Origin of the sequence: Bradyrhizobium sp. BRP23, from assembly GCF_020194135.1 — a bacterium.
GTDB lineage: Bacteria > Pseudomonadota > Alphaproteobacteria > Rhizobiales > Xanthobacteraceae > Bradyrhizobium > Bradyrhizobium yuanmingense.
In genome coordinates this window covers 1-56,489 of record NZ_JADYVW010000023.1, presented here as the reverse complement: position 1 = coordinate 56,489, position 56,489 = coordinate 1, and the positions used below count along the sequence as shown (strand labels likewise).

Genomic DNA, 56,489 nt, shown 5'->3' with positions numbered 1-56,489 from the left:
AAACCACGCGACAGCAATGAGCACAGGCTACAGCTTCAGGCCCGCCGGCTGGACGCGTTCATGACGCTGACCATGGCGCAGCTGGATCGCATCAGGGTGCGATACCGCCCCACCGGCTTCTTCTGCCATGTTCCGCTCGCGCGCGATGCCATCGGCTATTTCAGCAACCAGTGCCTGCCGAACCAGCCGGTCACGAGCGAGCGCAGCTGAGCCGTACCGCGGAGACACCTTCCGGCACCGGTAGCCGGCGTGATCGGCCTGTCATGACGGCCTGTTAGCGTCGGCCGTGTCGATCAACCGAAAGGACAATCCATGGATCTGAAGGCCGGCGATGTCGTGATGCTGAAATCCGGCGGTCAGCCGCTGACCGTCGCGGAGGTGAAGGAGAACGAGGCGCTGTGCCTGTGGATGGGCATGGAAGGCGACCTGTTCCGCGAGACGCTGCCGCTCGCCGTGCTCGTGCAGGTGGAAGAAGACGACGAGGACGACGAAGACGAAGATGATGACGAGGAGTAGGCACTTCTCGGACTGCATTCTCGTGCGAGCCGAGCGCTTCCCTTGATGACGGGCGCGGGGTTGATCAGACGAGGATACGAGGCGCCGCCGTGGCCTTGTCTCCGGAATTCGGCGTCCCCGTCGGTTCGATCAAGAGGATGTGCACTTCCCCACGCGCCACCGGCCGGTGTTCGACGCCCTTCGGCACGACAAAAACCTCGCCGGGGTTGAGGGTGACCGTGCGGTCCCGCAGCTCGATGTCCAGCGTCCCGCTGAGCACGAGAAAGAAGTCGTCCGTGTCCTCGTGCTTGTGCCAATGAAATGGCCCCTCGAGCTTGGCCACCATGATGTCGTTGTCGTTATAGGTCGCCACCGTGCGCGGGGAGAAGCGATCGGTGAACGTTGCGAGCTTCTCGGCGAGATTTGCGGGGGGCTTTCATCGCGTTTCCTCAGGTGAAGACTTCCAGCTCATATGGTGACGGGTTACGCTCCTGGAAGGGATAGCACGACGTGCTTTGGTAGCTTCATATGACGCCTTCAAGGAGCACCATGGATGAGGATCGCAATTGTCGGAAATGGCGGTGGTCCGCTCAAAATGAAGCTTGGACCATTGATTGACAGGTGCGATCGAGTCGTTCGCATCAACGAGTTCCGGACCAACGGTTATGAGGAATCCATCGGTTCGCGCCTCGATATCCACATGGTCAATAGTTGGACCAGGATCGCCGGCCGGGACGACCAATGGCGAACCGGCCAGTGTCTGTGGTTCGCCTTTCCAGATCCCGTGTCATGGACGAGGATGGCCACGGAGTACGAGGGCTTCGAGCTGGAATACCTGACGAGGTGGCATCTCGATCTTCTTCCGGAGGAGGCGTCTTCTGAAATCCACGCTCGTGCACTGGAAGCGGTCGTTTCAGGTCCCGTGCGGTATTTCAGCCAGTCATTGATGATTGATCTGGTGCGCGCAATGGATTTTGAACGCGCGGGGATCATGATCGGCAAAGACGGCAAAGTTGTACAGCCAACTACAGGTCTGAAAGCACTGTCGCTCGCGCGCCATCTTTACCCAGATGCGGAGCTGCTTGCTTTGGGCTTTGATGGCTTCCAGTCAAGTACCTACTACTGGGATCCGCAGCAAGCCGACCAGTATGACAATCACGCGTACGCTCGGGAAGTCGATTATTTCAGTCAGCTTGTGCAGCGGGGGGCGATAACGAGACTTGATGTTCGCGCGCCCTGACGGGCTGCTGCATAGCGCTGTCAATGGCAATGAGGGCTTGCGATGACGGCATTGCCTGAGAGCTGGCCGGATTGTCGGCTGACGATGCTGCTCACCGCACCGGCGGTGAGCAAATGACGACATGGATCGAGGCGAGGGTTTCGCAACGGCGAAACCCTCCTACGAGCTGATGCCGATCGGATCAGAACCGATAGTTGATACCGCCCTTGGCCGTATGAAGCTGAACCTCGGTGTCCGTGAACGACGCGCCGGGGAATGCAAGAGCATTGCCGTTCGACTTTCCGAGATTGATGTAGATGTACTCGGCCTTGAACGTCCAGCGCGGGTCGAAAGCCCATTCAAGGCCGCCACCCGCGGAGAAGCCGACCTGGACGTCGGACGATGACGCGCTTCGCGTCAGGGCCGGGAAGAAGCCGTTGAAATTGGCAATGTTCGGCGTGGCGAGATCGGAGGTGAAGATGCTGTTCTTGACGTGGCCCCAGGCGAAGCCACCGGTACCGTAGATCAAGAAATTGTTCGCCGCGTATCCGAGACGTCCGCGGATCGTGCCGAAGACATCGATTTCCTGCTTGAGATTGAACACGCCGGTGAAGGCGCCATTGTCGCCGCCGATCGTTCCGGTGACGCTGAAGGGGCGGCTCGCCGTTTCCCTGATGGCAGCGCCGCTGACATCCGCTTCCAGACCATACACGAACGTGCCGGACTGCCAGTTATAGCCGATTTGGCCGCCGCCGAATCCGCCCTTGGGGCTCACATCCAGGGTGAACGGCCCAGTGCCACCCGTGACGACATAGCCGGGCACCGTCCCGGTTGCGAGCGCGCCGGGATCGAAGGTCGCCGTCGGATCGCTCCAGCCATAACCGCCATGCACGCCGGCGTAAAAACCGGTCCAGCTGAATGCGACCGGCGCGGGCGGCGCCTTGGTGTAGGCCCTGGCAAGATCGGCCGCGGAGGCGGCGTGGGAGAGACACACAGCCGAGGCCAGAAGGGCAGCAGAGACGATGGATTTGGAGACAATGGATTTCATGACTTCCCTCGAACGCTGTGCGCGTGACAAGGCGGCACCGCTTGAGCGAAGGTATAGAGGTGGTCTCGCAATATTGCTGTAGCGTCGGCGACACAGCGTGGAACTGCGGAACACGGTTTGTGCGCGCGAAGTTCGCCTGACACGACGCCGCCAGATTTTCGCGACATCAGATGCTCCTCAGACGCCAAGAACGCCATTTCAGCCGGCGTCGTTAGACCACGAGCTGCCTCGCCGCTGCCGAGATCATCACCAGCCCGCCGGTGATCACGGCGGCATCGAGGATCGCGGTGCGGATGTGCACCGGCATCGACGAAGGCCTTGGCGAAGAACGCCGGGCACGGCCATACCGAAGCAGAAGCTGCAGAAGCGAGATATCGGCGAAGCCCGAGACGATGGTCAATCTTTCTGGTCGCCTCTGATGCGGGCCACGGCTTGATCGGCGAGCGCGGCGAGCGCGGCTTCTTCCAGCGGGAAATCCGCCGCGAGCCAGGCGTCTTCGGCGAGCGCCAACACATGGCCGAGCGCAGGTCCTTCGGCAAGACCGCGGGCGATGAAGTCGGCGGCCTTCAGCGGAAATTTCGGCGCGGTCCAGCGCTGCGGCAGCTCGGCAAGCGCGCGCCAGCGTATCGAGGTGACGTCGCCGCCGTTGCGTGCCCAGCCAAGCAATACGCGATCGTGATAGCTCTCGGGCCCGAGCCGGTACAGCAAGCGCCGTGCATTGGCTTCGTCCTTGGTGGCGAGGCGCCACCAGCGGTGCCCCATCGAATCCAGCGCCTTGGCCTCGGCATTGGAGAGCCGCAGGCGCACGGCGAGGCGCTTGGCGTCTTCGGTGACGGCGACCGAGAGCGCGGCCAGGCGCCGCGTGCTGCTGGGGCTGAGGCCGAGCTCGCGCTCGATCGCGATCATCGTGTCCAGGGGACCCGTATAGACGACGCCGCCAGTCAACGCCTGCAGCAATCCGCCCTCGGCCATGGCTCGCACGGCCGCAGCCGCACCACCGGCGACCAGCAGCTTGAGCATCTCCATGCGCACCCGCTCGGCCGACAGGCTGGCCAGGCCCGCGCGTCGGCGGATGCAGGCGAGATAGCCGTCCGGGTCGGGATCGCCGGCGCCGAAGGCGGCATGGATGCGGAAGAAGCGCAGGATGCGTAAGTAATCCTCGGCGATGCGCTGGTCGGGATCGCCGATGAAGCGCACGCGCCGCGCCTTGGCGTCGTTGATGCCGCCGACATAATCGTAAACCACACCGCGTGCATCGACCGACAGGCCGTTCATGGTGAAGTCGCGCCGCTCGGCATCCTTCACCCAGTCGCGGCCGAACGCGACCTTGGCCTTGCGGCCGAAGGTCTCGGTGTCCTCGCGCAGCGTCGTGACTTCATAGGGGTGGGCATCGATCACCAGCGTGACCGTGCCGTGGTCGATGCCGGTCGGCACGCTCTTGATGCCGGCAGCCTTGGCCCGCCGTATCACCTCGTCGGGCAGCGCCGTGGTCGCGATGTCGATGTCACCCGGCGCAAGGCCGAGCAGCGCGTTGCGCACGGCGCCGCCGACCACCCGCGCCTCCTCGCCATGGGTGCCGAGCAGCGCCAGGACGCGCGCGGTGCCGCCTGCGGTCAGCCAGGGCGCATCGGCGAGTAAAGGCTCCGCGCTCATGGACCCGCCCCTACTTTTCCGTGCCCGGCACGAGCTTGCCGTCCTCGATATGGGCGGGGACGTAGGTCGAATCCGGCGGCGCGCCGGAGAACTCCGCCAAGCCGATGAGGCCGGCGATGACCAGCACGATCGCCACCAGCGCAAGACGCGCGACGATCGCGACCGGCCATGAGGAGCGTGCGAACACACCGGACCGCGTCGCCGCCAGGAACAGCGCATAGACGGCAAAGGGGATGAGGAAGATTCCGATCTCGGTCAGAACCGTCCGGATCATGACGAATAGATCCGCTCATACAGCACACGCAGCATGCCCGCCGTCGCCCCCCAGATGTAGCGTTCCGCGAACGGCATCGCGTAGTAGGACCGCGGCGTGCCGCGGAATTCCTTGCTGTGCACCTGGTGGTTCACCGGATTCATCAGGAAGGATAGCGGCACCTCGAAGGCATCATCAACCTCGGAATGGTTGATGCTGAGCGAAAAGCCCGGCCTGACCCTGGCAACCGTCGGCAGGATGCGGAAGCCGAAAGCGGTGCCGTAGAGATCGAGATAGCCGAGCGGCTCGACGAAGTCGCGTGCCAGCCCGACCTCCTCCTCGGCCTCGCGCAGCGCCGCATCGAGCGGCGAGGCATCGATCGCGTCGATCTTGCCGCCGGGAAAGGCGATCTGGCCGGCATGGTCGTTGAGATGCGCCGAGCGCTGCGTCAGCAGGATGGTGGGCTCGGGATGGTCGACCACCGCGATCAGGACCGCTGCGGGACGCACCGGCTGCTCGCGCGCGATGATCTCGAGCATCTTGTCGGTGCCGGGATCGCCCGAGGCGGGGATGATGTTGGGATCATAGAGGCCGGGCGGCACGTCGAAGCCGAGCCTCGCCTTGGAGCGGGCGAAGAAATCCGCAGCGCCAAGCGCGACCGGCTCGTTCGTCAGGATAGGGTTGTTCAAATTCAAAGCGCCGCCCTCACCTGCTCCGCATCGGCCATGGCGAAGAACTCGCCGGCCGACTCGACACCGAACATCGGCTGGCCATCGACCATCCGCTCCTCGCCCATGTCAACCAGATCGTAATAGAGCGCGCGCGTCACCTTGGCCCAGAGGTCCGCGCGGACGTGCAGATAGGGCGTCAGCCCGCCATCCCTAGCCTGCTCGAAGCGCAGCCGGTGCGCCGCGTCGCAGGTGACCCAGTCGTCGACATTGGTGCGGAAGTGCAGCACGCGATGGCTGCCCTCGCCGTCCTTCTGCATCTCGACCGCCATGAACGGCGCATCGTCGACGCGGATACCGACCTTCTCCACCGGCGTGACCAAGAAATGCTTGTCGCCCTCGCGCTTGAGAATGGTCGAAAACAGCCGCACCAGGGCGGGACGCCCGATTGGCGTCCCCATGTAGAACCAAGTACCATCGGAGGCGATTCGGATGTCGAGATCGCCGCAAAACGGCGGATTCCACAGATGCACCGGAGGCAGGCCCTTCTTGGCGCCTTCGGCATTGGCAGCGCTTTTGGCGGCGGCAGTCAGTCCCTCGAGACCCCGATCGGCGCTCTGCCCTTGGTTCGCCATGGTTTGCCCTGACTTTGTGATTGGCACGATTGGTGCAGGTCTACGTTGTACTTAGGTGCGCGGTTCCATCCGGAATAGCCCGGTGTGGAGGTCGCCACTTCGTGATGCCGTACATACCCCGAAGCCGATAAGGTGGGGATAGGTTAATTCAACGAATACATGGCCTTCCTGCAAGTCTAGCATGGGGCCCATGATCTGGCGTGATGACCTGACGTGACAGGCTGACGATGCAAGCAAGCCGCGTTGCACAGGCTGAAGGAGCAAGCGAATGGCGGAGAGTGTCGAGAAACTCGAGGACGGGATCGTCCGTTCGGCCGAGCAGGTGTCGAGCCAGGTTCGCGCGGCCAAGGACGCGATCGCCTCGGTCATCTTCGGCCAGGATCGCGTGATCGAGAACACGCTGGTCACCATTCTCTCCGGCGGCCATGCGCTCCTGATCGGCGTGCCGGGCCTTGCCAAGACCAAGCTGGTGGAGACGCTCGGCGTCACGCTCGGTCTCGACGCCAAGCGCATCCAGTTCACGCCCGATTTGATGCCCTCGGACATCCTCGGCGCCGAAGTGCTGGACGAGAGCACCGCGGGAAAGCGTGCCTTCCGCTTCATTGCCGGTCCCGTGTTCGCGCAGCTCCTGATGGCCGACGAGATCAACCGCGCCTCACCGCGCACGCAATCGGCGTTGCTGCAGGCGATGCAGGAGCAGCACATCACCGTCGCCGGCGCGCGTCATGATCTGCCGAAACCCTTCCACGTGCTCGCGACGCAGAACCCGCTGGAGCAGGAAGGCACCTATCCGCTGCCCGAAGCCCAGCTCGACCGCTTCCTGATGGAGATCGACGTCGACTATCCCGACCGCGATGCCGAGCGCCGCATCCTGTTCGAGACCACGGGCGCGGAGGAGACGCTGGCCAAGGGCGCGATGACGCCCGATGCGCTGATCACCGCGCAGCGCCTGATCCGGCGCCTGCCGGTCGGCGATTCCGTGGTGGAAGCAATTCTCTCGCTGGTGCGCTCGGCCCGCCCGGGTCCGGACGCCGGCGAAGCCGGCAAGTTCATTGCCTGGGGCCCCGGCCCGCGCGCCAGCCAATCCCTGATGCTGGCGGTGCGCGCGCGTGCGCTGATCGACGGCCGCCTGGCGCCCTCGATCGACGACGTGCTCGACCTTGCCGAGCCCGTGCTGAAGCACCGCATGGCGTTGACGTTCCAGGCGCGCGCCGAAGGCCGCACGATTCCGGACGTGATCCGGCAATTGAAGACACGGATCGGTTGATGGCAGCGGAGAACGGGCGGGCAGCGAAGGAGATATTGGCGATCCGACGTGCAGATGGCGAAAGCCGCACGCTCGCCGCTTCGTTGCCGCGCTTGGTGCTCGAGGCCCGCCGCATCGCCGCCAACGTCATCCACGGCCTGCATGGACGGCGCCGCGCCGGCTCGGGCGAAAACTTCTGGCAGTACCGCCGCTTCGTCTCGGGCGAACCGTCGCAGAACGTCGACTGGCGCCGCTCGGCGCGCGACGACCATCTCTACGTGCGCGAGCTGGAATGGGAAGCCTCGCACACGGTCTGGATCTGGCCGGACCGCTCGCCCTCGATGGCGTTCGCCTCGAAGACCGCGCGCGAGTCCAAGCTCGAGCGGACGCTGATCGTCGCCTTCGCACTGGCCGAGCTGCTCGTCGCCGGCGGCGAGCGCGTCGGCATTCCCGGGCTGATGGCGCCGACCGCAAGCCGCAGCGTCATCGACAGGATGGCGCAGGCGATGCTGCATGACGATGCAGACCGACTGAGCCTGCCGCCATCCTTCGTTCCGGCCGCGCTGGCCGAGATCATCGTGCTGTCGGATTTCTGGTCGCCGATCGCCGAGATCAGGACGACGCTCGCCGGGCTCTCCAGCTCCGGCGCGCATGGCACGATGGTGCAGGTGGTCGATCCTGCCGAGGAATCGTTCCCCTATTCCGGCCGCGTCGAGTTCGTCGAGCCTGAAGGCTTCGGCGTGATCACCGCCGGCCGCGCCGAGAGCTGGGCGCAGGACTACACCGCGCGCCTCGCGCTGCACCGCGACCAGATCCGTGCCGAGACCAACAAGCTCGACTGGCTGTTCACGACGCACGCGACCGACCGCTCCGCCGCCGAGCTCTTGCTGTTCCTGCATGCGGGCATGCAGGTGAGCAAGTCCGGCGCACGCACCACGACGATCAAGGCGGGGCCGGCCGCATGATGGGATTGCCGCTCGCCTTCACGCAACCGCTGCTCCTGATCGGCCTCCTCAGCCTGCCCGTGCTGTGGTGGCTCCTGCGCGTGATGCCGCCGCGGCCGCGCCGCATCGAGTTTCCGCCGACGCGGCTGTTGTTCGACATCACGCCGCGCGAAGAGACGCCCTCGCGGACGCCATGGTGGCTGACCGCGCTTCGCCTGCTCGCCGCCGCGCTGGTGATCTTCGCCGCCGCCGGCCCGATCTGGAATCCGCAAACGGGCGTCGCCGGGAGCAAGGCGCCGCTGATGATCATGTTCGACGACGGCTGGAGCGCCGCATCGCACTGGGACGTCAGGATCAGGACCGCGGACGAGCTGATCGCCAATGCCGACAATGACGGCCGCGGCATCGCGCTGGTGCCGCTGTCCGAGCCGAACCGCGACATCACCCTGATGCCGGCGGGTGCGGCGCGCGTCGCGCTGCGGCAGCTGGCGCCAAAGCCCTATTCGATCGACCGCGTCGAGACGCTGGCGGCGGTCGACCGTTTCCTCAAGGTGACCGGCGACTGCGAGATCGCCTGGCTCTCGGACGGCGTCGACACCGGCCGCGGCGAGGACTTCGTGGCCGGCCTCGGCAAGACCATCGGCGATCGCAGCCTGACCGTGTTCCAAGGCGGCACCTCCTCGCCGTTGGCCCTGGTCGCCGCCGAGAATGCCGCAGCGAAGATGACGGTGAAGGTGCTGCGCACCGACGGCGGGATTGCGGTCGGCACGGTACGCGCGCTGGACCAGAAGGCGTCGCCGATCGGCGAAGCGCGCTATTCGTTCGGCCCGCAGGACAAGGAAACCGAGGCGGCGTTCGACCTGCCGGTCGAGCTGCGCAACGACATCACGCGGCTCGAAATCTCCGGCGAGCGCTCGGCCGGCGCGGTGCAGCTGCTCGACAAGCGCTGGCGCCGCCGCGCCATCGGCATCATCTCGGGCGCGACCAGCGAGACCGCGCAGCCACTGCTGGCGCCGACCTTCTATCTCACCCGCGCGCTGGCGCCGTTCGCCGACGTCCGGCTCGCCGACAAGGGCTCGCCGCAGCAGGGCATCACGCAGTTTCTCGACCAGAAGCTGCCGATGATCATCCTCGCCGATGTCGGCACCATCGCCCCCGAGCTGCGCGAACGCCTCAATGCCTGGGTCGACCAGGGCGGCGTGCTGGTGCGGTTCGCTGGGCCCCGGCTGGCACAGGCGGAGGACGACCTTGTGCCGGTCAAGCTGCGCAAGGGCGGCCGCACGCTCGGCGGCAGCCTGACCTGGGAGAAGCCGCAGCATCTCGCCTCCTTCGCCGTCGACGGCCCGTTCGCCGGCGTCGCGGTGCCCAAGGACGTCACCGTGAGCCGGCAGGTGCTGGCCGAGCCCGACGCCGTGCTCGCCACCAAGAGCTGGGCCTCGCTGGAAGACGGCACGCCACTCGTCACCGGCGAACATCGCGGCAAGGGCCTCGTCAGCCTGTTCCACGTCAGCGCCGACATGCGCTGGTCTGACTTACCGATGTCGGGCACGTTCGTCGAAATGTTGCGGCGGGTGGTCGACATGTCCGGCTACACCGCAAAGCCCGGCGCTGGCGTTGCCGGCGAAGCAACCACTGAGACCGTGGCGCCGCTGCACATCCTCGACGGATTTGGCGCGTTCGGTCCGCCGCCCGCGACGGCCAAGCCGCTTCCTGCCGATTATCGCGACCGCGCCACATCAGATCATCCGCCCGGCTTCTACGGTCCGGCAGAAGGACCGCTCGCCGTGAACACGCTTGCCAGCGCCGACCGCATCGCCGCCCTGAACACCGCGAGCCTGCGTGCCCGGCACGCCACCTACACCAATGCCGAGCCGCGCGATTTGCGCGGCTGGCTGCTGTCGACGGCGCTCGCGCTGTTCCTGATCGACGCCATCATCATCGCGGTGCTCGGCGGCGGCATTGCCGCGCTGCTGCGCCGCCGCGCCGCGCCCGCGATGATCGTGCTGGTCCTGCTCGCGGGATTTGCGGCGCTCTCGCCGGCGCCGTCGCGCGCCGACGGCGTCACGGACGAGTTCGCGATGAAGTCGGTGTCGCAGACCCGCCTCGCCTATGTCGTCACGGGCAATGCGGACGTCGATTCCATCGTCAAGGCGGGAATGAACGGGCTGACGCTGTTCCTGGCCCAGCGCACGGCGCTCGAGGCCGGTGATCCCGTCGGCGTCGATCCCGCGCGCGACGAGCTCGCCTTCTTCCCGCTGATCTACTGGCCGATCGTGCCGGGCGCGCCGAAGCCGCCGCAGGACGCCATCAACAAGATCGACGCCTACATGAAGCAGGGCGGCACCGTGCTGTTCGACACCCGCGACGCGATCGAGGCGCCGCCCGGCGCCAACGGCGCGGCGCAGACGCCGGCGATGCAGACGCTGCGCGAGATCCTGTCCTCGCTCGACGTGCCCGAGCTCGAGCCCGTGCCGCGCGAGCACGTGCTGACCAAGACCTTCTACCTGCTGCGCGACTTCCCCGGCCGCTTCACCGCCGGCCAGACCTGGGTCGAGACCTTGCCGCGCGAAGACGACGATGAGAGCGCGCAGCGGCCGGCGCGCGGCGGCGACGGCGTCTCGCCGATCATCATCACCTCGAACGACCTGGCCGGCGCCTGGGCGGTGCGGCCCGACGGACAGGCCATGCTGCCGGTGACCGGCGGCGACCCCCGCCAGCGCGAATTCGCCTACCGCGCCGGCGCCAACATCGTGATGTACACGCTGACCGGCAACTACAAGGCCGACCAGGTCCACGCTCCGGCGCTGATCGAACGGCTGGGGCAATGATGCGGGTGATGAAATTGAACATCCCCCAATGGAAGCCGTCATGCCCGGCCTTGTGCCGGGCATCCACGTTCTTCGTGCCGCACGGCTATTCGTGGATGGCCGGGACAAGCCCGGCCATGACGATGCCCAGAGAGTGACGCCATGAACTACGGTATCGCATTCACGCCGCTTGTTCCTACCATCGTGCTGTGGCTCGCGCTCGCCGCGATCGTCATTGTCGCGCTCGTGCTGCTGCTGGCGCGCGCGCGCGGCGCCGCGGTGCGCGTGGCCGCGCTGGCGCTGTTCCTGCTGGCGCTTTCCAATCCCTCCTTCACCCGCGAGGACCGCGATCCCCTCACCTCGGTCGCCGCTGTTGTCATCGACAAGAGCCCGAGCCAGAACTTCGGCAACCGCAATCGCGAAGCTGCGCAAGCGCAGGAGGCGCTGGTCGACAGCCTGAAGAAGATCAAGGGCCTCGAGGTCCGTGTCGTCGAAGCCGGACAGGCCGACGGCGAGACCGACGGCACCAAGCTGTTCGGCGCGCTGGCCTCGGCCTTGGCGGACGTCCCGGTCGACCGCGTCGCCGGCGCGTTCCTGATCACCGACGGCCGCGTCCACGACATTCCCGCGAACGCCGCCGCGCTCGGCTTCCAGGCGCCGGTGCACGCGCTGGTCACGGGCCAGAAGGACGAGCGCGACCGCCGCATCGCGATCACCGCCGCGCCGCGCTTCGGTATCGTCGGGCAGAGCCAGACCATCTCCTACCGCCTCGACGACCAGGGTGTCACCGGCGAGCGCGCCAGGGTCACGGTCCGCCGCGACGGCGAGGTCATCAACGAGCGCACGCTCTCCAGTGGCCAGGCCGCGAGCGTCGACGTCGACATCAAGCATGCCGGGCCGAACATCGTCGAGATCGAGGCCTCGCCGCTGGAGCGCGAATTGACGCCGGTGAACAATCGGGCCGTCGTCGCCATCGACGGCGTGCGCGACAAGCTGCGCGTGCTGCTGGTCTCGGGCGAGCCGCATTCGGGCGAGCGCACCTGGCGCAACCTGCTCAAGTCCGACGCCAGCGTCGACCTCGTGCATTTCACCATTCTGCGCCCGCCGGAGAAGCAGGACGGCACGCCGATCAACGAATTGTCGCTGATCGCGTTTCCGACCCGCGAGCTGTTCCAGCAGAAGATCAACGAATTCCAGCTGATCATCTTCGACCGCTATGCCCGCCAGGGCGTGCTGCCGATCCCCTATTTCGAGAACATGGCGCGTTACGTGCGCGCAGGCGGCGCCGTGCTGGTCTCGGCCGGCCCCGACTATGCCTCGAACAGCAGCATCTGGCGCACGCCGCTCGATTCGGTGCTGCCGGCCGAACCGGTCGGCGTCACCGAGAAGCCGTTCTATGCGCATCTGTCCGACCTCGGCAAACGCCATCCCGTCACGCGCGGGCTGGAAGGCTCCGCCAGCGAGCCGCCGCGCTGGAGCCGCTTCTTCCGCACCGTCGATACCCGCAATGCGGTCAACCCGCCCGTCATGACCGGCGTCGACGGCAAGCCGCTGCTGTTCCTGTCGCGCTTCGGCGAGGGCCGCGTCGCGCTCCTGCTGTCCGACCACATCTGGCTGTGGGCGCGCGGCTATGAGGGCGGCGGTCCGCATCTCGACCTGCTGCGGCGGATGTCGCACTGGCTGATGAAGCAGCCTGATCTCGACGAGGAGGCGTTGCGCCTCCAGGTGCAGGGCAAGGACCTCGTCGTGGTGCGTCAGACCATGGCGGACAGCGTCCAGCCCGTCAGCGTGACATCGCCGTCGGGCGTGTCGCAGGATCTGACGCTGAGCGCCGGCGATCCCGGCGAGTGGCGCGCCAGCCTGCCGGCGAGCGAGCTCGGCCTGTGGCAGGCGACCGACGGCACGCTGAAAGCGCTGATCAATGTCGGCCCGACCAATCCGAAGGAATTTTCGGAAGTCACCTCCACGGTCGATACGTTGAAGCCGCTGACACAGGCGACAGGCGGCGATGCCGTGCGCGTGGCCTCTGGCTCGAGCGTCGAGCTGCCGCGCATCCTGCCGGTGCGCTCGGTCGGCATGTTCCACGGCGACGGGTGGATGGGTGTGCGGATGCGCGATGCCAGCGTGGTCAAGGGCGTCGGCGTGCTGCCGATCTTCGCCGGCGTGATCGGCCTGCTGCTGCTGCTCGGCGCGTTTGCCGCGACCTGGGTGCGCGAGGGGCGGTAGTTGCCTGAACGACACATCGGCTGGGCGGCGAGTGCGCGCCCAACCGGCCTGCCGTTGACATCGGTGAACTGATCAGGCGATGTTATACTATAACATCGCGGCGTCCTGGGATTGACGCCCCGGTGTGGGGGTGGCGTTTTCCAGATGAAGTGGTTCCGGTCGAATAGCAGGCACGGCGCCCGGCTCGCGTTGTTCGCGATGCTGGTACAGCTCGCGCTGACGTTCGGCCACAGCCATTGGTTCGCGCAGGCCGCGCCCCTTGCTCAATCATCGGTCCAGCACATCGAAGGCGGCGCCAAGGACGTTGCAGCGACCGACGGCGCCGCCGTCGAGAAGCAATCGCCCTCAAGTCCCGACCGCGAGCATTCGCGCGACGAGAGTTGCGCCATCTGCGCCATCATTGCGATGGCGGGTGCGATCGTGTCGGCGACGCCGCCCGTGCTGCTGCTACCGCAGGCGATCGAGCTGCTCAGGCGCAGCCTCGACGCCGAGTTCGCTCATCTGACATCGGCCGGCACGGCGTTCCAGCCGCGCGCCCCTCCTGCGTCCTGACTCCAACGCTTGATCACACCCAGCCTCGCCGCACACCGGCAAGTGCCTGGGAGAAGTTGAAGTCGAATTCCGTCGCGTCGCGACGGCAGGCCGCCTCCGATCAGCAGAGCATCATCCGGACGGCGCCTTAAGTGGAATCAGGACCATGTCATTTCAATTGCGACGCGCGCAGCGCCTTGGCGGAGCAAGCCTGCTCCTGCTCGGCGCCGCCGCTACATCCGCGTTCGCCCAGGACTCGGCACAACGACCGGCACAACAGCCGGCACAAGACAAATCGTCGACCGAGCTCCCCGCCATCACCGTAACGACGCCGAGCCCGATCGTACGCAGAGCAGTGGTGCCGACCCGCAACGCAGGCCGCGGCACGCGGACCGCGCGGGTGCGCAGCCGCGAGCAGGCAGCTGAAGCGGCACCGGCAGCTCCCGTGCCCGCCGCGCCCCAGCAAGGCGTGCTGCCTGTTGTGACCGATCAGTTCGCGACCGTCACCGTGGTGCCGAACGAGGAGATTCGGCGCAACGGCGGCGGCACGCTCGGCGATCTCCTGTTCTCGAAGCCCGGCATCACCGGCTCTGAATACGCACCCGGCGCATCCAGCCGCCCGATCATTCGCGGGCTCGACACCAACCGGGTCGGCATTATCGAGAACGGAACGGGCAGCAACGGCGCGTCCGATCTCGGCGAGGATCACTTCGTGCCGATTGATCCGCTGGCAGCCACCCAGGTCGAGGTCATCCGCGGACCGGCGACGCTGCGCTACGGCTCCACCGCGATCGGTGGCGTGGTCAGCGCAACCAACAATCGAATTCCGGATGCCTTGCCGTCCTGCACGGCGCCCTTTCCGACTTACGGACTCCCGACCAAGGCGCCGCTGGCAAACGTGGGATCGCCGGGCTGCATCACCGCGGAAACGCGGACGGCCGTAACTTCGGTCGATCGCGGGACCGAAGGTGCCGTGCTGCTCGATGCCGGCGGCGGCAACTTTGCCTTCCACGTCGATGCCTTTGGCCGCAAGGCCGGCGACTACAACATCCCGAGCTACCCGTTCTTGACGGACCCGACGCTGCCGTTCAACGGACGCCAGCCGAATTCGGCATCGCAGGCCTACGGCGGATCTGTCGGCGGCTCCTACATCTTCGACGGCGGCTACGTGGGCGCGGCGATCACGCAGCACAACGCGCTCTATCACATTCCCGGTATCGAGGGCAGCGAGTTCCTGACGCGGATCGACGGACGACAAACAAAGTTCACGACAAAAGGCGAGTATCGGCCGGATGCGGCGGCGATCGATGCGATCCGGTTCTGGGCCAGCGCCACCGACTATAAGCACGATGAGGTCGGGCTCGCCGACTCTGCCGACCTCGGCTCCCTCGGCGTGAGACAAACCTTCACCAACAAGGAACAGGAAGGCCGCGTCGAGGTGCAGCTTGCGCCGTTCGACGTCCGCTTTGCTGCGCTGACCACCGCTGTGGGCGTTCAGGCGTCGCATCAGAAGCTGACCGCGCCGAGTCCGGACGATCCAGGCAGCCCGATCAACGGACTGTTCGATCCGAACAAGAACACAAAGGTCGCCGGGTACATCTTCAATGAGTTCAAGTTCAGCGAAGCCACCAAGGCTCAGATCGCCGGACGCGTCGAGAGCGCAAGGTTGAGCGGCACGGCGCCGGCCTTCGTCCCCGATGTGTTCGACCTCGCCGTCGATCCGGCCGCGATCGGCCCCGCAACAGCGGTCAACCGCAACTTCACGCCGCTGAGCGGGAGCATCGGCCTGATCCACAGCCTTCCTTGGGATCTGGTCGCCAGCATCACCGGCCAATATGTCGAACGCGCGCCGAAACCGGCGGAATTGTTTTCGCGCGGCGGCCACGATGCCACCACCACTTTCGACATAGGCAATCCCAATCTCGGCATCGAGACCGCCAAGTCGGTCGAGGCGGGACTGCGACGTGCGGTAGGACCGCTTCGCTTCGAAATCACCGGCTACTACACCAAGTTCAACGGTTTCATCTACCGGCGCCTGACCGGCAACACGTGTGAGGACGGCGTTTGCCAGCTTGGCGCTGGCCTCGAACTGAATCAGGCGGTCTATTCGCAGCGCGACGCGACATTCCGGGGCGGCGAATTCCAGTTCCAGTACGACGTGATGCCGGTCTGGAACGGGATCTGGGGCATCGAGGGTCAATACGACATCGTGCGCGCGACCTTCGACGACGGCACTAACGTGCCACGCATTCCGCCCCAGCGGCTGGGCGGTGGTGTGTACTATCGCGACGCCGAATGGTTTGCCCGGATCAACCTGCTGCACGCGTTCGCGCAAAACGACATCGCACCGATCGCGGAGACGCCGACGCCCGGCTACAACCTGCTAAGGGCCGAGGTCAGCTACAAAACGCAGCTCGATCAACGTTGGTTCGGCGCGCGCGAGATGCATGTCGGGCTCGTCGGCAACAACCTGTTGAACGAGAATATCCGCAATGCCGTCTCCTTCAATAAGGACCAGGTTCTGTTGCCCGGCATCGGCGTCAGGGCGTTCGCGAACTTCAAGTTCTAGGTAACGACACGCGCCGTCATTGCGAGGAGCCCTTGCGACGAAGCAATCCAGACCGCCTCCGCGGAAAGACTCAGGATTGCTTCGCTGCGCTCGCAATGACGGAGTATGACGCGCGCAGCCGCGCGTCTTCTCGACGGTCTCTTAGCCGGATGAGATACGAGCAGTGTCGTAGCCCGGATGGAGCGTAGCGTAATCCGGGGTTCTCTCGTTGCGGAAGACCTTCCCGGATTGCGCTGCGCTCCATCCGGGCTACGGCGTTTCCAACGACGCGCGCCGCTCCTATGTCCGCGCTTTGCTCCAGTCCGGGCCGACCGCGCCCGACACGCCCTCGAAGGCGCCGTCGACGAGCTCGAACACCAGGATGCGCGCGGCATCGACCGGGCCGGGCATGGTGACGCGGCCCTTGGCGACCTGCTTGAAGCCGACGCGGCCGTAATAGGGCTCGTCGCCGACCAGCAGCACGAGGCGGTGGCCTTTTTCCCTGGCGTCCTTCAGCGCGCGCTCCATCAACTGACGGCCGATGCCGCGATCGCGGAACGGCGGCTCGACGGTAAGCGGCCCGAGCAGCAGCGCCGGCGTTTGGCCGATCAGAATCGGCAATTGCCTGACGGAGCCGACCAGGAGCGTGCCGATACGGGCCGTGAAGGACAATTCGAGCAGATGGTCGACGTGCTCGCGGATCCGGTAGGCGCTCAGCACGAAGCGGCCGGGGCCGAAGGTGCGTTCGTGCAGCCGCTCGATCGCCTGAGCGTCGCCGGCGGCTTCGGGAAGAATGGTCAGTGAGAGATCGTTCATGTCAATTCGCGGAGTAGCACTTGCGCCTGCGAAGGTCCATGGGCGGCGGCGGTGCCCCGTTCACCTCCCGGCGGGCGAAACTGCAGGCCTGGCTCAACCTGCGTCCCGTTTCGACGCCGGCTGGGATAGATAGGCCAGCATCTTCATCTCCCGCCGTCCTCGCGTCACCGTATCGAGCACGAGCCCTGACGACACCGACAGCAAGGCCATGATCATCAGGCCCATCGACAGCACGGCAGTGGGCAGGCGCGGCACGAGGCCGGTTTCGATGAAGGTGATCACGATCGGAATCGCGAAGATGATCGACGCCAGCGCCAGCAGGATTCCGATCACCGTGAAGAAGCGCAACGGCCGCTCGCTGCGATAGAGCTTCAGCATGGTGCCGAGGATGCGAAAGCCGTCGCGCCAGGTGTTGAGCTTGGAGAACGAGCCTTCGGGGCGCGCATAATAGGGCGTCTCGACCTCGGCAACCGGCAGCGACAATTCCAGCGCATAGACCGCAAGCTCGGTCTCGATCTCGAAGCCGTCGGAGAGGACGGGAAAGGATTTGACGAAGCGGCGCGAGAACACCCGGTAGCCGGACAGGAGGTCCTTGAAAGCGTGGCCGAAGGTGTCGGACAGGAAGCCGGTCAGCATGCGGTTGCCGGTGCGGTGGCCGAGCCGGTAGGCAGCCTGGACCTGATCGACGCGAAGCCCGACCACCATGTCGAGATGCTCGTCGAGCAGCTTGTCGATCATGATGGGTGCGCTCGGCGCATCGTAGGTGGCATCGCCATCGACCAGCACATAGACGTCGGCCTCGACGTCCGCGAACATGCGGCGCACGACGTGGCCCTTGCCCTGTCGGCGCTCGCTGCGCACGATCGCACCGGCTTCGCGCGCGACCGCGGCGGTCCGGTCGCGCGAATTGTTGTCGTAGACGTAGATCTCCGCCGCGGGCAGCGCCTTGCGGAAATCGGCAACGACGGTCGCGACCGCGGCCTCCTCGTTGTAGCAGGGCACCAGCACCGCGATACGAAGTTGCGTTGTGGTCATCAGGGCAGCACTCCGAGGCTTGTCGGCTCGCGCCCGAGCGGCGTGGCCTGCCGTGCGCGTCGAGCGGGTTACTAGCACAAGCCGCCCTCAGCGCCACGTCGCAATCACGGGCCTGCCATCGAGCACTTCGGCGATCCGCAGCCGCGTGCCGGGCGTGGTGCCCTCGGGCAATGCGGCATTGTCGAAGAACCCGCATTCGACGATCTCGCGGTTGGGCTCAGGGACGCGGTCCTGCCTGAACTGCCTGACCACGTAGACCGCGACGTGGTCGCGGCGGGAGACGTGGCTATTGAGGAAGACGCCGTGCAGGATCGCCTCGCCGGTCAGATCGATGTCACCCTCCTCCTTGAGCTCGCGCCGCAACGCCTCTTCCATGGTCTCGCCGAAATCGACGCCGCCGCCAGGCAAATACCAGCCGCTTACGTAGCTATGCCTGACCAGGAAGACACGATTGTCGGCATCCAGCACCACGGCACGGACGCCGAGCGTCATGCCGCGGACGAGCAGGAAATAGCCGTGCAAGAACCGCCGCAGCAGCGGCTCGGCTTTCCGTCGGGCTCGGTTCAGACGTTCTCCCATCAGGCTCCTTGACGCCCCCTGTTTCAGGCCCTGCTTGCGCGGGGCGCGCGACCTTGCCATTACAGCGGAGCAATAGCGAGGCATTCGCGCGCCATGACTCCCTTCACGCTGGCTCCCTTCACGCTCGCCCACCTGTCCGATCCGCATCTGGCGCCTTTGCCGAAGCCGCGGCTGATCGAGCTCGCGGGCAAGCGCGCGTTCGGCTATGTCAACTGGACGCGCAACCGCCACAAGTACCAGCGCCGCGAGGTTCTCGACGCGCTCGTCGCCGACATGAAGGCGCAGGCGCCCGACCACATCGCAGTGACAGGCGATCTCGTCAACCTGGCGCTTGAGGCGGAGTTCGCACCGGCGCTGGCCTGGCTCGAAAGCGTCGGCCCGCCCGACCGCGTGACCGCGATCCCCGGCAATCACGACGCCTATGTCAGCGCGACGCGTCATCGCTTCGGCGAGACGTTCCTGCACTACATCGCCGCGGACACACCCGGCGGCGCAGCCTTCCCAGCGGTGCGCCGGCGCGGGCCGCTTGCCCTGATCAGCCTGTCCACGGCGGTGCCGACCCTGCCGCTGATGGCGACCGGCACGCTGGGGCGCGATCAGCTCGCCGCGCTTGCGGAGGTGCTCGAGCGGCTCGCCGCGGAAGACGTCTTCCGCGTGCTGCTGGTGCATCATCCGCTGAAGTCCAGCGCGCGGGCGAAGCGGATGACGGACGCGCCGGAATTGTTGGGACTGTTGAAGCGCCACGGCGTCGAGCTGGTCCTGCACGGGCACGACCACATTCATTCGACGATGTGGTTCGAGGGTCCGAACGGCAACATTCCCGCGCTCGGCGTGCCGTCGGCCTCCGCGCTGGCGCACGGACGTTATCCGGCGGCGGCGTATAATCTGTTCACCATCGAGAAGGACAATGCCGGCTGGCGCTGCGAGCAGACGGTGCGAAGCCTCGGGGCGGGGTTTCAGGTCGGGCAGATCAAGCATGTGCGGTTGATCTAGACCCCGGTCGTCATTGCGAGCGCAGCGAAGCAATCCAGGAATCTCTCCGCGGAGGCAATCTGGATTGCTTCGTCGCAAGGGCTCCTCGCAATGACGAAGGAGAGAGCCTCACCAGCTCCGCAAGACCGCAAGCACTGCCACCCCGAACAACGCGGCGGCGCCGAGCACGAAGCCGAACACGAACGGCCACAGGCGCGAGCGGCGCGGCGGCGCGGCGGCCGGGGCCTGCGGTTCGGGCGCGACCACCATCGCCCGCTCGCGCTCTACCATGCGGCGCGCGACATAGTCGGTGACGGCCTCGACGATCACGGCGGTGTCGTGCGATTCGGCGAGCACGATGCGGCCGAAGCGGGTGTCCTGGACGAAGCGGTACATCCGCTTGTCGCGGCCCATCACGATATGGGCGACGACGTCGATCCACAGCCGCGGCGTATCGCCCTGGCTGATGCCGCGGTCGAACAGGTCGATCTGATCAGGCACCTGCGCGAACAGGGGATCGAGCGCGTCGTTGAGGATCTCGAGCCGTGCCACCTCGGCGTCGCGCAAATCGACGACGACGCCGGTGCGGTCGGCCGCCTCGATCCGCGCGCGCAGCAGCGCATCGCGCAGCCGCACCGGGCCCGGCTGGCCGGGATGGGTCCCGCTGGTCTCGGGCTCTGACATTGTCGGCCTCGTCCTCGACTTATCCCCATTAACCTATCAGCAACCAAACCCTCCGCAAAGACCTACAATTCCAGAGACTTACGGCGCCCACAGCCGTTTCACCTGTGCCAAAAACAGACGATCCCACCCAGGCAGGGCCTGGATGGGACCATCCGTCCTTGGACGTCTTCTTAAGTCGGGGCGATCAGGCCGAGACCCGCGAGGGCTCTTCCACGATCGAGAAGCGGACGCCGGCCTTGTGACGGCTTTCTTCCGAGACTTCCTTCCAGCACTCTTCGGCTTCCTTGCGGGTCTTGAACGGACCTTTGACCTGGGCCGAGCCTTCCACGAGCTTGTGGAAGTTCATCGAACCGAACTCGCCGCCGATCACCCAGAAATTGCTGCCTTTGGTCATTGTCAGTCTCCTGTTGAGGTGCGTGACCGGCCTGGACTCCAACCTGGCTTCCAGACCGGTCCGATCCGCCGTTAGCCGAACTGGTTCATCGTGTTGTGGACGCCGCCCGCCTTCAGCGCAGCTTCGCCCGCGAAGTACTCCTTGTGGTCGTCGCCGATGTCGGAGCCGGCCATGTTCTGGTGCTTCACGCAGGCGATGCCCTGACGGATCTCGGCGCGCTGGACGTTCTTGACGTAGCCCAGCATGCCCTGCTCGCCGAAATACTCGCGGGCGAGATTGTCGGTCGAGAGCGCGGCCGTGTGATAGGTCGGCAGCGTGATCAGGTGGTGGAAGATGCCGGCGCGCTTGGCCGAATCCGCCTGGAAGGTACGGATGCGCTCGTCGGCTTCCTTCGCCAGCGGCGTGTCGTCGTACTCCGCCTTCATCAGCTCGGCACGGTTGTACTTGCTGACGTCCTGGCCCGCTTCCTTCATCGCGTCGTAGACCTGCCAACGGAAGTTGAGGGTCCAGTTGAACGACGGCGAGTTGTTGTAGGCGAGCTTGGCGTTCGGCACCACCTTGCGGATGCGGTCGACCATGCTGGCGATCTGCTCGATATGCGGCTTCTCGGTCTCGATCCAGAGCAGGTCGGCGCCGTTCTGCAGCGAGGTGATGCAATCGAGCACGCAGCGGTCTGCACCGGTGCCGGGGCGGAACTGGTAGAGGTTGGAGGGCAGCCGCTTCGGACGCATCAGCTTGCCGTTGCGGTTGATGATGACGTCGCCGTTCTTGGCGTTCTCCGCGGTGATTTCCTCGCAATCGAGGAAGCTGTTGTACTGGTCGCCGATGTCGCCGGGCTTGTGGCTGACGGCGATCTGCTGCGTCAGGCCGGCGCCGAGCGAGTCGGTGCGGGTCACGACGATGCCGTCTTCGACGCCGAGCTCGAGGAAGGCGTGGCGGCAGGCGCGGATCTTCGCCAGGAAGACGTCATGCGGCACCGTGACCTTGCCGTCCTGGTGGCCGCACTGCTTCTCGTCGGAGACCTGATTCTCGATCTGCAGCGCGCAGGCGCCCGCCTCGATCATCTTCTTGGCGAGCAGATAGGTCGCCTCCGCGTTGCCGAAGCCGGCATCGATGTCGGCGATGACGGGGACGACATGGGTCTGGAAGTTGTCGATCTTCTCGATCAGCTCCTTCTCGCGAGTCTTGTCGCCTTCCTTGCGCGCCTTGTCGAGCAGACGGAAGATGTCGTTGAGCTCGCGCGAATCGGCCTGACGCAGGAAGGTGTAGAGCTCCTCGATCAGCGCCGGCACCGCGGTCTTCTCGTGCATGGACTGGTCGGGCAGCGGACCGAATTCGGAGCGCAGCGCCGCGATCATCCAGCCGGAGAGATAGAGGTAGGTGCGGTCGGTCTTGCCGCCGAAATGCTTCTTGACCGAGATCAGCTTCTGCTGGGCGATGAAGCCGTGCCAGCAGCCCAGCGACTGGGTGTACTTGGTGGGATCCTTGTCATAGGCGGCCATGTCGGCGCGCATCACGGCCGCGGTGTAGCGGGCGATGTCGAGGCCGGTCTTGAAACGGTTCTGCAGGCGCATGCGCGCGACGGCCTCGGCCGAAACGCCGTTCCAGGTCGGCTGGGTCTCGAGGAGCGCCTGAGCCGCCTTGACCTCGTCCTGATACGAGGACGGACCCTGGAGGGTGCTGATACCGCGGGGCTGGTAGTTCATGTGCCTGATCCTTTCGCTGACGATGGCGACGCAGCCATCGACATTCTTGACAATGCATTGCGAGATGCGTGTCAGAAGCTAAACGCGAAAAGGAAAAGTTCGTACAGATGGCTTGTTTTTTATTGGTGATGTCATGTAACATCTGAACGTGTACTACATGTCACTTTGTAAAATTTGTAAATAATAGGTCAACTACTCTGACCTTGATTGAGTCTGGAGATCTGAGACATGCCCGCCAATTCCGGCAAGAAACTCTTCGTCGGCCCGCGCTTCCGGCGAATCCGGCAGCAATTGGGGCTGTCGCAGACCCAGATCGCCGAGGGGCTCGGGATCTCGCCCAGCTATGTCAACCTGATCGAGCGCAACCAGCGCCCGGTCACGGCGCAGATCCTGCTGCGGCTGGCCGAGACCTATGACCTTGACCTGCGCGATCTCGCCACCGCGGACGAGGACCGCTTCTTCGCCGAGCTGAACGAGATCTTCTCCGATCCCCTGTTCCGGCAGATCGACGTGCCCAAGCAGGAGCTGCGCGACCTCGCCGAGCTCTGCCCCGGCGTCACCCATGCGCTGCAGCGGCTCTACGCGGCCTATACCGAGGCGCGTCAGGGCGAGACGCTGGCCGCGGCGCAGATGGCCGACCGCGACGTCGGCACGCGCTTTGAAGCCAATCCGGTCGAGCGCGTGCGCGAGCTGATCGAGGCCAACCGCAACTATTTTCCGGAGCTGGAGCAGGCGGCGGAAAATCTGCGCGACGAGTTGAACGAGCCCGCCGAAGGGCTGTATGCCGCGCTGATAACGCGCTTGCGCGAGAAGCACTCGATCCAGACCCGCATCATGCCGGTCGACGTGATGCGCGAGACGCTCCGCCGATTCGACCGCCACCGCCGGCAGCTGCTGATCTCGGAGCTGGTCGATCCGCCCGGCCGCGCATTCCAGCTCGCCTTCCAGCTGGGCTTAGCGGAATGCGCGCAGGCGCTGGAGACCATCATCGGCCGGGCCGGCCCGCTGGACGATGCGCCGCGGCGGCTGTTCCGGATCACGCTCGGCAATTACTTCGCGGCCGCCGTGATGATGCCCTACCCGGCGTTCCTCGCGGCCGCCGAAGCGCTGAACTACGACATCCACGTGCTGGCACAGCGCTTCAATTCCGGCTTCGAGCAGGTCTGCCACCGCCTCACCACGCTGCAGCGACCGAATGCGCGCGGCATTCCGTTCTTCCTCTTGCGCGTCGACAATGCCGGCAACGTCTCCAAGCGTTTCTCCTCCGGCACCTTCCCGTTCTCGAAATTCGGCGGCACGTGTCCGCTCTGGAATGTGCATTCGACCTTCGACACGCCGGATCGCCTGCTCAAGCAGGTGATCGAGCTGCCCGACGGCACGCGCTATTTCTCGATCGCGCAGATGGTGCGCCGCCCCGTGGCGCCGCATCCGCTGCCGCAGCCGCGCTTTGCCATCGGCCTCGGCTGCGAGATCCGCCACGCCGCCCGCCTGACCTACGCCACCGGCATGGACCTGGAGAAGGCCGAGGGCACCCCGATCGGCGTCAACTGTCGCCTCTGCGAGCGCGAGAACTGCGCCCAGCGCGCCGAGCCACCGATCACACGCACGTTGATCCTGGACGAGACGACGCGGCGGGTGTCGAGCTTTGCGTTCTCGAATGCAAGGGAGTTGTGAGGCACACACTCTCTCTTCCGTCATGGCCGGGCTTGACCCGGCCATCCACGCGCTTCCGCGTACGCAGAAAGACGTGGATGCCAGGGTCAAGCCCGGGCATGCCGACCAAGTGTGTGGTCGCCGCTCCGGTCATCAATAGCGCGCGCCCTCACGCCAGCGTATGCACGATCACCGGTCCCGCCATGGCGCGGGCGTCGCCGGCGAGCAGCGGGCCGAGATCCTTCTCGATCCAGGCGATGGCGCGCTTGTTCGCTTCCTCGGCCTGCTCGAACTTGTCGAAGATCGAGATCGCGGTGACCGTGTCGTCGCCGCCATAGACGACGTAATAGGCGCGGAAACCGTCGACGTCGCTGATGATGGGAACGGCGCCGTCCTTGATGCGGCGCGTCAGCTCTTCCGCGCTCCCGCTTTTCGCCTTGGCCTGACGGATGGCGGCATACATGGCATCCTCCCCTTCCGGCTATGATGTGAGGGCCTCGAGCCCGGGCGGATGTTACGCCGAAGCGCGCAGCCGATCCACGCTTGGTTAACCCGACCCTAATCCGCCCGCGCGATCTGCAACCAACGGTTAAGCACGCCTCAACATCGGTGCCTTAGTCTCGCCGCACTCACTTTTCGCAAACAAGGGCGGCTTAATCTGCCGGGCGAAGTGACATCAGGGGGTTCACCATGCGCATTGCGTTGCTGCTGACCGCGACCATTGTCGGCGCGCTATTCGCCAGTCCAACCATCGCCGGGTCGCTCGATGCCGGCGCGGCGCAGCCGCTGCCGCCGGGCTTCCAGAGCTACCGCGGCTACATGTTCGACATCTCCGAGAACCGCGACCGCAAGGATGTCGACAAGCTCACCGAGAACCTGAAGAGCCAGATCGACGTCGTCGAAGGCGTCGGCCTCTCCCCGCGCGTGCTGCGCTTCTTCCACACCGTTCCGATCGTCGCGAGCGAACTCGCCTGCCTCGACGAAGGCGCCGCCACCGCCTGCTACGGCCGGGTCACGCCGGACATGCAGCGCACCGCGCCCCGGACCCTGACGGTCTGGGACCCCGCCAAGCAGCGCTGGACCAATCCTAATGCCGTCGACCTCGCGGTCGATTCGGGCCTCGGCGTGATCATGCTGCGGCCGGACATGATGCGCTACGAGAAGGAGGCCGTGCTGCTGCACGAGATGCTGCACGCCTTCCACGCGCGGCTGCTGCCGGACGGCTACGCCAACAAGGGCGTGATCACCTACTACGCCCTCGCCAAGTCCAAGGACCTCTTGCCCAAGGAATCCTATGCGATGAAGAATCCCATGGAATTCTTTGCGGTGACCGCCAGCATCTTCCTGGCCGGCAAGAGCGAATTCCACGATCCGAAGTCGCGCGAGGCGCTCAAGGAGAAGATGCCGGACTATTACAAATATCTCGTCGGCGTGTTCGGCTTCGACCCCGAGCCGGCGGCCTCGAACGGCCCGGTCGCCTCGCTGAAATGAACGGACGGCGCCAAGCCAAGCCAAAGAGCCGCGCGAACAGCGCGGCTTTTTTGTTTCGCAGACCGGAAGCTGCGGATGACGCACAGCCGGGAATTGCCAAGCCGGGGTCCGATCTGCATAGTCCCGCCCGCATCGATACCGTTTTTCGAAGGGGATGAGAGACCATGGCGGAAGCCGACCTGGATGTCGTGATCCGGCAACTGGCCAGACAGCTGCATACGGGCCTGATGACCCGTGCCAAGGAGCGGCGGGATCGCTTCAACAGCCTTGCGGCCAAGGCCAAGGGCAAGGAGACCGGCGAGCGCTTCAAGATGATGGCCAAGGCCACCATGGAGCAGGCGACCGCGGCCGCCAAGCGCCTGCAGATGTCCGCCGATAACGTCGCCGACAGCTACGCGCGGTCGATGCGCCTCGCCGCCAGCACGCCTGTTACGGTGAAAGCGGAGAAGAAGGCAAAGGACGAGAAGCCGGCGAAGAAGGCCGCAAAGAAAGCCAAAGCGAAAAAGAAGACGTAGTCGTTGCACCCAGGGCTATCGCATATGACTTGCGGCGGCGGCCTGCGCACGCGCCTCGTCCTTCGAGACGGCGCTGACGCGCCTCCTCAGGATGAGGCTAATCAGCATCGGTGCTCGTTGAAACTGCTGCCGCGCATTCCGCCCTCATCCTGAGGAGCCCGCCAAAGCGGGCGTCTCGAAGGATGGCCGCAAGGAAAAACTCCCAAATGCGATAGCCCTGCCGTTGAACCGATCGCCGCTACGGGATTGGCGATCTGGAGGCTCGCCGGCCTGTCTCCCAATTATCTCCGGCTTGATCGGATCGCCGCGTTGCGCGTTTGCGACGCGCTCCCTCGCGGCCGCCGCAATCGGGCCGGCCGCGACCTCAACGATTCCTCCGCCCCAGGCATGGGCTGGTCGAACAGTCGAGCGACATCCCTCACATGTATTGCCTCACACTTTGGAGAAAGCGCTCTTTCTCGCCAGGCGCGTAACCTTGGGATGCCCCATAATAGGGTTCATTGAAGTGATTATAGGGTACCGCCCGGTACTGGACCGGCGGCCTCGGTGGCGCGTAGGTCTGGCGATGATGCCGCCGAGCGTTTCCTCTCGCTGGAGGACCGGCGTAGTAGGGATTGAGGACGCACATCTGGCCGTTTGCCGACGCCCTGCATTGGTCCATCGTCGTGAAGCTGCACCGGTAGTATGGCGTCATTCCGCGAGAAATGACGTTCAAGCAAACGGGATAAGCGGGGTCATATCTTTGGGCCCGGGCATCTCCCGCTGTCAGGGCGATACTCACGGTCAGAATCGTCAAAGCCCATTTGTACATTGGAAGCTCCTCCAGGGGCGCACGACATGGATGCACTCTGGACCCTGCCAGTATTGATCCAACTCAATACTTGTTGAACTGGTTTATACGCGCAGCAGGCAGCCGCGACAGTCTCGCTTTCCGCATCTCTCACCGATCTCGCCGCTATGCGGCAAGCGACCTGTCCTACAGAAGCATCGTAGGGTGGGCAAAGCGAAGCGTGCCCACGCGTCTGTTGTCGTATTGAGAAGATCGTGGGCACGGCGCGAAGTGCGCCTTTGCCCACCCTACGCTTTCCGGGCTTCGCGGAGAGACTTCCCTCATCTTCGCGGCGCGGCCACCAGTGTCGGCTCGGCGCTGGCGAGTTCCGCGAGCTTGGCGCGCGCGGCCTCTCGCGCGCGACCGTCCTTGCCGGCGGGCAGCGCCAGCGCGGCCTCGAAATCGGCGCGGGCGTCGTCCGTTTGGCCGCGGGCGAGGAACGCAAGGCCGCGGTCGAGACGGGCCTGCGCATCGGTGGGGTCGAGGCGGACCGCCGTGCTGTAGCTCAGGATGGCGCGGTCGAGATCGCCCATTGCGGCGAGCGCGAGACCGCGCTGGTGATAAGGTGCCGCGCGCTTGGGATCGTGCGCGATCGCCTCGTCGTAATCCGCAATGGCAAGCTCGAAGTCGCCGTTCTGCCGGCGCGCCAGCGCCCGGTCGCGATAGAGCGAAGCGCGGTTGGGATTGAGGTGGATGGCCTCGTCGAAATCGGCGATCGCCCGCTTGAAGTCGCCGTGACGCAGCGCGATCCGTCCACGTCCCGCATAGGCGAAGGCGATCAGCGAGCCGCGCAGCGGCGAGAAGCCGATCACGGCCGAGCAGATGTCGGGATCATCCTCGTCGCCGCAATTGACGACCATGTGCGTGGACAAGCCGACGAGCACGCAAAGGACGATCAGCAATGGTACGGCAATTCTGGTCATCTTCGACGGTGGCCGGCAGCGCGCCAGCCACCCATCCCCTTTCGAAGGAATGGTCACGCCGAGGAGTTAACACTGGTTGGGGACCCCCCTGTGTGCGCCAGATCACAAAGCCAGACGCAATCCTTGCCGGCTCCGTCAGCCCCAGGGACTACGACGTGAGGAGGAGCGGCCCCACGGCCCGCGCGGTGGATAGTTCTCGTTGGCGCCGACCGACGGCGCCGCGCGCGCGCCGAGCTCGGCCGCCAGTTGCTGGAGCGCGGCGACGCGGTTCTGCGTCGAGGGGTGGGTGGCGAACAGGTTGTCCACCCCGTGGCCCGACAGCGGATTGATGATGAACATGTGCGCGGTCGCTGGGTTTCGCTCGGCCTCGTAGTTCGGGACCTGGTGCGCAGCGCCCTCGATCTTCACCAGCGCAGAGGCCAGCCACATAGGTTGCCCCACGATGCGCGCACCGAGATTGTCGGCGGCATATTCGCGGGTCCGGCTGATCGCCATCTGCACCAGCATGGCACCGAGCGGAGCGAGGATCATCAAGAGGATCGAGCCGACGATGCCCGGACCGCTGTTGTTGTCGCGATTGCCACCGAAGAACATGCCGAACTGCGCCAGCATCGAGATCGCACCGGCGATGGTCGCGGTGATCGTCATCAGCAGCGTGTCGTGATGCTTGATATGCGCGAGCTCGTGCGCAATCACGCCGGCGAGCTCCTCGCGGCTGAGCTGGTTCATCAGACCGGTGGTGACGGCGACCGCGGCGTTTTCCGGATTGCGGCCGGTGGCGAACGCGTTGGGCTGGATCTCATCCATCACGAACACGCGCGGCATCGGCAGGCCGGCACGGCCCGCAAGCTCGGCGACGAGGCCGACCAGCTCCGGCGCGGTCGAACGATCGACCTCATGGGCGCCGTACATCGACAGCACCATGCGGTCGGAGTTCCAGTAGGTGAAGAGGTTGGTTGCGGCGGCAATGACGAGCGCGATCATGGCGCCCGAGGCGCCTCCGATCAGATAGCCGACGCCCATGAACAGGGCGGTCAGGCCAGCGAGCAGCATTGCGGTACGAAAATAGTTCATGGCCGTCTCCTAGGGCGGCCGCGGGCGAACCTCTGGCCGGCACCTTCGAAGTATGAATGCGGCCGCCGGCTGCAAGGTTCGTGCGTCGTGGAGCCGCAGACGCCAGCGGCACCAGCCAGCCTTTCCGCCGCCACTAAAGCTTGACCGGGATTTGCGCAAAAACACACGCGGAGGCTTAGCAACCTGGAAAGCGCAATTTCCGCATAACTCGCGGTAACCGGGCACGCGGCATTGGCCTTGTGCATTGACCGGGTTCCCGTTGGCCTCCCGTCAGCAAGGTGACCGCCATGGTAGACCGCTCGAGCGCCGCCTCCGTCGCCCCCTCATCCGCCCCCCCTCCTCACGACGCCAGAACTGATGCGAAGGGTTTGCAAGACTCCCTGCACGAGCACCTCTTCACCAATGACGAGTCCGACCATGCTTCCACGACGCAGAGCGGGCAAGAATCGGGGCGCCGCTGGCCGTATCTGCGGCGCGGCGCCAAGGTCGCGATCGGGCTCGCCATCGTCGCCGTGTTCGGCTGGCTGCCGCTGCGGGCGATCTGGGAAAATTCGAGCGTCGAAGCCGTGCTGAATTCCCGCCTCGTCACCTTGCGGACTCCGATCGGTGGCCGCGTCGCAGCCGCCCAGCGCGTCACTGACCAGGCCAAGCTCGAAGCCGGGACCGTCGTCCTGCGCGTCTTCAACTCGCGCGGCGATCGCACCCGGCTCGACGATCTCCGGCGGCAGAAATCGCGCCTGGAGAATGAACGGCCGAGCCTTGCGGCGAAGCTCGCTTCGGCGCAGGCGGCACAAAAGGATCTGGCGCGGCAGGCCGCGCTATTTCGCGACGGACGCGTGCTCCAGCTCGAGGCCCGCATCGCGGAGATCCAGACCTCGATCGAGGCTGCGGCGGCGCGGCGGGACGAGGCCAGTGCCGCCGTCGAGCGCGCCTCCTCGCTGGCAAAATCGGGCAATGTCTCGACCGTCGAACTGGCACGTCTGACGCGCGAGCTCTCGGTGTCGCAACAGACCGAGCTCGGTGCGCGCAAGCGGCTGGACGCGGCCAAGGTCGAGCTCGCCGCGGCACGGAACGGATCCTTCCTCGGCGACAGCTACAACGACCGGCCAAGCTCGGTTCAGCGCGAGGAAGAGATGCGCCAGCGTGCCGGCGACCTCGAGGCCGATCTCGCGCGCACCGACACGGAGATCGCCTGGCTCGCCAACGAGATCATCGTCGAGGAGGTCCGGTTCGCGGATCTCACCGAAGCCAACATTACGACACCCGTCGCAGGCCGCGTCTGGGAAATGATGACATCGCCGGGCGAGGACGTGCAGGCAGGCCAGCCGTTGCTCAAAGTGCTCGATTGCAGCGGCGCCGTGATCACCGCCAATGTCACCGAGAACGTCTACAACCGCCTGCAGCTCGGCGACCACGCGACGTTCGAGCCCAATGACGGCGGCGAGCCGATCTCCGGCACCGTGGTCAACCTGACCGGCGCTGCCGGCGCGCCGGCCAATCTCGCCATCAATCCGGATGCGCTGAGCAAGGAGCCCTATCGTGTGACCGTGGCCTCGCGCGATGCCGCAGCTCGCGCCTGCACGGTCGGCCGCACCGGCCGCGTGGTGTTTGCACGGCACGAGACCGCACCGTGACGGCGGCGCTGACGCCCGGCCTGATCGCGCTCGGCGCCTTCATGGCTATCGTACCGCTGCTGAGGCGCGACAGCACGATGGCACGCTCGTTCCTGGCCATTGTCTCGGTGACCTTGCTGCTGCGCTATCTCTATTGGCGGATCATGTCGACGCTTCCGCCGCCGCGCCTGACCGTCGATGCCGTGATCGGCTACCCCTTCATGCTGCTGGAGGCGGCCTCGCTCGTCGCGGTCGCGTTGTCGCTGCTGTTCCTGAGCCGGACGCGCGACCGCACCGGCGCAGCGAAGGTCGACGGCCGCACCACCGATCCGGGCGCACCGCTGATCGACGTCTTCATCTGCACCTACAACGAGGAACGAGGGATCCTCGAGCGTACGATCATCGGCGCGACGGGCATGGACTACGGCAATTACCGCGTCTGGGTGCTCGACGACGGAAGACGGCCCTGGCTGCGGCGGCTGTCCGGCGAGCTCGGCTGCCACTATCTGACGCGGCCCGACAACCAGCACGCCAAAGCAGGCAACATCAATCACGCACTGAGGCATGTCGGGGCGCTGCCGGAGCGGCCGCAGTTCGTCGCCATTCTCGATGCGGACTTCGTGCCGCGGCCCGATTTCCTTGCGCGCACCGTCTCGCTCATGGACGATGCGTCGGTCGGCGTGGTCCAGACCCCGCAGCACTTCATCAATCCCGACCCGATCCAGACCAACCTCGCCGCGACCGACGTCTGGCCCGACGAGCAGCGCTTCTTCTTCGACATCCTGCTGCCGGCCAAGGACGCCTGGGGCGTCGCGTTCTGCTGCGGCACCTCCTCCCTCATCCGCTATTCCGGACTGATGCGGATCGGCGGCTTTCCGACCGATTCGGTGACGGAAGACTATCTCGTCACGCTGCGCCTCAAGGAACGCGGACTCAATACGATCTATCTCAACGAGCGCCTGACGATCGGGCTCGCGCCGGAAGGGCTGAAGGAATACATCACCCAACGCGCCCGCTGGTGCCTCGGCTTGATGCAGATCGTGCGCGGCCGCAGCGGACCGCTCTCGCGGGACTCGAAGCTGCCCTTCATCGACCGCCTCTCGCTGGCCGACGCCTTCATGAGCTGGTCCGCGGTCTACACCTCGAAAGTGGCGGGCCTTGTGGTGCCCTGGCTGTTCCTGCTGTTAGGCATCCAGGCGGTGCGGGCCGATCTGAGCGAGCTGTTGCGGGTCTTTCTGCCCTTCTATGTCTGGAACGGCCTCAGCATGGCCTGGCTTTCGCGTGGCCGCTCGCTCGCAATGATGACGGATGTCTCCCAACTGATTGCCGCGCCTGCCGTGCTCAAGGCGGTGGCGACCGGCCTGCTGAAGCCGAAGGGACACAAGTTCAAGGTCACCGCGAAAGGCGGCGACCGCGACCGACGCTTCGTCGAATGGCCGCTGCTGCGCATCTACGGCTGTGCACTTTTCATCACGCTCGCATCCATCGCTTATGCCTTCATCCTGCAGCAGCGCGGCGAGAACATCGCCTATGGCGGACTGGCGCTGGCCTGGAGCTTCTACAACGCGTTCATCCTCACCGTGGTCTGCTTCGTCTGCATCGAGCAGCCGCGCAAGCGCAAGGCGGAGCGCTTCAATCGCAACGAGCCGGTGCTGCTGCGCCAGGACGGCAGGTCGCATCTGGCGCGGCTCGCCGATATCTCCATCACCGGTGCGCGGCTAATCGATCCCGATCCGCCGGCGCCTGGGAGCACGATCGAGTGCCAGATCTACGGCCGCTCGATTGCGGCCATCGTGGTGCGGCGGACCATTGATGGATTTGCCGTGCGGTTCGCGGAAGGCATGGACACGCGCGTGCATGCAATCAGGGCGTTCTATGCCGGCGAATATGTTCGGGCCTATCGGGGCGTCAGGGCGCTCCCGGTCGGTAAGGCGCTGCTGATGCGGCTGTTCGGCTAGCGCCACGCACTGTTAGCGGCAAGGTCGGCTTCCTCGCCGCTAGGGGGCGGGATGCACCTCTCTCGAGCTATCCGACTCGACGCCTGTGGCCACTCGAGCGCTCTGGATATCGATCATCAATTGCTTCGCCATCTCCTGCAGGCGGTCACGATCCCGGTCGGTGAACTCACGCGGCTGAGTATCGATGACACAAAGGCAGCCTACAACATGACCGGATGAAGTCCGGAGCGGGACCCCCGCGTAGAAGCGAATGCCTCGCTCCAGCACATGCGGATCGTCGGCGAAGCGCGGGTCTTCGGTCACATCCTCCGAAACCAGCATATCGCCTGCAGCGATCACATGCGCGTCGAGGGAGCCCTCGTGATTGCTCGGCAGACCTGCTTGAACTTCTTGGGCGCGGGCTTCAGCGGCGGTTAGCTGAATATGATCGACCAATGTCACCAGCGCGATCGGAACGTTGAACGCTTGCGCGACCTTTCTGGACGCCTCATCCAGGTCCTGGCGTTTCGAGGCGTCCAAGCCAAGTCCGCGCAGCGCGGCGAGCTGCGCACGTTCGGCGTCGGCCGTGAGCTGGGGCGTATCGCCGAGAGCTGCCGCGCGACCGACCCATGCTTCAACCTGCTCGACGCATGCTTGGAGAGAGGCGAATGCCGCGTCGGCCGCCATCTGGGTCTTGAGCTCTCCCGTCTGTTCCGTTCCGGCGATCAAATTCCAGCAGCAGGCGGCAAGCTTCACCTGTGGAGCCCGACGGCGCAGGCGACGAAAGACATAGCGGGCGTAGACCTGCGGCTGCGGGTGAAAGTAGGACAGACACACCACGTCGACCCCCTGGAGATCGAGTTGCTCCAATGCTCCCCGACTGACCGCGATCGGCGGCAAGACCTTGGCGCCGATGGTGCGCTCCTCGAGCACCTGCGCGAGCATCTCCGCCGCTGCATGATCGAGCTCCGTGCGTCCAGCGAGACAGAGGACGCATGGTCGCTGCGCGGTGTGATTTCCCTCGTCCACTGCATTCGCCTTTTCGCGGATGTGGTCATCAACCTCCCGGACAACCGAGATAGCCGTATCCGCAACGAGACGCCGGTAATTGGTGTCGATGCTGCTGCGCTGACGATCATTCTCCGCCAGGCGCAGCGCCGGAATTCCGACGTTGTCGTACAGCTCGCGCGAGGAACACTCGTCGACATAGTTCTCGGCGAACTCAACCGCCTCCTCCAGATTGCCGGCCAATAGGCGCTGGTAGAGTTGCTCCTCCGGCGCGAGCACAGGGTCGCTGCCGAGCAGAACGCCCAAGAACTCCAACTGCGGGACGTAGCGCCCCATGACGACAAGGCAGACGGTCAAAGGTGTCGCCAGAAACAGCCCGACGGGTCCCCACAGCATCGTCCAGAAGATCGCGGCGATGATAATTGCGAGGGACGACAGCCCGGTGCTGGATCCGTAAAGCCAAGGCTCGACAACATTGTTGCTGACGAGTTCAGCCGTAACGAACAAACCGACGACCCAGAACAGCATCGTCCAGCCGGGATCGACGGCGATGGCCAGGGCAACGGGAAATATAGCAGCCAGGAAAGGACCGAGGTAGGGAATGAATCGAAGTACCGCTGCGAGCAAGCCCCAAAGAATCGCGTTCGGCACGCCAACAAAGTAGAGTGCAACACCGATCGGCACGCCGTAAGTCAGATTGACAACAAGCTGCATCAGCAGATAGCGGCTGACCCGCGAGGCAGCATCGTTGATGGCCTGAGTACTCTTCTGAAGGTCACCGGCTCCGGCTAACTTGATGAATCGGTCGCGCAGGTCTTCGCGCTCGAGCAGCACGAAGATCACGAAAATGACGACCAGCCCGGAAGTCGCAAGCGGCGCCAGCAATGGACCTATGACCGATCGAATGAGCTCCAGCGGTCTCGGCTGTGGCGGCTCCACCCGCACGGTGACAGGCTCCCGACTCTCACTGCCGGTGCCAAGCCGGGAGGATGCAGCCGCCGACTTTTTCTCATCTCCCGAGATCTCTCTGCCGAGATCCTGCATCGTCGTGGTAACGGCGTCGACGACCCCGCCGCCCGGCGCAGAGCTTTGCAACGAGCGGATCTTCTCGGTGATGGTGGTCTGATAATTGGGAAGGTTGCTGGCGAGTTGGACCAGTTGGCGCCCAACGACCAAGGCGACCCCTGCGACGACGATGAAGGCAATGGAAACGGCAATTAGCACCGCTGCAATGCGGGGCACTTTCCAACGTCTCAGCCAATTGACCAAGGGCGTGAGAACGAAGCTCAGCAGGATGGCAAGGGCAAAGGGAACGAAGATTTCCCGGCCGAGATACAGGGCTCCGATGGCTAGGACGATGCCGCCGGCCGTGAGCATGGGCGAGGTTGCGGCTCGCACGGCCGGTGTTCGTTGCGTCGACGCCGGAGGCAACTCGGCCACAGATCGAGCCTTTCCGTAACGGTTTCGACAGGTCAACCCCGATTCGGCGGGATTGATCCAACCGAGCCGATGGCTTGATTTCTGAATACATGCCCCTGCGCACCAAGGCGGGCGACCTATCGTCCTCCAGATCAGGTGCAGGGTGGGGATGGCCTGGGGCGGCCGCTTCCCCTAAACTTCGGCCGAATCCACGCCTGCCCTTCCCCGCCGGAACCCCCATGGTCCAGACCCGATTTCCGATCGCGGCCCTCGCGCTTATCGCATGCACGGCCACGGCATCCGCCCAAATGCTTCCGCCTCCTGCCAAGCCCGCAGTGCCGAAGGCCGCCTCGCCGCGCGCCGCCTCGTGCCACAATGGCGCGAGCTTCGATCGCTTCCTGACCGAGGTGAAGCAACAGGCGGTGGCCGCCGGCGTGTCGCAGCGCACGATCGCGGAGGCATCGCCCTATCTCGTCTACGACCAGGGCATCGTCAACCGCGACCGCGGCCAGCGCGTGTTCGGACAGCTCTTCACCGAATTCGCCGGCCGCATGGCCGCGGCCTATCGCATGCAGAACGGGCAGCAGCACATCAAGCAATACGCCGCGGCGTTTGCGCGCGCGGAAAAGGAATACGGCGTGCCGCCCGCGGTGATCGCCGCGTTCTGGGGCCTTGAGAGCGATTTCGGCGCCAACATGGGCAATTTGCCGACGCTGAAATCGCTGGTGTCGCTCGCCTATGATTGCCGCCGTTCGGAGATGTTCGTGAACGAGACCATCGCGGCGCTGAAGATCATCGACCGCGGCGATCTGCATCCCGACGAGATGATCGGCTCCTGGGCCGGCGAGCTCGGCCAGACCCAATTCCTGCCCGTGCACTACGTCAACTACGCGGTCGACTTTGACGGCGACGGACGGCGCGATCTGTTGCGCTCGCCGGCCGACGTGATCGGCTCGACCGCGAACTACATCGCAAACGGATTGAAGTGGCGGCGCGGCGAGCCGTGGCTGGAGGAGATCAAGGTGCCGCCGAACCTGCCGTGGGAAAAGACCGATCTCACGATACGCGAGCCGCGCTCGACATGGGCGCAACTCGGCGTCACCTATCCCGACGGCCGGCCCTTGCCGAACGACAATCTCGCAGCCTCCGTGCTGCTGCCGATGGGACGCTTCGGGCCGGCCTTCATGGCCTATCCGAATTTCGCGGCTTACACCGAGTGGAACAACTCGCTGATCTACGCGACCACCGCGGGCTATCTCGCCTCGCGCATCGCCGGGGCCGCGCCGATGCGCAAGCCGGCTGCGCCGGTCGCGCAGCTGCCGTTCAACGAGCTCAAGGAATTGCAGCAGCTGCTGGTGCGCGCCGGCTTCAACGTCGGCAAGGTCGACGGTGTGCTGGGGCAGCAGAGCCGCGCCGCGGTGAAGGCGACGCAGATCAAGTACGGCCTGCCGGCGGATTCCTGGCCGACCGCCGAGCTGCTTGCGCGCATGCGCGGCGGCACGGCGCAGGCGCCGCCACAGACGACGGTGCGCTGAATAACTATCCGTGGTCATTCCCCGCGAAGGCGGGGAATCCAGTACGCCGCGGCCTGACGGTTCAATCACAACTGCCTCGGAGTACTGGATCGCCCGGTCAAGCCGGGCGATGACAGCGAGGGTGTGGCGGCGATGACGGCGAAGACGGTGGCGCGATGGAATTTTCGCATCGCACAAGTGGCTTTCCGCGATTGCAATTTTCCATGAGGCTCCCATGTGAGTGGCTCAGGTTTTCTCCTGAGATTTCCCACCCTTTGAAGCGAGCATCACATGTCCTTCTACGACGCCGTCGTCCCCGCTTATTTGCAGATGCTGAACAGCGTGACCGGGCTGCTCACCAAAGCTGAGGCGCATTGCGCGGCCAGGAAGATCGATCCCAGCGTCCTGCTCGGCTCGCGCCTCTTCCCGGACATGCTGCCGCTGTCGCGGCAGATACAGCTGGTCAGCGACTATCCGACCAGAGGCTGTGCGCGGCTGACGCATAGCGAGGTCCCCTCGACGCCCGACACCGAAACGAGCTTTGCGGAGTTGAAGCAGCGGCTGGCGAAAACGATCGACTATGTCAAATCCTTCAAGCCCGAGCAGTTTGAGGGCGCCGACGCCAAGGACGTCACCTTTCCGATCGGCCCCGGCAAGACCATCACCATGACGGGACAGCAATTCCTGAGCTCGTTCTCGCTGCCGAACCTCTATTTCCACGCCGCGATCGCCCACGGCATCTTGCGTCACAACGGCGTTGAGATCGGCAAGCGCGATTTCCTCGGCGCGAACTGATTTCTGAAATCGCACGGCCGCGACAGTGGGATTTCACTGTCGCAGCCGACATTGCACACGAATTATGCTACGCGCGCCCTGCCGCGCAGCTCGTCTGCACTTTGCGTATGGCTCATCCCTTGCGCCCGATGCCGCGATGCACAATTGTTCGAGACCTCTCATCGCCTGGAAGCATTCCCATGAGCCGTTCGACCAAATTGTTTGAGACCTACAAGCTCGGTCCCATCACGCTGGCCAACCGTCTGGTCATGGCGCCGCTGACGCGCAACCGCGCCGTACCCGGCACCTTCGTGCCCGGTCCGCTCGCCGCCGATTATTACGCCCAGCGTGCATCCGCGGGCCTGCTGATCACCGAGGCGAGCCAGGTCTCGCAACAAGGTCAGGGCTACCAGGACACGCCCGGCATCTATAGCAAGGAGCAGGTCGCCGGCTGGCGCAAGGTCACCGACAAGGTGCATGAACGCGGCGGCAAGATCTTCATCCAGCTCTGGCATGTCGGCCGCATCTCGCATGTCGATCTGCAGGCGAATGGCGCAGCCCCGGTGGCACCGAGCGCGATCCGAGCCAAGGGCAAGACCTTCGTCAACGGCGGCTTCGCCGACGTCTCCGAGCCGCGCGCGCTCGAGCTCTCCGAGATTCCCGGGATCATCGACGACTTCAAGCGCGCCACGAAGAACGCGCTGGAATCCGGCTTCGACGGCGTCGAAATCCACGGCGCCAACGGCTATCTGCTCGAGCAGTTCGCCAAGGACGGCGCCAACAAGCGCACTGATGCCTATGGCGGCTCGATCGAGAACCGCGCGAAGCTGATGCTGGAGGTCTCCAAGGCCGTCGTCGCCGAGGCCGGCGCCGGGCGCACCGGCATCCGCATCTCGCCGGTGACGCCGGCCAACGACATCTCGGATTCCAACCCGCAGGCCCTGTACGATCACATCGTCGACGGCCTCAGCGCGTTGAAGCTGGTCTATCTCCACGTGGTCGAGGGCGCCACCGGCGGGCCGCGCGACATCGCGCCGTTCGACTATGCATCGTTGCGCAACCGCTTCTCGGGCGCCTACGTCGCCAACAATGGCTACGATTTCGACCTCGCCAGCAAAGTGCTGGAGGCGAACGCCGCCGACCTCATCGCCTTCGGCAAGCCGTTCATCTCCAACCCCGACCTGGTCGAACGCTTGAAGGCGGGTGCGGCGCTGAACGACTGGGACAAGAACACCTTCTACGGCGGTGGTGCGAAGGGCTACACGGATTACCCGACGCTGGCGGCCGAGCCGGCGGAGTAGGTTCTTCTCCACACATGACGCTGGTCATGCCCCGCGAAGGCGGGGCATCCAGTACGCCGCGGCTTCTCGGTTCAACCACGACCGTCTCTGGAATAATGGATTGCCCGCCTTCGTGGGCAATGACACCGAGGGTGTGAAAAACCCTCGCACCACAACGACAAAAGAAAAAGGCCGGGATCGCTCCCGGCCTTTCGTGTTTGATATCGCTCTAAGCGCCGCTTACTTCACTTCCGCGCGCTTGGGCGGAGTGGCGGGCCACGACTTGATCAGGGTGTCGTAGTCCACCGTCTCGCCCTTCGGCTTCTCGTTGGCGAGCTTGCGCTGTGGCGCGATGGTGCCGTCCTTCTGGGCCTTGGCGAACCAGTACTCGGCCGACTCCTTCTTGTGCAGCTTCGGACCGCAGGCGCCCTGCACGCCGGACTTCTCCAGACGCTCCAGCACGGAGTCCTGGGCCGCCGCGAGAGCATCCATCGCCTGCTGCGGCGTCTTCGCACCGGACGACGCATCGCCGATGTTCTGCCACCACAGCTGCGCGAGCTTCGGATAGTCGGGCACGTTGTTGCCGGTCGGGGTCCACTGCACGCGCGCGGGCGAGCGGTAGAACTCGATCAGGCCGCCGAGCTTCGGCGCACGCTCGGTGAACGACTTGTCCCAGATGTCGGATTCACGGATGAAGGTGAGACCGACATGGCTCTTCTTCAAGCTCACCGACTTGGAGACGATGAACTGGAGATAGAGCCAGGCTGCCTTGCGGCGATCCGGCGGAGTCGACTTCAGCAGCGTGGCGGAGCCAGCGTCCTGGTAGCCGAGCTTCATGCCTTCCTTCCAGTAGGAGCCGTGCGGCGACGGAGCCATACGCCACTTCGGCGTACCGTCCGCATTCACCACCGGCAGACCCGGCTTCACCATGTCGGCAGTGAAGGCGGTGTACCAGAACATCTGCTGGGCGATGTTGCCCTGCGACGGCACGGGGCCGGACTCGGAGAAGGTCATGCCCTGCGCCTGCGGCGGGGCGTACTTCTTCATCCAGTCGAGATACTTCGTGATCGAGTAGACTGCGGCCGGACCATTGGTGTCGCCGCCACGCTCCACCGAAGAGCCGACCGGGCGGCAGCCCTCCATCCGGATGCCCCATTCGTCGACCGGCAGACCGTTCGGAATGCCCTTGTCACCGTTGCCGGCCATCGACAGCCAGGCGTCGGTGAAGCGCCATCCGAGCGAGGGGTCCTTCTTGCCATAGTCCATATGGCCGTAGACCTTGACGCCGTTGATCTCCTTGATGTCGTTGGTGAAGAACTCGGCGATGTCTTCATAAGCCGACCAGTTCACGGGCACGCCGAGCTCGTAGCCATACTTGGCCTTGAACTTGGCCTTGTAGTCGGCATTGGTGAACCAGTCGTAGCGGAACCAGTAGAGGTTCGCGAACTGCTGGTCGGGCAGCTGGTAGAGCTTGCCGTCCGGCCCGGTGCCGAACGACTTGCCGATGAAGTCGTTGACGTCGAGCATGGGGTTGGTGACGTCCTTGCCCTCGCCGGTCATGTAGTCGGAGAGCGCAATGGTCTGGCCGTAGCGGAAATGCGTGCCGATCAGGTCGGAGTCGTTGATCCAGCCGTCATAGACGTTCTTGCCCGACTGCATCTGGGTCTGCAGCTTCTCGACGACGTCACCTTCCTGGATGAGATCGTGCTTGAGCTTGATGCCGGTCAGCTCGGAGAATGCCTTGGCGAGCGTCTGCGCCTCGTATTCATGAGTCGTGATCGTCTCGGAGACGACGTTGATCTCCATGCCCTTGAAGGGCTCGGCGGCCTTGGCGAACCACTCCAGCTCCTTCTTCTGGTCTTCCTTCGACAGCGTCGAAGGCGTGAATTCCGCGATCCACTTCTGGATCACGGCCTCGTCGGCGGCGCGAACCGGCGCCGAGACGGCGAACGACACCGCGATGATCGCAGCGGCGCTGGACATGGTCAGAAAACTATTCTTGGTCAATGGACCTTTCCTTCTCCTAAACTGTCGCATGTTGTTCCTCCGTTGCAGCGACAAACTTTTATACAGGCCCGGGTTGGTCCCGGATCTGGCCGTCCCTTCGCAAGCTTCAGACCGTGCGGAAAATGAGCGCGGCCGTGACCAGCGAAATTCCTGATGCGAGCCACAGGCTCGAGATTTCAAACCCCTCCTCGCCGATAGGCAGCGTAGCGATCGCGTCGGTGCCGACGAGGCCGATCCACGCGAGGTGGATGACGGCGGCCGCAATCAGCGAGATGAACAGGCGGTCGCCGCGCGTGGTCGGGATGCGCAGCACGCCGACACGCTCGGCCTCGGGATAGACCGCGGCGAGCCAGGTCATCACGAGAAGCGTGCAGGCGAGCGCGGCGAAGAAGATCGCGGTCGGCAGCGTCCAGGCCATCCATGCGATGGATTCCATTGATGCCTCCTCAGACGCGGCCGAGCGCGAAACCGCGCGCGATGTAGTTGCGGACGAACCAGATCACCAGCGCGCCCGGAATAATGGTGAGCACCCCGGCGGCGGCGAGCAGGCCCCAATCCATGCCGGCCGCCGACACCGTACGCGTCATGATCGCTGCGATCGGCTTGGCATGCACCGACGTCAGCGTGCGCGCGAGCAAGAGCTCGACCCAGGAGAACATGAAGCAGAAGAAGGCGGCGACGCCGATGCCGCTCGCGATCAGCGGCACCAGGATCTTGATGAAGAAGCGCGGGAAGGAATAGCCGTCGAGGAACGCGGTCTCGTCGATCTCGCGCGGCACGCCGGAGACGAAGCCTTCGAGGATCCACACCGCGAGCGGCACGTTGAAGATGCAGTGCGCGAGCGCGACGGCCCAGGGGGTGTCGAACAGGCCGATCGCCGAATAGAGATTGAAGAACGGCAGCGCATAGACCGCCGCCGGCGCCATGCGGTTCGACAACAGCCAGAAGAATAAATGCTTGTCACCGAGGAAACGGTAGCGCGAGAAGGCGTAAGCCGCCGGCAGCGCCACGGCGATCGAGATGATGGTGTTGAGGACGACGTATTCGAGCGAATTGATGTAGCCCGAATACCAGCTCTCGTCGGTGAAGATGCGCTTGTAGTGCTGCAGCGTCGGAGTGTGCGGCCACAGCGTCATCGTCGAGACGATCTCGCTGTTGGTCTTGAAGCTCATGTTGACGAGCCAGTAGATCGGCAGCAGCAGGAAGATCAGGAACAGCCCCATGATGAGGCGACGGCCGGGGATCGAATGCATCAGGCCACTCCTTCCCTTGGCTCGAGTGCGGGCACGGGCTTGAGCGCGGCCGCGGGCTTGGGCTCCGCCGCCGGCTCGCTCGAAGCCTGGACTTTGCGTTCGACACCGGCATTGGTCATGACGGTGTAGAAGATCCAGCAGACGATCAGGATGATGAGGTTGTAGACCAGCGACAGCGCCGCGGCCTTGCCGAGGTCGAACTGGCCGAGCGCAATCTTGACCAGCTCGATCGACACGAAGGTGGTGGAATTGCCGGGCCCGCCACCGGTGACGACGAACGGCTCGGTGTAGATCATGAAGCTGTCCATGAAGCGCAGCAGCACCGCGATCAAGAGCACGCGGTTCATCTTCGGCAGCTGGATCGCCTTGAACACGGCCCAGCGCGAGGCGCCGTCGATCTGCGCGGCCTGGTAATAGGCTTCGGGAATCGACTTCAGGCCGGCATAGCACAGCAGCGCGACGAGGCTGGTCCAGTGCCAGACGTCCATCACGATGACCGTGAACCAGGCATCGACGTCGTTGGAGACGTAATTGTAATCGAAGCCCATGGCATTGAGGACGTAGCCGAGCAGGCCGATGTCGGGACGCCCGAAGATCTGCCAGATGGTGCCGACCACGTTCCAGGGGATCAGCAGCGGCAGCGCGAGAATGACGAGGCAGGCTGCGACGGTCCAGCCCTCGCGCGGCATCGACAACGCGACGACGATGCCGAGCGGCACCTCGATGGCCAGGATGACGAGCGAGAAGAACAGGTTGCGGCCGAGCGAGGCGAGGAAGCGGCCGCCGAGGTCGGTGGAGGGATCGAGCAGCTCCTTGAACCAGCCCACGCCGTTCCAGAAGAACTGGTTGTTGCCGAAGGTGTCCTGCATCGAATAGTTCACCACCGTCATCAGCGGCAGCACCGCCGAGAAGGCGACGACCAGGAACACCGGCAGCACCAGGAACCAGGCTTTTTGGTTGACGGTCTTGTCCATCAGGCGGCTCCCTCCACCAGAAGGCTGTCGGCATAGACGTGGACGTGCGACGGATCGAATTTCAGCCCGGCGGTACCGTCCGCGCTGGTGAAGCCGCCAGGAGCGCGCGCCGCGAGCTTGGCGTCGACGACGCGCACGCGCGCGAAGCGGATGCGGCCGAGATCGTCGATGCGCTCGATCCTGGCGGTGAGCAGGCCAGGTGCGGGCGCGACCACCTCGACGAATTCGGGACGGACGCCGATCTCGATCTTCGCCCCTGCAGGCAGGTTGTCGTAGCTGCGGTTCAGCGCGATGACGTGGCCGTCGATCCTGGCCTCGCGCCCCCTCACCTCGGCCGGCAGGATGTTCATGCCGGGCGAACCGATGAAATAGCCGACGAACGTATGCGCCGGCCTGTCGAACAGCTCGGCCGGCGTGCCGCTCTGCACGACGCGGCCGTCATGCATGACGACCACGGTGTCGGCGAAGGTCAGCGCCTCGGTCTGGTCATGGGTGACATAGATCATCGTGAGGTCGAGCTCGCGATGCAGCGCCTTCAGCTTGGAGCGGAGCTGCCATTTCAGCTCGGGATCGATCACCGTCAGCGGCTCGTCGAACAGCACGGCGGCAACGTCGTTGCGCACGAGACCGCGGCCGAGCGAGATCTTCTGCTTGGCGTCGGCGGTCAGGCGCGTGGCCTTGCGGTTCAGATAGGGCTCGAGATCGAGCAGGCGACCGATCTCGGCGACGCGCCTGTCAATGTCGGCCTTCGGCACGCCGCGATTCTTCAGCGGAAACGCCAGATTCTCCCCCACCGTCATGGTGTCGTAGATCACCGGAAACTGGAACACCTGCGCGATGTTGCGCTTCTGGGTTGACAGCGGTGTGATGTCCTTGCCGTCGAACAGGATCTTCCCCCGCGACGGCGTGATGATGCCGGAGATGACGTTCAGAAGCGTGGTCTTGCCGCAGCCGGAGGGGCCGAGCAGCGCATAGGCGCCGCCCTGCCGCCAGGTCATGGTGACAGGCTTGAGCGCAAAGCTCTCCTGCGGCGCATCGTTGCCGCCGTAGGAATGGGCGAGATCGACGAGGTCAATGCGGGCCATGGCGCATCTCCCTCCTAAGAGCCCGGTGCCGCGACCAGACGGTCGGCAGCATCGAAGACGAAGACATCATTGGGATCGAGCACGGCATCGAGCATCTGGCCCGGCTCGAACTCGTGCACGCCGTGCAGCACCGCCACCCAATTCGATCCGTCGCGGGTCAGATGCACGAAGCTCTCCGAACCCGTGATCTCGGTCACCGTGACAGTGGCGTGGAAGGCGTGACGGTCGGCCTCGCCATTGGCAAGCCCGAGCTGATGGGCACGAAAGCCGACGCGATAGAAGCCGTCGGGCAGACCGGCATAAAGCCCGGACGCGGGCGCTGCACTCCCGCCCGCATATTGGACCATGCCGTTCCCCTTCTCGAGGCCCACGAGATTCAGCGGCGGATCCGAAAACACCTGCGCAACGCGTAAGGTCTGCGGCCGGCGATAGACATTGGTGGTCTCACCCATCTGCAGCGCCTGGCCCTCCCACATGCACACCGTGTTGCCGCCGAGCAGCAGCGCCTCGGTCGGCTCGGTTGTGGCATAGACGAAGATCGCGCCGGAGGCCTCGAAGATGCGCGGCAGCTCCGCCCGCAGCTCCTCGCGCAGCTTGTAGTCGAGATTGGCGAGCGGCTCGTCGAGCAGCACGAGGTCGGCACCCTTGACCAGCGCGCGTGCGATCGCGGTGCGCTGCTGCTGGCCGCCGGAGAGCTGGAGCGGCGTGCGCTTCAGGAACGGCTCGAGCCGCAGCAGCTTTGCGGCCTCGGCGACGCGCGCCTCGATCTCGTCGCGCGGCTTGCCCTGCACGCGCAGGGGCGAGGCGATGTTCTCGTAGACCGTGAGCGAGGGGTAGTTGATGAACTGCTGGTACACCATCGCGACCGAGCGCTGGCGCACGTCGGCGCCGGTGACGTCCTTGCCGTTGACGAACACCTTGCCCGTGGTCGGCTTGTCGAGGCCGGCGAGCAACCGCATGATCGAGGTCTTGCCTGACAGCGTCGGCCCGAGCAGCACGTTGAGCGTACCGCTCTCGAGCCTCAGCGAGACGTCACGGATGTGCGGCACGCCTTCCACGGTCCGGGTCACGTGATCGAGTGTCACGGTCATGAGCGTCCTCCCGTTTCCAGCAGGGGACTTTGCGCCACGGCATGGCTCCTGATCCAGTCGTCGAGGGTCGCGATCTCGTCGGCAGATAGTCGCAGGCCGAGCTTGGAACGGCGCCAGACCACGTCGTCGGCGGTGACGGCCCATTCATTGGCCATGAGATAGCGGACCTCGCGCTCGGTTAGCGTGGCGCCAAAGGCCTGGCCGAGATCCGCAGCCGATTTTGCATCGCCGAGCAGCTTGATGGCACGGGTGCCATAGGCGCGCGCCAGGCGCCGCGCATGCTCATGGCTGAGGAAGGGATAGCCGCGCTGCAGCTCGGCGATCAGGCCGTCGATGTCGGATACGTTCATGTCACCGCCCGGCAGCGGCCATTTGCCGGTCCAGCCCTCGCGCGCTTTCGCACTGCGCAAGTAAGGCGCAAGGCGCTCCAGGGCCTCTTCGGCGAGCCTGCGATAGGTCGTGATCTTGCCGCCATAGATCGACAGCAGCGGCACGCCGCCGGGCGTGTCGAGCTCGAACACGTAGTCGCGCGTCGCGGCCTTGGCCTCGCTGGCGCCATCGTCATAGAGCGGACGCACGCCGGAATAGGTCCAGACCACGTCGGCGGGCGCGACGGGCTTGGCCAGATATTCGCTGGCCGCCTTGCAAAGATACTCGATCTCTTCAGTCGTCGCCTTCACCTTGGCAGGATCGCCGTCATAGTCGCGGTCGGTGGTGCCGATCAGCGTGAAGTCGTCCTGGTACGGGATCACGAAGATGATGCGGCCATCGGCATTCTGGAACATGTAGGCGCGGTCGTGGTCGTAGAGCTTCTTCACGACGATGTGCGAGCCCTGCACCAGGCGCACCTTGGCTTTCGCATTCACGCCGGCGCCGCGGCCGAGCACGTCCTCGACCCAGGGTCCGCCAGCATTGATCAGCGCCTTGGCCTGGATCTGCGAGCGCGCGCCGGTCAGCGTATCGACCATGCTGACGGTCCAGACGCCGTCCGACTGGCGAATCTCGGTGGCGCGGGTTCGGGTGCGGATCTCGGCGCCCTTGTCGGCGGCATCGCGCGCATTGAGCACGACGAGGCGGGCGTCGTCGACGAAGCAGTCCGAATATTCGAAGGCGCGGCTGTAGCGGTTCGGGATCAGCGGCTTGCCGACCTCATCGCGCTTGAGATCGACCGAGCGGGTCGCCGGCAACAGGTGACGGCCGCCGATGTGATCATAGAGGAAGAGGCCGAGGCGCAGCAGCCAGGCCGGGCGCAGGCCGGCGTGATGCGGCAGAACGAATCGCAGGGGCCGGATGATGTGGGGCGCGATGCCCCAGAGGATCTCGCGCTCGATCAGGGCCTCGCGGACCAGCCGAAACTCGTAATATTCGAGATAGCGCAGGCCGCCATGCACGAGCTTGGTCGACCACGACGATGTCCCGCTCGCCAGATCGTTCATTTCGCACAGGAAAACGGTATTGCCGCGGCCGACCGCGTCACGCGCAATGCCGCAGCCGTTAACACCGCCTCCGATGATGGCGAGATCGAAAATACGCTCCAACAGACGCATCCCCCGGCGACCGCCCGTTCCATCAAGCGGCTACTTTCGCTTTTGATTAGATCACACCGAAAAACGAAAGCAAGATGAAAGAGAGGCGAAAGGAAGCGAAAGCGGAAGTTTCTTGGTGAGCAAGAGGAGTTCATGTTGGGCAGCGCCACGGCGATTTGGGAGGCACCAGCACCTTGATTGGTCAGCGTCGAGCGATTATAGTCATACTAGTCAAAATGGTTAATCCCTATGGTCAATCGTAACGTTGAACCCGACGCGCTTCCAACGAATGACAGCTGGACGTTGGCCAATGCCAAGGCGCGACTGTCCGAGGTGCTCGACCGCGCTCAGACCGGCCCGCAGGTCATCACCCGTCACGGCAAGCCGAATGCCGTCATCGTTTCCGTCGAGGAATGGGCGCGCAAGACAGCGCGCAAGGGCACCCTGGCCGAATTCCTGCTGGCCTCGCCATTACGCGGCGTTGACCTTGAACTCGACCGGCTGCACGACACGCCACGCGACGAAGTGCCATGAACCTTTTGCTGGACACCAACGTGCTTTCGGAAGTTCAGCGGCCCGCGCCTTCGCCAAAAGTTGTGGCATGGCTGGATAGGATCGATGAGGACCGTGCGTTCATCAGCGTCGCCTCGATCGCCGAGCTTCGCCGTGGCATCGCATTGCTTGAGGATGGTCGCCGACGCACCGCGCTGGCCGTCTGGCTTGCCCACGATTTGCCTGCGCGGTTTGCCGAGCGCGTCCTGCCGATCGACCAAACAGTGGCCGAGCGTTGGGGTGACCTCATGGCGCAGAGCCGCAAGAGCGGCGTCGCATTGTCCGTCATGGACGGCTTCTTTGCGGCGACTGCGCTGGTCAACGATCTCACACTCGTCACACGCAACGTGAAGGATTTTGCGGCCTTCGGCGTTCCGCTGCTCAACCCCTGGGACGACGCTTAGCCTCTATCTCAGCCGCACCACTGGTGCGGCTTCCGGTGCGGCATCCTGCACCTCGGCCGACGCATCGTCGACCTCCGCGCCCTTCGGCATCGCCTCGACCACCTCGATGCCCTTGCTGTGGCAGATGGTGGCGAGGCGCTCGGGCAGCTCCTGGTCAGTGACGAAGGTCTGGATCTGGGTGATGTGGGCGATGCGCACCGGCGCGCTGCGGCGAAGTTTTGTGGAATCGGCGACCAGCATGACGCTGCGGGCATTGGCGATGATGGCCTGCGCCACCTGCACCTCGCGGTAGTCGAAGTCGAGCAGCGCGCCCTCCTCGTCGATCGCCGAGGCGCCGATGATGGCATAGTCGACCTTGAACTGTCCGATCAGCTGCGTCGCGGTCGAGCCGACCACGGCGCCATCGGCGCGCCGCACCGTGCCGCCGGCGACCACCACCTCGATGCGCGGATGGCGGTAGAGCAGCATGGCGACATTGAGGTTGTTGGTGATGACGAGCAGATCCTCATGCGAGGTCAGCGCGCTCGCCACCTCCTCCGTCGTGGTGCCGATGTTGATGAAGAGCGAGCAGCCGTTCGGGATCAGCGAGGCGGCGGCAGCGCCAATCGCCTTCTTCTCGTCGGCGGCGACGAAGCGGCGCGCCTCATAGGCGAGGTTTTCCACGCCCGAGGCGATGATGGCGCCGCCATGGATGCGGGTCAGCGAACGCCGCTCACAGAGATCGTTGAGATCCTTGCGGATGGTCTGCGCCGACACCTCGAAGCGGCGCGCCAGCTCCTCGACCATGACGCGGCCGGAGGCGCGCGCGATGTTGAGGATTTCGGCTTGGCGATGGGTCAATCCGGTCACGGCAAAGGCCTCAAATCAGAATGATGCATGGTGCGGCGGTTCGCGCCTGCGGTCAATGCGGACGCCGATCACGGTTGACGGATGAAGGTCCTCACAATGCCATTTCTTACCACCCCATGGCACTTGCAAGACGTGCGAGCAGCGTCGGGTCGTCGAACGCGCTGGCGGAGGCGACCGCGCCTGCTCCAACCAGGTCAGCATGGCTGAGGCTGGTGCGGATGCCGACAGTCGGAATGCCGGCGGCCGTTGCGGACTGCACGCCGGTGCGGGAGTCCTCGAATGCGATCGAGGCTCGCGGGCTCGCGCCGACGAAACGCAGCCCTTCCTGATAGGGCAGCGGATGCGGCTTGCCGTGCGGCAGCTCGGCGCCGATCACCAGCGCCTTGAAACGATGCGTGATGCCGAGTCCTGAGAGCAGCAGCTCGGCGTTGAGACGCGGCGCGTTGGTCACGGCGACCATGGGGATGCCGGCGCCATCGGCGCGGTCGAGCAGCGCCATCAGGCCCGGCAGCGGCGCGATCTGCCCGGCCACCAGCGTGCGGAAGACCTCCTCCTTCTCTTCGAGGATGAGAGCGCGCCGCTCCGGCGCCTCGTGGGGCAGAAAGCGCTCGCCGATCGCGACATTGGCGAAGCCCTGCAGCTCGAGGGAGAAACGTGCGTGATCGAAGACGTGTCCGTGCGGGCCGAGCACCTGGTTGAAAGCCTTCAAGTGCAACGGATCGGTGTCGGCGAGCGTGCCGTCGATGTCGAACAACAGCGCCCGGCCCATTCCATCGTGTTTGGTCTCGATCATTTCCGTACTTTCCCAAATGCGCGGCGCATCGATGCGGAAGGCGTATCAATACGGCCTCGATCGCGCAATGACGCATCCACATGAGGCAGGTGACACTCGACAAAGTCGCGTGCGACTGCAACACTGATTGCAAGATCAAAAAGGAGGAAACGATGACGATCAACCGACGGGATCTGGCTCTCTCGACGCTCGCCGTGTCCGCGCTTGCGTTCGCCACGCCGGCGCTCGCCGCTTCGGCAGACGAGGACGCCGTGGCGAAGAGGGTCGAGGCCTTCCGCCTCGCCCAGATCGCGGCCGATCCCAAGGCGCTCGGCGCGCTCTGCGCGGAGGAACTGAGCTACAGCCATTCCAGCGGCAAGGTCGAAGACAAGGCGGCGTTCATCGCCAACGCCACCGACGGCAAATCGAAGTTTCTGTCCATCGAATACAAGGATCCCACCATCAAGGTCGTCGGCCCCGCAGCGATCGTGCGTTTCCACTGGCTGGGCGAGCAGGAGATGGCGGCCGATGGGAAAAAAGTATCGACCAACCTTCACATCCTGATGAACTGGCAGAAGCAAGGCGACGAGTGGAAGCTGTTGTCGCGGGCGGCGACGAAGTTGTGATCACGTCTTTCCCCTCTCCCCTTGCGGGAGAGGGTGGCTTCGCAAAGCGAAGTCGGGTGAGGGGTATCTATCCGCGGATCTAACTCTCTATTGAATTCGCGGAGCCAACCCCTTATCCGGCGCTTCGCGCCACCTTCTCCCGCATCCGCCTTCGCCAAGGCTTCGGCGGACATGAGGGGAGAAGGAAGAAGGCAGCAACATCAAGGGCGGCAAAAAATTCCGACCACGCCTCGCGCGCCGGAATGACAGTTACGCCGCCTCCTTCACCTCGCCATTCATCAGCCTGCGCGCGGCGCGCTCGGCTTCGCGGGCGTTGCGGAAGAGCTGGCCTTCGAGACGGTTGAAGCGGTGCGATGAGGCGAAGAAGCAGTAGCCTCCAGAAGAACGAACGACGATACCTGCGGTCTGCGAATCGACTTCGATGATGTAGCTGTCCGGCATAGTCCGTGGCTTCCTCAGTGCGGGCAAACAACGGCGCTCCCGCCCAAAGGTTCCCAAGGGCATTGCGGCGTTTCCACCCCGAATCGACACGCAATTGAGTACGCCGGGACCTCATCCGTTTTATGACTGGTTCTTGACTGGTTCTTGGCGAAGCCGCGACGATGTGACTTGCTCGTGCCGCGTTCTGCGGCGCTGCAAGGCCTCGCAATATGGGACAGTGCGTCGCGCGCGATTACGTCGCGATCGGCGGATCGTTTCGCTGGATCGCCTGGGGACGGCCGTGGTCGTCGATCGAGACGTAGGTGAAATGACCGTCGGTGACGAGGAACGGATGCAACTCCTTGCGCCGCAATGCCCAGGCCTCGAGATGCACGGTCAGCGAGGTGCGCCCGACGCGCACGAGATTGGCGTAGACCGAGACGAGATCGCCGACATAGACCGCTTTGCGAAAATTCATCGCCTCGATCGCGACCGTCACGGTGCGCGACCGCGCGACCTTCGAGGCGAACACGCCGCCGCCGACGTCCATCTGGCTGAGCAGCCAGCCGCCGAAGATGTCGCCATTGGCATTGGTGTCGGCCGGCATCGCCAGCGTGCGGATGCAGAGATCCCCGCTCGGTCCGGCCGCTTGTTCGCTCATATGGCTCTCACTTGAAATTGTCCCAGCCCGGATCGGGCGCGAAGCGCGCGCCGAATCGTTCCGCCAGCGCGCGCAGAGTGGATACGATGTTCTCCACGCCGCGCGTGCGCGCGTAATTCAGCGGGCCACCGCGGAAGGGTGCATAACCGGTGCCGAAGATCATGGCGCCATCGACCGCGTCGGCATCGTCGACAATGCCCTCGCGAAGCGCCGCGACGCAGACATTGGACATCGGCAACACCAGGCGGTCGATCATCTGGTCGGTGACCCGCGGTCCGGTCTCCGGCAACGCTACTTTCTCCGCCTTGCCGTCCTTCCAAGTGTAAAAGCCCTTGCCGGTCTTGCGGCCGAGCTCGCCCTTGGCGACCTTCTCGCGCAGCCAGGCCGGCGTCGGCGGCAGGAGATCGCCGAACTTGGTGCGCAGCATATCGCCGACGTCGAGGCAGATATCGAGCCCGACCTGATCGGCCAGCTCGATCGGGCCCATCGGCATGCCGAACTGCTCGGCCGCTTCATCGATCAGGCGCTGGTCGATCTTCTCGTCCAGCATCACCATCGCTTCCAGCATGTAGGGCGTCAGCGCGCGGTTGACGAGGAAGCCGGGCGAGCTCTTCACAGGCAATGGCAGGCGGTCGATCGCGCCGACGAAGGCGAGCGCCTCTTTCAGCACCTGTGCATCGTTGCCGTCATGGCTGACAACCTCGACCAATTGCAGCCGCGACACCGGGTTGAAGAAATGCAGGCCGACCAGCCGCTCCGGCCGCGCCAGCGTGGTGCGCAGATCCTGCAGCGGGATGCTGGACGTGTTCGTCGCAAGGATGGCTCCGGGCTTCATCCGCGGCTCGAGTCCGGCATAGACCTTCTGTTTCAGCTCCAGCTTTTCCGGCACCGCCTCGATGATGAGATCGGCGTTGCGGACGCCCTCGCCGTCCATGTCGGGAATGAGGCGGTCGAGCGCGTCGCGCTCGTCGGTGGGCTTGCGGATGATCTTGCCGTAGAGGTCGGCCGCGCGTTTGACCGCGCCTGCGATCGGCTCCGGCTTCATGTCGGCTAGCGACACGCGAACGCCCTGCCCCGCACACCAGGCCGCGATGTCGCCGCCCATCGCGCCGGCGCCGATGACGTGGACATGCTTCACCGTGTTGCCGGCGCCTGCCGCCTTCTTCATCTGCTCGCGCAGGAAGAAGACCCGGATCAGATTCTGCGCGGTCGGCGTCACCATCAGCTTGGCGAACGAGGCCTGTTCCGCCTTCAGCATCGCGGATTTGCTGCCGCCATGCGCTTCCCAGAGATCGATCAGCGCATAGGGCGCCGGATAATGCTCGCGCGATGCGGCCTTCGCGGCCTCCGCTCGCATGCGCTTGGCCAACAGGCCGCGCACCGGCCCGAGATTGGCGGCACGCATCAGCAGACCAGGCTTGGCCCGCTTCAGACGGCCGAACAGCGCATCCTTCACCGCGCCCTGGACATGCCGCTCCTGCGTCACGGTGTCGACGAGGCCGAGCGATCTGGCTCGGCGCGCATCGATGGTGCGCCCGGTCAGCATCAGCGCCATCGACTGCGTCGGATTGACGAGCGCAGTGAAACGCGCGGTGCCGCCAAGGCCGGGATGCAGGCCGAGCATCACCTCCGGGAAGCCGAAACGCGCCCCATCGATGGCGATGCGCGCCTGGCAGGCCAGCGCCACCTCGAGCCCGCCGCCGAGGCAGAAACCGTGGATGACCGCGACCGTCGGCAGCCTCAAGGCTTCCAGATGGTCGACCACCGCATGCGCGGCGCGGATGCGCGTCTCCACCATGCCGGGATCGTTGGCACCGCGGAATTCATTGACGTCGGCGCCGGCAATGAAGCCGGACGGCTTTGCCGAGCGGATGACGAGACCGGCGGGGCGCTCGGTCTCGATCGCCGCGAGCACGGCGTCGAACTCCTCCATCACCTCGGAGGACAGCGTGTTGGCGCTGGCATCAGCGCGGTCGAACAGCAGCCAGGCGACGCCGTCTTCATCTCGCGTCAGCTTGAAGTGCTTGTAGGGACCATCCGGCGCAGGGCGCGGCCCGAGCTCCAGCACGCGGTCGGCGAGCACGGTCATGATCTTGGAATCCATGGTCATACCGCCTCGATCAGCATGGCGCCGCCGAGCCCGCCGCCGATGCATTCGGTGGCAATTCCGCGCCGCGTGCCGAGCCGCTTCATCGCGTTGACGAGATGCAGCACGATGCGGTTGCCGGAGGTGCCGACGGGGTGGCCGAGCGAGATCGCGCCGCCGTCGACGTTCAGCCGCTCGCGGTCGATCTCGCCGGCCGCGCCGTCGAGCCGCAATATTTCGCGGCAGAACTTGTCGTCATTCCAGGCGGCGAGACAGCCGAGCACCTGCGTTGCGAAGGCCTCGTTCAGCTCCCAGGTCTCGACGTCCTTGAGGGTGAGGTCGTTGCGCTTCAGCAGCGGCGTCACCGACATCACCGGACCGAGCCCCATGATGCTGGGGTCGAGCGCGGCCCAATGGCTGTCGACGATCGCAGCTTTCGGCGTCAGCTTGTGCTTTGCAACGGCAGCGTCAGAGGCGAGGATCACCCAGGAGGCACCGTCGGTGATCTGGGAGGAATTGCCGGCGGTAACCTGGCCCCACGGGCGCTCGAACACCGGCCGGAGCTTGGCGAGCGTCTCCGCCGTGGAGTCCGGACGCACGCCATCGTCGTGGTCGAAGAACTTGCCGTCGCGGGAAAACGCGGTTTCGACCTCGCCCTTCAGATAACCCGCGCTTTGCGCATGCGCGAGCCGGCGATGGCTGTCGGCCGCGTAGGCATCCGACTGCGCGCGCGTGATGCCGAAGAGATGGCCGACGACCTCGGCTGTCTGGCCCATGTTCAGCTCGGTGACGGGATCGGTCAGGCCGCGCTCGAGGCCGATGATCGGCTTGAGATCGCGCGGCCTCAGCTTGAACGCCGAGGCGAGCTTCGCGGCCATGCCCTTTGCGGTGGCAAGGCCGGCGAACCAGCGCACGCCGGAATTCGGCCAGACCAGCGGCGCGTGGCTGAGCGCCTCGGTGCCGCCGGCCAAAACCATGTCGGCATGGCCTTCGCGGATATAGCGGTAGGCGGTGTCGATCGACTGCATGCCCGAGCCGCAATTGATCTGCACGGTGAAGGCGACCATGTCCTCGCCCATGCCGAGCCGGAGCGCGGCGACGCGGGCCGGGTTCATCTCGTCCGCGATCACGTTGACGCAGCCGAGGATGACCTGGTCGAAGCTATCGGGCGAGAACGGCTGGCGCGCCAGCAGCGGTCGGCCGCATTGCACGGCGAGATCGACCGGCGTGAACGGCCCTGGCCCCGAACGCGCCTTCAGGAACGGCGTCCGGCTGCCGTCGACGATGAATACCGGTCGTGCCATCAGCTCGCCGCCCTCTGCTCACCGAGTTCCTGGAAGAACTGATGCACATTGACGGTTTTCCTGTAAATCGGCGACAGCGCCTCCGGCGCAAAATCGTCGACCTCTATCACTTTTGTGACGGCTTCGCGGGCAGCGGCGAGTTGCTCGCCCTCGGCTTGCGTGATTACGCCCTTGGTCACCGCCTCCTTCCAATCGCGGATATGCGCAGCACGCATGCGCCTGGCGATCGCATCCGTCGCCGCGACCAGCTTGAACGCGCGCTCCAGCCGGGCAAAGCCGCCGTCGTCGTCGACATGGGCCAGATCCGGCGTGAGGCGCGCGCGCGCCGCCGACGGCTCCAGCACGATGGCAGCGCATTGGTGCACGATGCGGTCGGACGGGCCGAGCACGCGGGCGCCGAACGGCTGCACCACGAGCCTGAGGAAGCCGGCGACGAAGCGGTTCGGCAGATTGGCCAGGATTTCGGCGAGCCGGTTCTCGATGGTTTTGAACCCGGTCGCCATGCACCATTCCAGCGCGGCAAAATCCTCCTTCTGCCGCCCCTCGTCCTGCCAGCGCTTCAGCGCGGCCGAGAGCAGATAGAGCTCGGACAGGATGTCGCCGAAGCGGGCCGACAGCATTTCCTTGCGCTTGAGCGCGCCGCCGAGCGTCAGCAGCGCCATGTCGGCACAGAGCGCGAAGGCCGCCGAGTAGCGCGAGAGCTGGCGATAGAAGGGCGTGGCATCGCCCGCATCGGGCACTGGGGCGAATGCGCCAAAGGTCCAGCTGCGACCCATGGCGCGGAAGAGTGTCCTGAAGCTGTGGCCGACATGCCTCCAGAACGCCTTGTCGAACGCGCCGAGGCCGCGCTCGCGATCGCTATCGGCGAGCGCGTTCATCTCGTCGAGCAGGTAAGGATGGGCGCGGATGGCTCCTTGTCCGAACACGATGAGATTGCGGGTCAGGATGTTGGCGCCTTCCACAGTGATGCCGACGGGCACGGCGCGGTGGAGATTGCCCAGATAATTTTGCGGACCGTCGATCACGGCCTTGCCGCCATGAATGTCCATGGCATCGTCGACCGCGGTGCGCATCCGCTCAGTCGCGTGCAGCTTCATGATGCCGGAGATGACGGCGGGATGGATGCCGGCGTTCAGTGCCGCGCAGGTGAGCCGGCGCGCGGCGTCGAGCTGGTAGGCGGTCGCGACGATGCGGGCGAGCGGCTCCTCGACGCCTTCGAACTTGGAGATCGAGATGCCGAACTGCTCGCGGATGCGCGCATAGGCGCCGGTGGTGCGCGCGGCATAGGCGGCCCCGGCCGCCGACAGCGACGGCAGCGAGATGCCGCGGCCGGCGGCGAGCGCCGTCATCAGCATCTTCCAGCCCTGCCCCAGCCGCTCCTTGCCGCCGATGACGTAGTCGAGCGGGATGAAGACGTCCCGGCCCCAATTCGGGCCGTTCTGAAAGACCTGCATCGAGGGCAGATGACGCTGCCCGATCTCGACGCCGGGCAGGTTCGTCGGGATCAGCGCCACGGTGATGCCGAGCTCTTCCCGGCTGCCCACGAGATGATCGGGATCATAGGCCTTGAAGGCGAGACCGAGCAACGTCGCGACGGGACCGAGCGTAATGTAGCGCTTGTGCCAGTTGAGGCGGAGGCCGGCCACCTCGCGACCCTCGAATTCGCCCCTGCAGATGATGCCGGTGTCGACCATCGAGGCGGCGTCGGAGCCGGCTTCCGGGCTGGTGAGGCCGAAGCAGGGAATCTCGCGGCCGTCGGCGAGGCGCGGCAGCCAGCGCTGCTGCTGCTCTGTGGTGCCGAAGCGCATCAGGAGCTCGCCCGGGCCGAGCGAGTTCGGCACCATCACGGTGACCGCGGCCGCGATCGAGCGGGTCGAGATCTTGCGCACCACTTCCGAATGCGCGTAGGGCGAGAAGCCGAGGCCGCCGTACTCCTTCGGAATGATCATGCCGAAGAATTTCTCGCGCTTGACGAAGTGCCAGACGTCCGGCGGCAGGTCGCGCGATTCCCAAAAGATCTTCCACTCATCGAGCATGGCGCAGAGCTCGTCGACTGGGCCATTGAGGAAGGCCCGCTCCTCATCCGTCAGCGTCGCCTGCGGGACCTTCAGCAGCTTCGACCAGTCGGGGTTGCCGGTGAAGAGATCGGCATCCCACCAGACGTCCCCCGCCTCCAGCGCCTCGCGCTCGGTGTCGGACATCGCCGGCAGCACGCCGCGCGCCCATGAGAAGATCGGCTTTGTGATGGTGTCGCGGCGGAAGCTCATGGCGGACCTCATGCATCGGCGCGGTTAACAGGCATTTTAGCGGAAATCGGCTGGCGGAGGCGAACATCTCGCCTGCAACATTGACGCGGCCGGGGCGGCCGCCCGAGCCATAACGGCGGGGGC

The 56,489-nt window shown here is 65.2% G+C and carries 51 protein-coding genes and 2 pseudogenes (1 of these 53 running past the window's edge); 21 read left to right on the top strand and 32 right to left on the bottom strand.

What is annotated here, in order from left to right:
- Both I6F24_RS35045 and I6F24_RS35040 read left to right on the top strand, forming a co-directional pair.
- Positions 1-210 carry the final stretch of a hypothetical protein gene (locus I6F24_RS35045; protein ID WP_225150184.1) on the top strand. It extends 840 nt beyond the left edge of the window, so the window shows 210 of its 1,050 coding nt (coding positions 841-1,050); the start codon falls outside the window, past its left edge; its stop codon occupies positions 208-210.
- Positions 211-312: 102 nt separating this feature from the next.
- Positions 313-516, top strand: a complete 204-nt coding sequence (locus I6F24_RS35040; protein ID WP_036024831.1) for a DUF2158 domain-containing protein — start codon at positions 313-315, stop codon at positions 514-516.
- Positions 517-580: 64 nt separating this feature from the next.
- Here I6F24_RS35040 and I6F24_RS35035 read toward each other — a convergent pair.
- A pseudogene (locus I6F24_RS35035) lies at positions 581-919 on the bottom strand (cupin domain-containing protein); the annotation flags it as partial.
- A gap of 129 nt (positions 920-1,048) precedes the next feature.
- On the opposite strand from I6F24_RS35035, the gene I6F24_RS35030 reads away from it, so the two are divergent.
- Positions 1,049-1,735 (top strand): glycosyltransferase family 29 protein, encoded by a 687-nt coding sequence (locus tag I6F24_RS35030; protein WP_225150180.1) that lies wholly within the window; start codon positions 1,049-1,051, stop codon positions 1,733-1,735.
- 181 nt (positions 1,736-1,916) lie between these two features.
- On the opposite strand, the gene I6F24_RS35025 is transcribed toward I6F24_RS35030, so the two are convergent.
- The 6 genes and pseudogenes from I6F24_RS35025 to I6F24_RS35000 form a co-directional block, all read right to left on the bottom strand.
- The gene (locus I6F24_RS35025) at positions 1,917-2,762 is read right to left on the bottom strand and encodes an outer membrane beta-barrel protein (RefSeq protein WP_225150178.1); all 846 of its coding nucleotides are present in this window, start codon (positions 2,760-2,762) and stop codon (positions 1,917-1,919) included.
- Between the two features lie 211 nt (positions 2,763-2,973).
- Positions 2,974-3,094, bottom strand: a pseudogene (locus tag I6F24_RS37840) (sulfite exporter TauE/SafE family protein); the annotation flags it as partial.
- A gap of 64 nt (positions 3,095-3,158) precedes the next feature.
- Positions 3,159-4,415, bottom strand: coding sequence for a CCA tRNA nucleotidyltransferase (locus I6F24_RS35015; protein WP_225150176.1), 1,257 nt, complete (start codon positions 4,413-4,415; stop codon positions 3,159-3,161).
- 10 nt (positions 4,416-4,425) lie between these two features.
- The gene (locus I6F24_RS35010; RefSeq protein ID WP_036013774.1) at positions 4,426-4,689 is read right to left on the bottom strand and encodes a DUF6111 family protein; all 264 of its coding nucleotides are present in this window, start codon (positions 4,687-4,689) and stop codon (positions 4,426-4,428) included.
- Positions 4,686-5,357 (bottom strand): CoA pyrophosphatase, encoded by a 672-nt coding sequence (locus tag I6F24_RS35005; RefSeq protein WP_057026264.1) that lies wholly within the window; start codon positions 5,355-5,357, stop codon positions 4,686-4,688. The genes I6F24_RS35010 and I6F24_RS35005 overlap by 4 nt, the downstream gene beginning before the upstream one ends.
- Before the next feature lie 2 nt (positions 5,358-5,359).
- Positions 5,360-5,971 (bottom strand): DUF1285 domain-containing protein, encoded by a 612-nt coding sequence (locus tag I6F24_RS35000; RefSeq protein ID WP_225147874.1) that lies wholly within the window; start codon positions 5,969-5,971, stop codon positions 5,360-5,362.
- A gap of 268 nt (positions 5,972-6,239) precedes the next feature.
- Between I6F24_RS35000 and I6F24_RS34995 the strand changes: the two genes are divergently transcribed.
- The 6 genes from I6F24_RS34995 (at position 6,240) to I6F24_RS34970 (ending at position 16,294) form a co-directional block, all read left to right on the top strand.
- Positions 6,240-7,238, top strand: a complete 999-nt coding sequence (locus I6F24_RS34995; RefSeq protein ID WP_197949333.1) for a MoxR family ATPase — start codon at positions 6,240-6,242, stop codon at positions 7,236-7,238.
- Entirely contained in the window at positions 7,238-8,182 is a 945-nt protein-coding gene (locus I6F24_RS34990; RefSeq protein WP_036013782.1) for a DUF58 domain-containing protein, read from the top strand. Before I6F24_RS34995 ends, I6F24_RS34990 begins: the two co-directional genes overlap by 1 nt.
- Positions 8,179-10,989, top strand: coding sequence for a DUF4159 domain-containing protein (locus tag I6F24_RS34985; RefSeq protein ID WP_225150174.1), 2,811 nt, complete (start codon positions 8,179-8,181; stop codon positions 10,987-10,989). The genes I6F24_RS34990 and I6F24_RS34985 overlap by 4 nt, the downstream gene beginning before the upstream one ends.
- 141 nt (positions 10,990-11,130) lie before the next feature.
- On the top strand, positions 11,131-13,194 hold the full coding sequence (locus I6F24_RS34980) for a hypothetical protein (protein ID WP_225150172.1): 2,064 nt from the start codon (positions 11,131-11,133) through the stop codon (positions 13,192-13,194).
- 144 nt (positions 13,195-13,338) lie between these two features.
- Complete coding sequence (locus I6F24_RS34975; RefSeq protein WP_225150170.1) at positions 13,339-13,746, top strand: DUF2946 family protein; 408 nt, start codon at positions 13,339-13,341, stop codon at positions 13,744-13,746.
- Between the two features lie 145 nt (positions 13,747-13,891).
- Positions 13,892-16,294, top strand: a complete 2,403-nt coding sequence (locus I6F24_RS34970) for a TonB-dependent receptor (RefSeq protein WP_225150168.1) — start codon at positions 13,892-13,894, stop codon at positions 16,292-16,294.
- A gap of 279 nt (positions 16,295-16,573) precedes the next feature.
- On the opposite strand, the gene I6F24_RS34965 is transcribed toward I6F24_RS34970, so the two are convergent.
- From I6F24_RS34965 to I6F24_RS34955, 3 genes are all read right to left on the bottom strand, one after another.
- Complete coding sequence (locus I6F24_RS34965) at positions 16,574-17,089, bottom strand: N-acetyltransferase (protein ID WP_057026259.1); 516 nt, start codon at positions 17,087-17,089, stop codon at positions 16,574-16,576.
- Positions 17,090-17,182: 93 nt separating this feature from the next.
- The gene (locus tag I6F24_RS34960; RefSeq protein WP_225150158.1) at positions 17,183-18,124 is read right to left on the bottom strand and encodes a glycosyltransferase family 2 protein; all 942 of its coding nucleotides are present in this window, start codon (positions 18,122-18,124) and stop codon (positions 17,183-17,185) included.
- Between the two features lie 87 nt (positions 18,125-18,211).
- On the bottom strand, positions 18,212-18,703 hold the full coding sequence (locus I6F24_RS34955) for an NUDIX domain-containing protein (RefSeq protein ID WP_036013806.1): 492 nt from the start codon (positions 18,701-18,703) through the stop codon (positions 18,212-18,214).
- A gap of 108 nt (positions 18,704-18,811) precedes the next feature.
- Between I6F24_RS34955 and I6F24_RS34950 the strand changes: the two genes are divergently transcribed.
- Positions 18,812-19,696, top strand: a complete 885-nt coding sequence (locus I6F24_RS34950; RefSeq protein ID WP_036013809.1) for a metallophosphoesterase — start codon at positions 18,812-18,814, stop codon at positions 19,694-19,696.
- 108 nt (positions 19,697-19,804) lie between these two features.
- Here the strand turns inward: I6F24_RS34950 and I6F24_RS34945 are convergent, their stop codons facing one another.
- From I6F24_RS34945 to I6F24_RS34935, 3 genes are all read right to left on the bottom strand, one after another.
- Positions 19,805-20,359, bottom strand: coding sequence for a hypothetical protein (locus tag I6F24_RS34945; RefSeq protein ID WP_109145012.1), 555 nt, complete (start codon positions 20,357-20,359; stop codon positions 19,805-19,807).
- Between the two features lie 184 nt (positions 20,360-20,543).
- Positions 20,544-20,753, bottom strand: a complete 210-nt coding sequence (locus I6F24_RS34940; protein ID WP_036013800.1) for a hypothetical protein — start codon at positions 20,751-20,753, stop codon at positions 20,544-20,546.
- Between the two features lie 71 nt (positions 20,754-20,824).
- Positions 20,825-22,459: an isocitrate lyase gene (locus I6F24_RS34935; protein ID WP_036013803.1), complete on the bottom strand. Its 1,635-nt coding sequence runs from the start codon at positions 22,457-22,459 to the stop codon at positions 20,825-20,827.
- A 228-nt stretch (positions 22,460-22,687) separates the two neighbouring features.
- Between I6F24_RS34935 and I6F24_RS34930 the strand changes: the two genes are divergently transcribed.
- Positions 22,688-24,133, top strand: a complete 1,446-nt coding sequence (locus I6F24_RS34930; protein ID WP_225150155.1) for a short-chain fatty acyl-CoA regulator family protein — start codon at positions 22,688-22,690, stop codon at positions 24,131-24,133.
- Positions 24,134-24,281: 148 nt separating this feature from the next.
- Here the strand turns inward: I6F24_RS34930 and I6F24_RS34925 are convergent, their stop codons facing one another.
- Complete coding sequence (locus I6F24_RS34925) at positions 24,282-24,575, bottom strand: hypothetical protein (protein WP_036024810.1); 294 nt, start codon at positions 24,573-24,575, stop codon at positions 24,282-24,284.
- A gap of 227 nt (positions 24,576-24,802) precedes the next feature.
- Between I6F24_RS34925 and I6F24_RS34920 the strand changes: the two genes are divergently transcribed.
- Both I6F24_RS34920 and I6F24_RS34915 read left to right on the top strand, forming a co-directional pair.
- Positions 24,803-25,603, top strand: a complete 801-nt coding sequence (locus tag I6F24_RS34920; protein ID WP_036024809.1) for a hypothetical protein — start codon at positions 24,803-24,805, stop codon at positions 25,601-25,603.
- Positions 25,604-25,767: 164 nt separating this feature from the next.
- Complete coding sequence (locus I6F24_RS34915; protein ID WP_036013820.1) at positions 25,768-26,118, top strand: hypothetical protein; 351 nt, start codon at positions 25,768-25,770, stop codon at positions 26,116-26,118.
- A gap of 418 nt (positions 26,119-26,536) precedes the next feature.
- Here I6F24_RS34915 and I6F24_RS37835 read toward each other — a convergent pair whose 3' ends face one another.
- From I6F24_RS37835 to htpX, 3 genes are all read right to left on the bottom strand, one after another.
- Entirely contained in the window at positions 26,537-26,929 is a 393-nt protein-coding gene (locus tag I6F24_RS37835; protein WP_074448123.1) for a DUF3551 domain-containing protein, read from the bottom strand.
- Positions 26,930-27,228: 299 nt separating this feature from the next.
- Entirely contained in the window at positions 27,229-27,870 is a 642-nt protein-coding gene (locus I6F24_RS34905) for a tetratricopeptide repeat protein (protein WP_192893321.1), read from the bottom strand.
- 135 nt (positions 27,871-28,005) lie between these two features.
- The gene (gene htpX, locus I6F24_RS34900) at positions 28,006-28,944 is read right to left on the bottom strand and encodes a zinc metalloprotease HtpX (RefSeq protein ID WP_036013824.1); all 939 of its coding nucleotides are present in this window, start codon (positions 28,942-28,944) and stop codon (positions 28,006-28,008) included.
- A 287-nt stretch (positions 28,945-29,231) separates the two neighbouring features.
- Between htpX and I6F24_RS34895 the strand changes: the two genes are divergently transcribed.
- Positions 29,232-30,578, top strand: coding sequence for an HlyD family secretion protein (locus I6F24_RS34895; RefSeq protein ID WP_036013829.1), 1,347 nt, complete (start codon positions 29,232-29,234; stop codon positions 30,576-30,578).
- Positions 30,575-32,515, top strand: coding sequence for a glycosyltransferase (locus tag I6F24_RS34890; protein ID WP_225150153.1), 1,941 nt, complete (start codon positions 30,575-30,577; stop codon positions 32,513-32,515). Before I6F24_RS34895 ends, I6F24_RS34890 begins: the two co-directional genes overlap by 4 nt.
- 39 nt (positions 32,516-32,554) lie before the next feature.
- Here the strand turns inward: I6F24_RS34890 and I6F24_RS34885 are convergent, their stop codons facing one another.
- Entirely contained in the window at positions 32,555-34,879 is a 2,325-nt protein-coding gene (locus I6F24_RS34885; RefSeq protein ID WP_057026251.1) for an AI-2E family transporter, read from the bottom strand.
- Between the two features lie 281 nt (positions 34,880-35,160).
- On the opposite strand from I6F24_RS34885, the gene I6F24_RS34880 reads away from it, so the two are divergent.
- The 3 genes from I6F24_RS34880 (at position 35,161) to I6F24_RS34870 (ending at position 38,510) form a co-directional block, all read left to right on the top strand.
- A complete protein-coding gene (locus I6F24_RS34880; RefSeq protein ID WP_225150151.1) occupies positions 35,161-36,456 on the top strand; it encodes a lytic murein transglycosylase in 1,296 nt (431 codons plus the stop codon).
- Between the two features lie 270 nt (positions 36,457-36,726).
- Positions 36,727-37,230, top strand: a complete 504-nt coding sequence (locus tag I6F24_RS34875; RefSeq protein WP_036013837.1) for a DUF1993 domain-containing protein — start codon at positions 36,727-36,729, stop codon at positions 37,228-37,230.
- Between the two features lie 179 nt (positions 37,231-37,409).
- The gene (locus tag I6F24_RS34870) at positions 37,410-38,510 is read left to right on the top strand and encodes an alkene reductase (protein WP_225150149.1); all 1,101 of its coding nucleotides are present in this window, start codon (positions 37,410-37,412) and stop codon (positions 38,508-38,510) included.
- Positions 38,511-38,729: 219 nt separating this feature from the next.
- Here I6F24_RS34870 and I6F24_RS34865 read toward each other — a convergent pair whose 3' ends face one another.
- The 7 genes from I6F24_RS34865 to glpD all read right to left on the bottom strand — a co-directional run bounded on the left by I6F24_RS34865 (position 38,730) and on the right by glpD (position 46,446).
- Positions 38,730-40,472 (bottom strand): ABC transporter substrate-binding protein, encoded by a 1,743-nt coding sequence (locus I6F24_RS34865; RefSeq protein ID WP_036013842.1) that lies wholly within the window; start codon positions 40,470-40,472, stop codon positions 38,730-38,732.
- A 130-nt stretch (positions 40,473-40,602) separates the two neighbouring features.
- The gene (locus I6F24_RS34860) at positions 40,603-40,932 is read right to left on the bottom strand and encodes a DUF2160 domain-containing protein (protein ID WP_036013844.1); all 330 of its coding nucleotides are present in this window, start codon (positions 40,930-40,932) and stop codon (positions 40,603-40,605) included.
- Positions 40,933-40,942: 10 nt separating this feature from the next.
- A complete protein-coding gene (locus tag I6F24_RS34855) occupies positions 40,943-41,749 on the bottom strand; it encodes a carbohydrate ABC transporter permease (protein WP_036013847.1) in 807 nt (268 codons plus the stop codon).
- Positions 41,749-42,723, bottom strand: coding sequence for a sugar ABC transporter permease (locus tag I6F24_RS34850; RefSeq protein WP_036024799.1), 975 nt, complete (start codon positions 42,721-42,723; stop codon positions 41,749-41,751). Before I6F24_RS34850 ends, I6F24_RS34855 begins: the two co-directional genes overlap by 1 nt.
- The gene (locus I6F24_RS34845; RefSeq protein ID WP_225150147.1) at positions 42,723-43,808 is read right to left on the bottom strand and encodes an ABC transporter ATP-binding protein; all 1,086 of its coding nucleotides are present in this window, start codon (positions 43,806-43,808) and stop codon (positions 42,723-42,725) included. The genes I6F24_RS34850 and I6F24_RS34845 overlap by 1 nt, the downstream gene beginning before the upstream one ends.
- A 14-nt stretch (positions 43,809-43,822) precedes the next feature.
- On the bottom strand, positions 43,823-44,899 hold the full coding sequence (locus I6F24_RS34840) for an ABC transporter ATP-binding protein (protein ID WP_225150145.1): 1,077 nt from the start codon (positions 44,897-44,899) through the stop codon (positions 43,823-43,825).
- Positions 44,896-46,446 (bottom strand): glycerol-3-phosphate dehydrogenase, encoded by a 1,551-nt coding sequence (gene glpD / locus I6F24_RS34835; RefSeq protein WP_128262995.1) that lies wholly within the window; start codon positions 46,444-46,446, stop codon positions 44,896-44,898. The genes I6F24_RS34840 and glpD overlap by 4 nt, the downstream gene beginning before the upstream one ends.
- Positions 46,447-46,674: 228 nt before the next feature.
- Between glpD and I6F24_RS34830 the strand changes: the two genes are divergently transcribed.
- Positions 46,675-46,959 carry a type II toxin-antitoxin system Phd/YefM family antitoxin gene (locus I6F24_RS34830; protein WP_036024793.1) on the top strand — a complete coding sequence of 95 codons (285 nt, stop codon included), beginning with the start codon at positions 46,675-46,677 and terminating at the stop codon, positions 46,957-46,959.
- Positions 46,956-47,381 (top strand): type II toxin-antitoxin system VapC family toxin, encoded by a 426-nt coding sequence (locus I6F24_RS34825; RefSeq protein ID WP_036013859.1) that lies wholly within the window; start codon positions 46,956-46,958, stop codon positions 47,379-47,381. The genes I6F24_RS34830 and I6F24_RS34825 overlap by 4 nt, the downstream gene beginning before the upstream one ends.
- Positions 47,382-47,384: 3 nt before the next feature.
- Here the strand turns inward: I6F24_RS34825 and I6F24_RS34820 are convergent, their stop codons facing one another.
- The gene (locus I6F24_RS34820) at positions 47,385-48,230 is read right to left on the bottom strand and encodes a DeoR/GlpR family DNA-binding transcription regulator (RefSeq protein WP_036013860.1); all 846 of its coding nucleotides are present in this window, start codon (positions 48,228-48,230) and stop codon (positions 47,385-47,387) included.
- A gap of 106 nt (positions 48,231-48,336) precedes the next feature.
- Positions 48,337-49,023 (bottom strand): HAD-IA family hydrolase, encoded by a 687-nt coding sequence (locus I6F24_RS34815; protein WP_225150143.1) that lies wholly within the window; start codon positions 49,021-49,023, stop codon positions 48,337-48,339.
- 152 nt (positions 49,024-49,175) lie between these two features.
- Here I6F24_RS34815 and I6F24_RS34810 point away from each other — a divergent pair, with 152 nt between their 5' ends.
- Positions 49,176-49,628: a nuclear transport factor 2 family protein gene (locus I6F24_RS34810; RefSeq protein ID WP_036013866.1), complete on the top strand. Its 453-nt coding sequence runs from the start codon at positions 49,176-49,178 to the stop codon at positions 49,626-49,628.
- 249 nt (positions 49,629-49,877) lie between these two features.
- Here the strand turns inward: I6F24_RS34810 and I6F24_RS34805 are convergent, their stop codons facing one another.
- The 5 genes from I6F24_RS34805 to I6F24_RS34785 form a co-directional block, all read right to left on the bottom strand.
- Positions 49,878-50,069 (bottom strand): hypothetical protein, encoded by a 192-nt coding sequence (locus I6F24_RS34805; protein WP_036024792.1) that lies wholly within the window; start codon positions 50,067-50,069, stop codon positions 49,878-49,880.
- A gap of 232 nt (positions 50,070-50,301) precedes the next feature.
- Positions 50,302-50,709 (bottom strand): acyl-CoA thioesterase, encoded by a 408-nt coding sequence (locus I6F24_RS34800; protein WP_036013863.1) that lies wholly within the window; start codon positions 50,707-50,709, stop codon positions 50,302-50,304.
- Between the two features lie 7 nt (positions 50,710-50,716).
- Positions 50,717-52,813 carry a 3-hydroxyacyl-CoA dehydrogenase NAD-binding domain-containing protein gene (locus I6F24_RS34795; protein ID WP_036024791.1) on the bottom strand — a complete coding sequence of 699 codons (2,097 nt, stop codon included), beginning with the start codon at positions 52,811-52,813 and terminating at the stop codon, positions 50,717-50,719.
- Between the two features lie 2 nt (positions 52,814-52,815).
- Positions 52,816-54,099 (bottom strand): acetyl-CoA C-acetyltransferase, encoded by a 1,284-nt coding sequence (locus I6F24_RS34790; protein WP_036024789.1) that lies wholly within the window; start codon positions 54,097-54,099, stop codon positions 52,816-52,818.
- Entirely contained in the window at positions 54,099-56,366 is a 2,268-nt protein-coding gene (locus tag I6F24_RS34785; protein ID WP_225150141.1) for an acyl-CoA dehydrogenase, read from the bottom strand. Before I6F24_RS34785 ends, I6F24_RS34790 begins: the two co-directional genes overlap by 1 nt.
- Between the last annotated feature and the right edge of the window lie 123 nt (positions 56,367-56,489).

Bases quoted from the DNA above. Each gene is read 5' to 3' on its own strand.
- I6F24_RS35040 (WP_036024831.1), top strand. From the start codon at position 313: ATGGATCTGAAGGCCGGCGATGTCGTGATGCTGAAATCCGGCGGTCAG.
- I6F24_RS35030 (WP_225150180.1), top strand. From the start codon at position 1,049: ATGAGGATCGCAATTGTCGGAAATGGCGGTGGTCCGCTCAAAATGAAG.
- I6F24_RS35025 (WP_225150178.1), bottom strand. From the start codon at position 2,762: ATGAAATCCATTGTCTCCAAATCCATCGTCTCTGCTGCCCTTCTGGCC.
- I6F24_RS35015 (WP_225150176.1), bottom strand. From the start codon at position 4,415: ATGAGCGCGGAGCCTTTACTCGCCGATGCGCCCTGGCTGACCGCAGGC.
- I6F24_RS35010 (WP_036013774.1), bottom strand. From the start codon at position 4,689: ATGATCCGGACGGTTCTGACCGAGATCGGAATCTTCCTCATCCCCTTT.
- I6F24_RS35000 (WP_225147874.1), bottom strand. From the start codon at position 5,971: ATGGCGAACCAAGGGCAGAGCGCCGATCGGGGTCTCGAGGGACTGACT.
- I6F24_RS34995 (WP_197949333.1), top strand. From the start codon at position 6,240: ATGGCGGAGAGTGTCGAGAAACTCGAGGACGGGATCGTCCGTTCGGCC.
- I6F24_RS34990 (WP_036013782.1), top strand. From the start codon at position 7,238: ATGGCAGCGGAGAACGGGCGGGCAGCGAAGGAGATATTGGCGATCCGA.
- I6F24_RS34985 (WP_225150174.1), top strand. From the start codon at position 8,179: ATGATGGGATTGCCGCTCGCCTTCACGCAACCGCTGCTCCTGATCGGC.
- I6F24_RS34980 (WP_225150172.1), top strand. From the start codon at position 11,131: ATGAACTACGGTATCGCATTCACGCCGCTTGTTCCTACCATCGTGCTG.
- I6F24_RS34975 (WP_225150170.1), top strand. From the start codon at position 13,339: ATGAAGTGGTTCCGGTCGAATAGCAGGCACGGCGCCCGGCTCGCGTTG.
- I6F24_RS34970 (WP_225150168.1), top strand. From the start codon at position 13,892: ATGTCATTTCAATTGCGACGCGCGCAGCGCCTTGGCGGAGCAAGCCTG.
- I6F24_RS34965 (WP_057026259.1), bottom strand. From the start codon at position 17,089: ATGAACGATCTCTCACTGACCATTCTTCCCGAAGCCGCCGGCGACGCT.
- I6F24_RS34960 (WP_225150158.1), bottom strand. From the start codon at position 18,124: ATGACCACAACGCAACTTCGTATCGCGGTGCTGGTGCCCTGCTACAAC.
- I6F24_RS34955 (WP_036013806.1), bottom strand. From the start codon at position 18,703: ATGGGAGAACGTCTGAACCGAGCCCGACGGAAAGCCGAGCCGCTGCTG.
- I6F24_RS34945 (WP_109145012.1), bottom strand. From the start codon at position 20,359: ATGTCAGAGCCCGAGACCAGCGGGACCCATCCCGGCCAGCCGGGCCCG.
- I6F24_RS34940 (WP_036013800.1), bottom strand. From the start codon at position 20,753: ATGACCAAAGGCAGCAATTTCTGGGTGATCGGCGGCGAGTTCGGTTCG.
- I6F24_RS34935 (WP_036013803.1), bottom strand. From the start codon at position 22,459: ATGAACTACCAGCCCCGCGGTATCAGCACCCTCCAGGGTCCGTCCTCG.
- I6F24_RS34930 (WP_225150155.1), top strand. From the start codon at position 22,688: ATGCCCGCCAATTCCGGCAAGAAACTCTTCGTCGGCCCGCGCTTCCGG.
- I6F24_RS34925 (WP_036024810.1), bottom strand. From the start codon at position 24,575: ATGTATGCCGCCATCCGTCAGGCCAAGGCGAAAAGCGGGAGCGCGGAA.
- I6F24_RS34920 (WP_036024809.1), top strand. From the start codon at position 24,803: ATGCGCATTGCGTTGCTGCTGACCGCGACCATTGTCGGCGCGCTATTC.
- I6F24_RS34915 (WP_036013820.1), top strand. From the start codon at position 25,768: ATGGCGGAAGCCGACCTGGATGTCGTGATCCGGCAACTGGCCAGACAG.
- I6F24_RS37835 (WP_074448123.1), bottom strand. From the start codon at position 26,929: ATGTACAAATGGGCTTTGACGATTCTGACCGTGAGTATCGCCCTGACA.
- I6F24_RS34905 (WP_192893321.1), bottom strand. From the start codon at position 27,870: ATGACCAGAATTGCCGTACCATTGCTGATCGTCCTTTGCGTGCTCGTC.
- htpX (WP_036013824.1), bottom strand. From the start codon at position 28,944: ATGAACTATTTTCGTACCGCAATGCTGCTCGCTGGCCTGACCGCCCTG.
- I6F24_RS34895 (WP_036013829.1), top strand. From the start codon at position 29,232: ATGGTAGACCGCTCGAGCGCCGCCTCCGTCGCCCCCTCATCCGCCCCC.
- I6F24_RS34885 (WP_057026251.1), bottom strand. From the start codon at position 34,879: ATGCTCACGGCCGGCGGCATCGTCCTAGCCATCGGAGCCCTGTATCTC.
- I6F24_RS34880 (WP_225150151.1), top strand. From the start codon at position 35,161: ATGGTCCAGACCCGATTTCCGATCGCGGCCCTCGCGCTTATCGCATGC.
- I6F24_RS34875 (WP_036013837.1), top strand. From the start codon at position 36,727: ATGTCCTTCTACGACGCCGTCGTCCCCGCTTATTTGCAGATGCTGAAC.
- I6F24_RS34870 (WP_225150149.1), top strand. From the start codon at position 37,410: ATGAGCCGTTCGACCAAATTGTTTGAGACCTACAAGCTCGGTCCCATC.
- I6F24_RS34865 (WP_036013842.1), bottom strand. From the start codon at position 40,472: ATGTCCAGCGCCGCTGCGATCATCGCGGTGTCGTTCGCCGTCTCGGCG.
- I6F24_RS34860 (WP_036013844.1), bottom strand. From the start codon at position 40,932: ATGGAATCCATCGCATGGATGGCCTGGACGCTGCCGACCGCGATCTTC.
- I6F24_RS34855 (WP_036013847.1), bottom strand. From the start codon at position 41,749: ATGCATTCGATCCCCGGCCGTCGCCTCATCATGGGGCTGTTCCTGATC.
- I6F24_RS34850 (WP_036024799.1), bottom strand. From the start codon at position 42,723: ATGGACAAGACCGTCAACCAAAAAGCCTGGTTCCTGGTGCTGCCGGTG.
- I6F24_RS34845 (WP_225150147.1), bottom strand. From the start codon at position 43,808: ATGGCCCGCATTGACCTCGTCGATCTCGCCCATTCCTACGGCGGCAAC.
- I6F24_RS34840 (WP_225150145.1), bottom strand. From the start codon at position 44,899: ATGACCGTGACACTCGATCACGTGACCCGGACCGTGGAAGGCGTGCCG.
- glpD (WP_128262995.1), bottom strand. From the start codon at position 46,446: ATGCGTCTGTTGGAGCGTATTTTCGATCTCGCCATCATCGGAGGCGGT.
- I6F24_RS34830 (WP_036024793.1), top strand. From the start codon at position 46,675: ATGGTCAATCGTAACGTTGAACCCGACGCGCTTCCAACGAATGACAGC.
- I6F24_RS34825 (WP_036013859.1), top strand. From the start codon at position 46,956: ATGAACCTTTTGCTGGACACCAACGTGCTTTCGGAAGTTCAGCGGCCC.
- I6F24_RS34815 (WP_225150143.1), bottom strand. From the start codon at position 49,023: ATGATCGAGACCAAACACGATGGAATGGGCCGGGCGCTGTTGTTCGAC.
- I6F24_RS34810 (WP_036013866.1), top strand. From the start codon at position 49,176: ATGACGATCAACCGACGGGATCTGGCTCTCTCGACGCTCGCCGTGTCC.
- I6F24_RS34805 (WP_036024792.1), bottom strand. From the start codon at position 50,069: ATGCCGGACAGCTACATCATCGAAGTCGATTCGCAGACCGCAGGTATC.
- I6F24_RS34800 (WP_036013863.1), bottom strand. From the start codon at position 50,709: ATGAGCGAACAAGCGGCCGGACCGAGCGGGGATCTCTGCATCCGCACG.
- I6F24_RS34795 (WP_036024791.1), bottom strand. From the start codon at position 52,813: ATGGATTCCAAGATCATGACCGTGCTCGCCGACCGCGTGCTGGAGCTC.
- I6F24_RS34790 (WP_036024789.1), bottom strand. From the start codon at position 54,099: ATGGCACGACCGGTATTCATCGTCGACGGCAGCCGGACGCCGTTCCTG.
- I6F24_RS34785 (WP_225150141.1), bottom strand. From the start codon at position 56,366: ATGAGCTTCCGCCGCGACACCATCACAAAGCCGATCTTCTCATGGGCG.